This is a genomic window from Flavobacterium silvaticum (genome assembly GCF_012911565.1).
GTDB classification, from domain to species: domain Bacteria; phylum Bacteroidota; class Bacteroidia; order Flavobacteriales; family Flavobacteriaceae; genus Flavobacterium; species Flavobacterium silvaticum.
In genome coordinates this window covers 57,672-115,342 of the sequence record NZ_JAAMPU010000102.1, presented here as the reverse complement: position 1 = coordinate 115,342, position 57,671 = coordinate 57,672, and the positions used below count along the sequence as shown (strand labels likewise).

The window sequence follows — 57,671 nt, the reverse complement described above, 5'->3', positions numbered from 1 at the left end:
ACGCTGAAAACAGATAATACAAATCCGCCAAGAATGTAATACCCGAACGAAAACAAAGAATGCAACGTACGTCTCAAACGCAAAGGTGCCTGGCCTTTATGAAGCCTCAGGAAAAAGAACGCCCTGAAAATTACCGGATAGAGAATGAAACTCATCACGATAGCCGCAAAAACCCCGATCAAAGACACCGATGATATGGATTTAAGCGATGGGTGACGGGCAAAAATCAAAGCGCCGACACCCAAAATCGTAGTCAATGCGGCTAGTATGATTGAAGTCCGGTACACCGGCATTTCGTCTTTGCCGTCGGTATATTCCTTTTGCAACGCGCTTGTCATGAAAATGCTGAAATCTACACCGTGCCCAAAAACCAGCGTACACACAATGGTACTGAAAATATTGAGGCCGATGTCGAACATGCCCATGATTCCGGCCGTAACCAAACCCGTAAGCACAATTGGAATAGCGGCAATCAAGACTAAAGCGGCACGCCTGAAAAACACGAACAGGATCAATAATACCGCAATGAACGAGTAGTTTACAAGCGTATTGAAATCGTCCCGAAGCCTTGCCAAAAAGGTTTCATTCATTTGCTGGCGATCGATCGCGATGACTTTTCTGTGGGAAGAAACCGAATTGATAAAAGCCTCCCGTTGTGCATCGGTGACTTTTACCAAAGTAGAAACCGTGTGGAAATTGTTTTTGGCGGCAATGAATTCCTTTATCTGCAACGCTTCAAGCGACTCGTAATCCTTTATACCGATAGGTTGTCTTTCCGCATCAATTGCTTCGAAAAACGGTGCATACGTATTCGGTTTGAAACCCATTTTCGCACCTTCCGAAACAAGCGTCTGTTGGATCAGCTGTTTTCGTTGTGGCGTCCAGAATTTGTTCCACTGTTCTATTTTTTGTTTTTGGTCGGCAGCTGACAATACAATGCCTCCGAGTGAGCTGAACCCGATAATCTTACCTTGCTTTTGTTGTTCCGAAAGCCGTTCGAACAAGTCTCTGTTTTCGAGCAACGACGCTTCTTCAGAATCGCCATAAGCCGCGACATAAATGGTTTTCGACGTCAGGCTGCTGCTTTTTTCGAGGATTTTTTCGGCCTTTTTGATATCGGGCGGAATGTAATTGAGTTTGGACAGATTGTTATCGAATTTGACTTTGCCCGACGTAAAGCAACAGACAATAATCAACAAGACACAACCGCCGATCAGCCATTTGTTGCGTTCAAATGAAAACGCGGCCATTTTATCTATGAAGTTCTTTTTGTGGGCGAAATTATCCGCTTTCGGTTTGTACAACTGAGGTACGATAATCAGCGAGAAAAAAGCCGATCCCATTACTATCGCAGCCGCAAAAATCCCTAAATCCTGCAATGCTTCCGACTGCACCAAAAGCAAGCACAAAAACGCCAGAGCCGTCGTGGAACTACTCATGAACAGTGGCTTCGTCACATCTTTATACAAGGTCGCAATGTCGCTGTTGTGTTTGTGGTGCGTGAGTATGTGGAGCGAATAATCTATCGTAATGCCAATCAAAATAGCTCCGATGCCGAGTGAAATAGCCGAAATGGTTTCCTTGAAAAAGTACAACACGGCAAGCGCGAACAACGCCCCAAAAACCGTCGGCAGGAAAATGATGAGCGGAATGAAGATCTTTCGGTAGAACAGAATCAGGATGACCATCAATGCCGTCATCGCGAGGATTGTCGTAAGCCAGACATCGTGTTTGATGATATCGGCGTTGGCGACCGCAATCAGGGCCGGCCCGAAATAACTGAGTTCGGCTTTGCCTTTGAATTGTGTATTTATCTTGTCGCGGATAGCGTACAGCTTTTGGGCAAGTAATGTATTCTGCTCCGTTTCGGTGGACGATTGTTTCGGTGTCAGGAACAGTAACAGCGTCTTCTTGTCTTTGGTCATAATGAAACCATTGTCAAGCGTAAAATCTGAACCCAACTGAAGCTGCTGTAATTTTTTAAGCCCGATAAAAGTCATGCCCAATGGATCGCGCCTGATGAAATCGGCGGTTATCATTCCCGATGGTGACAAAATCGACTTGTAATTCGCGGTTACCGTCTGCGAAAGGCTGTCGGTATTTATTTTTTTGGCAATCTGTGCATAATCTGCATCATTTAAAAACAACGGCAGGTTATCGTAGATGAAATCGATGGTCTGCTGTATGTTTTCGTCGGCGATTTTTCCCTGGATCTGGCCTATGTAGGGTTTGCAGGTTTTATCTGTTTCCTCGAGGAATTGCTGTGCGGCTTGCTGCAGATTGGCCGGATTTTGTTGTTCCGATTGGATGATGACCGTAATCTTATCGGCAAAATTCATCTGCTTCAATACTTTGGCCGTCACATCTTTTTTTCCGTTGACCGGAATCAGTTTGGTGATATCTTCCTCGAATTTAAGCTTCGAGGCGAAGAATGTGAAAACCGCCAGAACCAATACAGATGCAATCGCCGCCAACGTTTTGTTGCGGGAAATTAGCTGGTGTATGGAGTAAAAAAACCGATGCATTTCAAACAGCCTGAACGCGTTTTCGAAAAGCCGAAAGCAGGGCGTAACCAAGTAATCCGGAAAAGACTGCGCACAGAGCCGCTAAAGTAAAACTTCCTATCAGATATTGGACAAAATGATTGCCTATATCTTCCATCGAAGGCGTATGGTCAAAGAATATCGGCGCACCGGAATCATAAAACAGAGAGCCAATCTGCAGCGATCCGATAATGATAAACGGAATCATGGGCGGAATACTCACATTCGAAAACGCAAAAGCGATGGCTTTGTTGAGTTTGAAGACAACCGCAAGCAAAATGACCAATGCGGTCTGGAAACCCCAAAACGGAGAAATCCCAATAAAAACGCCAAGTGCGATTGACAGTGCTTTTTTGCGAGGCGAATCTTCGTTATGGATTACATTTTCAAGAAAGAATCTCCTGATCCCTTTTTTTTTTAACCGACGGATGAAGTTTCTCGGATGGATCCAGAATAGTGAAATAGTCACCAAAACCGTGTTTAGAATGCTGATCCTCGTAAAGTCTTTGAACGGACGGAAATGCGAAACCCGTTCATCCGGATCATATTTGACCTGTATGGGAACATTGGTTACCGGAATCCCTTTCCAGGCGGAACGGACGATGACCTCGATCTCATATTCGAACTTACGCGTAAACGATTTTTTAGGGATTCGGTTCAGCGGATACAGACGATAACCAGATTGGGTGTCTTCGAGTCGTATCCCTGTCTCGAACCAAAACCAGAAATTGGAGAATTTATTACCGAAACTGCTTTTTTTGGGAACACCTTCCTGGGTCATGTTGCGGCTTCCGATGTAAATTCCATCGCCTTGTTCTTCAAGGGCATTTACAAAAACAGGCAAATCGGAAGCGAAATGCTGTCCGTCCGAATCAATCGTAATCGCATACCCGAAACCCAATTCACGAGCCTTGGCGAACCCGTTGCGCAATGCCGTTCCTTTTCCCGAATTTTTCAGGTGGGTTACAATCGTGAGGTTGTCGTATGAAGAAAGTATGTCAGCAGTCGAATCGGTCGCACCATCATTTACTACAATGACATTCGAGGTATAAAAAAGTACCGAATCAATGACGCGCCCAAGTGTCTTTTGGTTGTTATACGTCGGGATGATGACGCACAAATCCGGGCGGTTCAATTCGTACTCCATGGGATGCACTCTTTATTTAAGCGTCGCTTTTTCTTCTTTGGTGAAGCTTTTGGAACGCAGCATAAAGTTTTTGATATAGTCTTTCAAAGCACCGCTCTTTTCCCAATTGGCCAAAAGAAACACTTTGTCTTCCCCGATTTTATCCTTGTATCCTACAATTGCGGGAACATTTTCCTGGACGCTCAATCTGATCATACGGATTTCTGCATTGTCGGAATCGGCAGCAACGGCAGCATCAATTAGTTTGGCTCCTGCTTTCATGTGCTTTATTTTTCCAGAAAGAACACCGGAATATTTAGAAAGTAACGTTTCTGAACATCCTTTGTAAGCGACAAGTGATTTATCCTTATCGGAATCTGATACGTTCGACAGCAATTTGTGGAAAGCATCTGCCTTCTCTTTGGAATTGGCAGCTTCAGGATATAATTTACGTACTTCTGAAATATCCGCTTTTCCAGTAAGTAAGGTTAAGCTGATGAGGGCAATGATAAATTTCATAACAACGGTTTTTTATACATGCCCGAAAATTTAAGGGCGACTGTATCCTGAAAATACGTTGTATTTTTAACTTTAACAAGACCTTCGGACGTTTCAGATGCCTCAAGCTCAAGTTTTAACTCCGAATTAACTTCCGGGTTGATCAGCGCCATAAATTTGACGTTGGAAATGCTTACCATCATCAACCCCGATCCTAAAATACGCTCCGTCAGCTCCTTGATGATTTGCATCATACAAACGCCGGGCATAACCGGGTTTCCGGGAAAATGACCGCTGAAGATTTCATGCCCTGCATTTATATGGATGTGGGCCGTGTGTTTTCCGTCTTCAGATGTTAGGTCGTTTACCGTATAAAAATCTTTCAGGAGCATAAGTTGGTAAGGATTGGATTAGAAAAAGGTAAACGTTCCACCTATGGAAAACACTAAGTTGGTGGTGTTTTCATCGGCATTATCGATTACCGGCAAAATTCCTTTTTTCACTCTTGCCTCGATTCCGAAATTCTCTGTAATCTCTGATCCGAAACCAGCCACAAAACCAAAATCGAACGGAACGTCGATGTCAAGGTTGCGACTGTGGTTCACCTGTATGTCAAGCGTCGGGCCTGCCAGGAAATGGAATTTGTCTACAATGTACAGTTTGTTGATGATGCCAAGAGACATATAGCCCAAATCCCCTTTGGTTTCGTAGGTAGTGTATGAGTCTGTGTTATAATCGTAGATCGACCTTTTGAATTCGCTGCCCTGACGGCTGTACGTCAGTTCCGGTTGTAGTGCATAACGTTTGGTGAAGCGTATCCGGCCTTCGAAACCAACGTAAAAATCTGTCTTGAAACTATAATCGCGATAGGTTGCATTGCTGTCGTAGTAGTAATCGTCATAGGTACCGCTTCCGGTAAACTTGGAGAAATTGGCCCCGATACGTATTCCGGGATGGAATTTTACTTGGGCTACAGAAGGAAAAGCAGCAAGTGAGAAAAGCGCAATTAGAATCAGTTTTTTCATTTTTCGGTTGGTTTTAGTGATTTGAGATCCATTTCCAGTTTGAGATCGAAATGCCGGATGTGTATCTCGTGGGCAAAAATATCGTTTTCGGCCTTAAATGTATATTCGGCTTTGGGTTTTCTTTTGCTTCGGACGATTTTTTCGATGCCATGAAGTCCTTTGATAATTTCATAAGATTCGTCTCCAATAATAGAGAAATGCTGAACATCGGTCGCGTCAGAAGAATAAATGGGAAACGAATCCCTTAAAATCACCGAAAAATCTTTTTCAAGTGTCCTGATCAACAGCTTCCTGTCAAATTCTTCAACGATGCTATTGACTGTAAGCACGCCATTGGTCATGGTCGCATCAATGAGCTTGTTGCCGAAATCTGTCGTCAAGACCAATCGGTGTGTGCCTTGGGAAGTTTTTTTGATGATAAGAATTCCACCCAGGTCATGTCCGTAAATTTCGATTGAAGTCCGATAGACATAATCTGTTTCCGGATTTGAAAAATACGTGTTCTCAATGACCGAACCTGTCGGTTTCATTGAAGAAAGCCCACTGCCGCATGAAGATGCGAACAGGCTAATTGCGAAAAGCAGCGTCGTCAACCTTCGCATTCAGGACTTTGTTTTTAAAGACTATTTTGGTGTAATCGGCATCGGACTCAAGCAAACGGACTTGTTCCACCGTTGCTTCCTTTTTAGAAAAACTAAGTTCGATTTCCTTGATGTATTTCTTGAGCGCGGCATCTTTCGGGATCAATCGCGCAAAATTGAAATTGGCATTCGTGAAGTAACTTATGGTGAATTCCTTGTCGTCGAACAGATTGCCGCTTACACTTCCCACGATCAGCTTATTGATTTTAGCGAAGATTTTACTGCCGCTCGCATCCATCTGGCTTTTCTTGCCTTCGTCGTTGATCGATATTTTGCCGTTTTTGAAAACGATGGAATAATTGTACGGTTTTTTATATTCCCATAACAGTGTATTCGGTTCTTTGAACGCCATTTTGCCCGACGTTTCCACGTCTTTCGACAGGAAATCCATGTGCTTATATTGCGTAAAGTCTGTCGTCATGGATTTTATGGCTGCAGATTTTGCATTGACGGCTTCGCGGAAAGCCTTTATTTCGGTGGCGTCCATTTTACGGTCTTGCGCAAAGGAGCCGAAAAAAATAAAAATAAAAAATAAAAAATATCTATTCATAAGCTTCTAGTTTGAGCAGTTCCGTAACGGGAACCACGGTAAAATTGCGGTGGCGCAAAGTTAACAACAATTGCTCCAGCACGGATACGCTTACCGCCGATGTGTCGTGCATGAGTATGATTCCACCGGGTTTCAAACGGGTTTCGATTCGTTTCAAAATGTTTTTCCCGTCAGAGCTGATGCCATCGTTAGAGCGTATGTTCCAGCCAATCACATCGTGTTTCGTCCGTTTGAGCGCCCTTGCGATCTTTGGTGTCGTAATGCCATATGGCGGACGGAAAAACCGGACTTTCTTTGACGTTGCTTTTTCAATCGATGCATCGGTTTGGTTCAGTTCCGATTCAACCGCATCTGTCCCTAAAAAATCAAACGTCTTGCTGTGGGAATACGAATGGTTTCCTATCAGATGGCCTTCAGATACGATTCGGTTTGCGATTTCAGGATGTGAATCTACATTTTTGCCAATACAAAAGAACGTCGCCTTGACATTGAATTCGTAAAGCAGATCGAGCACTTTTGGCGTGAATTCAGACGGCCCATCGTCAAAAGTCAGCGAAATTTTGTTTTCCTTTTCCGATGGATTTCCCAGATACGCCTTTACATGATATTGGCTCCAGATATAACTCGACCCAATCAGGATTATGGAAAACCATATGATTCCGGCCAATAAAAACCAACCCAAATGCAACCCGAAATTGGACGCATAGATTCCCATCGCGATCAGCAAGGTGCAAAAAACTATGTTGACCAAAAGATGTTTCATCACACGCTGATTAGCGTAAAACTATGATCTAGACCGCGATATTGATTGTAAAGCAGCATATTCCTGTATGCCGGCCGACTTTCGTCATTTGCCTTCAAATCAGAAGGAATTTGCTGTGATTTAAGAATGTTCGCCCCAACATACAACCCAAAAGCCGAAGCCGTATTGTATTCGCCGCTTACGTGTTTGTAATACATCTGGGGCGCAAAATCGAAGTTTTTGGCGACAGCCTTAAAATATCCGTCGAATTCCGAATCGCCGTTGTAACCTAAAACGACAGCGTCGATTTCGTGCAAGGTCAGATTGTTTCTACGGATAAAAGCTTCAGCATGTTCCGCCGCTTCTTCCGGAGTCAGCTTGTTGACGATTTCAACATCGAGAATTTCGGCATAAGTGGAATCTTTCCGCTCGTCTTCCAGCATAAAAAATGTCGCGCCTTCACTGAAAACTGTGGCTTTTGTGTCGGCTTCCAAAATGTTATGCGGCCCGGAATCATCCGGCTTGATAAAACCTGCGAGTTTGAAAAGCGACTTGGTGTATTCGGTCATTTCCTCTACGCCACCAATCAAAACCGAATGTGCTTCGTCTGCATCTAACTGCAATTTCGCATCGTACAAAGCCGATTCAAACGAAACCGCACCATTGACATACGTGAAATTATATGCCTTGCATCCCAGATTTATCGCGATGGTCGAAGCCACCGTATTGTGAGTGGATTGAATAAACGATGTCGGCGTCAAAAATTCCTCTTTGTTATCGATGATGGCTTTGAGGAACTTATCTGAATCCTCGATGCAACCCATTCCGGTTCCAGTGATGATGGCGTCCGGCGATTCGTTCCCGGCTTCTTTCATAGCGACGGTTGACGCAACGATACCATTTTTGACCCCTTTGGCCATTCTGCGTGAAGCAATAGGCGAAAAATAATCCTTGTAGTCGGGCTTTACGATTTCCAGATAATTGGTCGATGGATCGATGATGAACTCAGATGGAAATCCGTTCACCGTATCCTGAGCCGAAACGCAGCCGATTCCGTTGATAAAAGTCTTTCCCATCTAGTCCTTTGAAAATATTACGGTCGAACAGTTTCCGCCAAACCCGAAGGAATTCGACAGCACCTTATCGATATTTTTATGCTTTATTTCGGTCTGCGGAAGCAAATCGAATTCGTTCATTCTGGTCTTGAAATTCAAATTCGGGAATACGACTCCATTTTGAATGGCAAGCACGCTGTAAACGGCTTCAATAGCAGCCGCGGCAGCCAGTGTATGTCCGGTAAATGCTTTTGTCGATGAAAAATCGGGAACATTCTTTCCTTCGTATACGCGCAACACGGCCCGGCCTTCGCTCAAATCATTGTTCGGCGTCGCAGTTCCGTGCATATTGATGTAGTCGATTTCTTCCGGCGAAATCCCGGCGACTTCAAACGCTTTTTTCATGGCTAAAGTCGCGCCTTCTCCGTTTTCAGAAGATGCGGTCTGATGATACGCATCGTTCGCATTGGCGTATCCGATAACCCTTGCCAGTACTTTTTTGCCTTCCTTTTCCACCACGGCATCAGATTCCAAAACCAAAAAAGCCGCAGCTTCGCCAAGGTTCAATCCTTTGCGGTCGTTATCGAAAGGCGTGTTGTAAGAATCGGTCAGGATCATCAGCGTCTTGAAACCGTTGATGGTGAATTTGGCCAACGCATCGGTTCCGCCAACAATCACACGATCCAATTTTCCGGCTTTGATCATTCTCGCCCCAAGCATAATCGCGTTGGCTGCAGACGAACAGGCCGTGGAAATCGTCGTGACAAAACCCTGCAACCCGAGTTCTTCGGCTATCTTCTGGGACACATCGCCTCCGTCATGGGCCGCAATGTATTTTACGGTTTCCGGTTTTTCGAAATACTCGTAATAATGATTCTCGGTCGTGTCCATTCCGCCCACCGAAGTCGAATTGACCAAACCGGTTCTGTAAGAATTGACATCGGAAATCCCGGCATTTTCAACCGCTTGTTTCGCAGCCAAAGTTCCGAGAAGCGCCGTCCGTGAAAAATTATTATCCGGCGGCAAACCCAATTCGACAATCAGTTCCGCATTGGTTTTTTTGATTTCGCCGAACTTGATTTCACCTTTATGTACCGTATCGATATTATCGGTTGGGGAAATGCCTTTTTGACCCGAAGTCAGCGCATGGAAATTCTCTTCCACATTGTTTCCAATGGCAGAAATGATTCCCATTCCGGTAATGGCTACACCTTTATTCATTGACTTTCAAATACCTGAGTGGCATTTTCAAATTTTCAAATTGCCAAATTTTCAAATCACTTGGTGCGGTGCGTCGTCACATAATCCGCCATCGTGTCGATGCTCTGGAAAATGGCTTTTCCTTCTTTCGGATCGGTCAGTTTGATGCCGTAATCTTTGTCAAGCAACACGATCAATTCGAGTGCGTCAATGGAATCAAGGCTTAATCCTTCTCCAAACAGCGGTGCGTCGTTGGCAATATCCGCCGGAGTTATGTCTTCCAGGTTCAATACCGCAATAATCTTTTCCTTCAGTTCCTGTTTTAATGCTTCCATGTTAATTCTCGTATAGTGCTTTTAAATTTTCAATGGTATGGGCGATTTTTCCGTCTTTTGAAACGACGTACAAAAATGCCTTGTATTCATCACCTAAAAGTTCCGTCCAGCCGCAAAGAACACGTTGGGCTTTTTGCGTTTGTATCAGATTTTCAGCGTATCCGAACATAAATTCCGGATTGAACGCGCCAAATATAAAGAAAGAATTTTCGGTTTTCAATTGGTGGCGGATACTTATTTCGCCAAGGCAGATATTCGGCAACGTGTAGACAAAAACCGCCGGGCTTGGGAAATAGTTTTCCTTGTCGGAAATAGATGATTGGTAGTTGATATCAGTATCCAGAGACGATGATGCATTCGCAAAAAGCAAGGCCGTATTTTCTTTACCGGACAAATCCTTCAGTAACAATTCCGATCCTAAGAATGCCAGTTTGCTCAAATGATCCATCTTGAAGAATTTCGGATACTGGATCGTGAAATGTCGCAACGCTTCTTTTGAAAAATCGGCGAATGAATCTGCATCCGATGAAAAAACCTCAACTCCATCAAGCAGGATTTTTCCGCTTTCAATGATGCAATAATTTTCTATGTAAAGTGATGTACCCATTTTCAAATTTTCAAATCTCGCAATTTTCAAATTACCTTCCCAAAAACCACAGCCGTATTGCATCCTCCGAAACCCGAAGCTGTCTTGAGGAAGTAATCGATGTCAGCATCAGCATTTTGCGCAATGACATTGATGTTTTCGCTCACGCCGATTTCATCGAACCCTGCGGACGCAATCAGTTTTCCGCGGTTCATCGCCTCAATCCCAATCACCGCTTCCAATAATCCGGATGCACCGAGTGTATGTCCGTAATACCCTTTTAAACTGTGAAGCGGAATTTGACCGAGACTCAATCTGTTGAACGCAATCGCTTCCATTTCATCATTGAAAGGCGTAGCGGTTCCGTGAGCGGAAATAAAACCGATTTTTTCAGACGATATATTCGCTTCTTTCAAGGCACTTTCGACACTCAGGAACAGACCTTCGCCAGTTCTCGACGGGCCGGAAATATGATTGGCATCGTTTATAGATCCATCGCCCAGAATTTCAGCCGATGCTTTTGTCTTTTCTTTTGTCAGATAAACAGCCGCAGCCGCTTCACCCAACGTTACACCTGTACGATTTTTAGAATACGGCTTACATGGTGCATCGCTCATGGCCTGGAAAGAGTTGAATCCGGACAGGACAAATTCAGAAACCAAATCCCCGGCGACCACAAAAGCATCATCGTACATTCCCGATTGCATCAATCGTTTCGCGACACTCATAGCCATGATTCCGGAAACGCAGGCATTCGAAATGACGATAGGTTCTGATTGGAATTTGAAGAAACCGGCAATGGTTTTGGCCAATTGATGCAATGTTGCTTTTTCGACATCATGCTGTTCAAGCGCCGTGATATTCCCTTTTGTCGTCGAAAGGATAAAAGCCGTTTTTTTATTTAAACCTGATCCCGATTGAGCCACTGCAGGCTGCAAGGCGAGGATCATCATTTTTTCAAGTTTGGTGAAATTTGCATCGGCTGAAACATCGGCGAAAGCCTTGTCTAACAAAACTTCGTCAATGACAGACGCAAAATACGGATGCGGCATCCAACTGTTTTCATGGCGTGAAATCGCTGATTCGCCGGATAGCAACTTATTGAAATTTCCATCTGTCGAAAATCCCAAAGGCGTTATGATATTGGCCGGACCTGTATAGATTTTTTCGCTCACAGCAATCCGTTTTTTTGTTTCCATTCGTGGTAAAACGGCGGAATGGAAAGTTGCAGATTGCCTTCTAAATCCAAAAAGACCTGAACGGTTTCTCCAGTACAGCAAACGTTTCCTTTGGTGTCGTAAATGGTGAATCGCAATACGATTTTGGCTGCGGGAGAATCGAAATATTCGGTTTTTACGGTGGCGACATCACCGTATTTCAAGGATAACTGATGCTTGCAATTTGATGTGACAATTGGCGTAGAAAAGCCACTGTGCATCACATCGAGATAAGAAATACCGTGTTTACGACCAAAAGCTTCGCGTCCGTCCTCGAAATATTTGATATAATTGCCATGCCATACGATTCCAAGCGGATCGCATTCGTTGAACCGCACGCGTATTTCATGCTTGACGGTCAGTTCCGGAATCAGTTTATACAGATCTTTTCTTTTTGTCATACAGCAAGGCGATGGTTATTGTGGCGGCAAAGAACAGAAAAAGCAATGAGATTTCCGGAAGCACTTCACGAATTCCGGCGTTTCTTAAAAATACGTCATAGAAAGCATCGAGGCCCCAATTCATGGGCGAACACATAGCAACGATCTGCATGAATTTTGGCATCGCAAAAACCGGAACCCAAACACCTCCGATTGCCGCGAGTATAATGACCGAAGTCGCCCCAAACGGAGCCGATTGTTCCTGTGTTTTTGCAATCGTCCCAACCAGGATTCCGTAACCCGTGGCGGCTAAACCTGAAAAAACAGCTACCAACGTCAGCATAAAAAAGTTCGCATCTACATTGAGTGCAGGCAAGTCCAAAAGTGGGAAAACCCAAATCCCGACAGCAAGCATCATATAGAATTGTATGATACAAATGATAAGATACGTCACGGTTTTACCGCCAATCACAACGGCACTTGAAACCGGATTTGTCCGCAAGCGAATGAACGTTCCCTGGCTTTTTTCCTTGACCATATTGATCGAAAGCGGGATTACGATAAAGAACATCGCGAATAACGTCCACGCCGGAACATTGTGCTGGACCGCGTTGGGCTTGACTTCTTTGTTGTTTACGGTCGGATTTATTTCTTTGAAAGCAATAAAACTTTTTTGCTCGAACGAGGGTTGCCCGGCGGCACCGAGTTGTTCGTTGAATGCATCGTAAATGGATTTGCTTTCTATTTGCGAGATCATCTTGTCGATGTTGTTCATTACGGCCGTCTTGAAACTCATCTGGACCGCGGGATCGAAATACAATTTGACCGTTTTTTGCCCGATTTCACGTTCGGGTGTTTTTATTTTTGTCGAATCGCCCATACCGAAACTCGTCAGCATCTTGTCCACGTTCTGGTCTATTTTAGCCTGTAGATCGGCACTTAGATTTTGTGGAAGAATTATCGCAAGCTGATATTGTCCACTGAAAACGGCGTCTTTGGCCGAATCTTCGGTCAAATCGACACCCTCTTTTTTGGTGATAAGCTCGAATGCATGGCTTTGGTTCATGTTATCGAAAACCGATTTTGACACATTGCCTTTATCATTGTCAACTATCAGGATTGGGATTCTGACATCTCCGGAGCGTTGATAGGCTGCATTCTGGATAAGCGTTACGGCAATAATAAGCACCAATGGCATGGCGAAAAGGATGATGACGCCGCCAATGTCGCGTCTGAGCAACAGCAATTCCTTGCGTATCGATTGCCACAGTTTATGCATCGCGAAGGGCTTTTCCGGTTAGAGAAAGAAAAACATCTTCGAGGTTTCTGGCTTCAGGCGTTGCATCGATGAGATCGTTGGGTTTTCCCTCGGCGAAAATTCTTCCACGGTCAACGATGGCGATATGGCTGCAGAAATCTTCGGCTTCTGCCATGTGGTGCGAGGTGTAAACGATAGTCGTTCCCTGTTGGTTGATTTCTTTAAGGTATTCGATGATGACGTTTTTGGAATGTACGTCCACACCAACAGTCGGCTCGTCGAGGAACAATACTTTTGGATTATGCAGGATTCCGGCAATCAGGTTGATGCGTCGTTTCATGCCGCCGGAATACGTATCGATGCGTTTCGATGCGAATTTGGTCAACCCGAGTATTTCGATGCTGTCCGCAATTTTTTTCTTGAGGTCTTTGCCTTTGAGGCCGTACATGCTTCCAAAGTAGTTCAGGTTTTCGGTAGCCGATAACGTCGGATACAACGCATATTCCTGAGGTACGACGCCGATGATTTTTTTGAGTTCCGATGCATTTCCGCCATACGTTTTTCCGTCGATTTCAAACGAACCCGAAGTTGGATCAAGCAAGCCGCAAAGCATGGAAATTAACGTGGTTTTTCCGGCACCGTTCGGACCGAGCAAACCAAATACTTCGCCTTCAAGAACAGAAAAAGTAATAGGGTTTACCGAATAGTGATCGGCGCCTTTGTATTTTTTGGCGAGTTCGTGTATGTCGATGATCTTGTTCAAATCAGGCAATCGCTTTTTTTAATTTTTTGAAGAAATCTTCTTCAAGGTCGGCAATTTTGAGCAATTCCTGAGACAATAAATTGTAAACATCTTTTTTAGACGACCGATTTTTATAGACACGCGACGCTTCCAGTGCAAAGTCACGCCATTGATCACCAATTTTCGTAATTTCGAAAGACAACTCGCGAAGTTCCGGTTTTCCCAGTATTTCTGCCGATTCCTGAAGAAAGGCGGCAAAAATATACCGGAAACCGCCGCCGCCTGTACCAATTTCTTCCTGCATCCGGACAATTTGCGCCAGATAATGATTCGCAACCTTCACGCCTTTTTTCTCGGGCCATTTCGCAATCATTTTGGCAACGGTACGAATTCCTTTGACCCCGACGATAGGCACCGGAGCCAACATATCTCGGCACGTTTCCTTGATTCCTTTGATGATGGCTTTTGGCAAATCGGCTTTTGTTGGAATTGAGGTCGGATAATACATCTGGCCTTTTGGCGCAAAAGCTCCTTTGGCAAAACGCACTTTCTCCATTTCCTTATGCGTCAACGTGGTCACGGTTTCCATGACCGGATCGCTGACGAGGTAATCGGTTTCTGTTTTTCCATAAACCACGCAATTGTGGGCGTTGAAATGGAAACGGTATTCGTCCGGAAAATAACTCAGGCCGTATACGCCTACCTGAAGCCCGGTCGGGATATTGTTTTTGAGGTTTTCGTCCAAGGCTTTTTCAGCTTCTTTCGGATTCGAGAATTTGACGCGTTTGACCTTGAATCCAAGCCGTTTGGCCGCTTTGTTGAAAATGGTTCCCGGCATTGGCCGATATGAGATCGCCGGCGCATGGTTAACCATCAAAAACGGAATGTAGACATAGAACAATCCGGAGCCGATTCCAAAAATCATCGGTTCGCTGATATCGAATCCCTGGTGTTTGAGCAGGTTGGAAGCGACACCATTTTCGCAATGGGCCGATTGGTGGTGTGTAAATCCTAGTTCCATCAGTCGGCTTTAAAATGTTTGAGTTCCGATGTCGTGATATCGAAAGCCTCGGCGTATCTGGAAAGTATCTTGTCGTTCAGTTTGGCAAAAACAGACGGTTTGAAATGACGTTTGACGCGCCATTGCCACATCCCGACATAACTCGCCAGAATAGGAAGATCCATTTTGGCCAGTTCCATGAAATACGGAATCGGGCTTGATTTTCCAGCCTTGAAATCATTTTTGGCTTCCTCGATCCGCTCGTTGATGACCTCAAGCGAATTTGATAACGCTATGGATTTCGGTTCCCATCCGGTGCTTAAAGCGGTGGTGTAATTGCCGTCTTTATCTGTCGCATACAGCAATTCGCGCACATTCTTTTTGGAAAGGTTTCCTTCGTCTTGTGGAACTTCGTCTTGTTTCATAGGTAAAATTTCCAAAATAATTTAATCGTCCAAGACATCGGAACGACTAAAAGCTAAAGGGCAAAAGTACCGCTAAACGTTGGATTTCGCAACAGGCTGAGACGGTTGCTGCTGGATGAAAAGGTTGATTTCGCCTTCGAGTAAGACCGTATCACCACATTGGGTTTTACAGCCCATGGTACACAAGGTATAATCGTCGGTCACGAAATTGGAAATCAGGGTTGCATACGTACGGATCACATCACCGACACATGGCAAACTATGGATTTTAAGTGTTTTTATGGCACTGATGAAACCAATGACATTCGAGTCCGGCTGTTCATTCCCTTCGGCATCTTCGGAATATCCTTTGCCGACGATAGCCGAACAGGTTTGCGCCGCATTTTCAACTAATCCGGATTCTGAAAAACATCCCGAAGCATCAATAAAAATATTATCCGGAAGCAACGTAAATTGGGTTTCCACATGTTCGGGATCCATGCTGGTTATCAAATCGACCATCAAAAACGGCTCGCGATGCGGCAGGTAATGCGTTATGTCGATTGGATATTCGTTCATTTGGCGAGTACGGTTTTGAGTTGGCCTTTCGCGATTTCGACTCCGTTGCAGCTTGTTGTTACGTCGACCAACGTGATTCCGGCGAATTCCTGGAGTATTTCGGCACGTGATATCAATGTAGAATAGACTGGCGGGAGCGAATGGATTTCCAACGAGGTTATCGACCCGATGTAACCCGTAGGCGCCTGCTCTTTTCTCAGGTAAAACTGATAACCGGTGTGGAGCGCGACCGTTTGGGCCATGTGTTCGACGAGTCCGGCTTCGGCAAAATGCCCGTGGTTTGCAAAAATGTTTTCTGCGGAAATATCAAGGCCCGCTTCGATCGAAGTCTCCGTAAATGACAACAGTTTATCGACCATCACGAAAGGCGTTTTTTGAGGGATAAGGTTCCCGACGAATTCGCTGTCGTATGTGGTTCCGGAAAATTCCATTAGACTACGGTAAGATAGGCATATGCAAAAGAAAAACGCCCGCTTTCAGGTACAGAAAGCAAGATTTTTTGTCCTTTTTGAAGTTTCCCTGAATTGAACAATTCTTCCAAAGCCAGGTAAATCGATGCCGATCCGACATTTCCGACGCGTTGCAGGTTCATGAACCATTTTTCGTCTGCCGGACAAATGCCTTTTTCCGACATGGCAGATTTCAATCCGGCCACGAAATAATGCGAAGAAACATGGGGCAGGAAATAATCAATTTCGTCAACTGAAAATTTATTCTTTTCCAACGTCGAAACCATGCTTTCAACGCCTTTTTCAAGAATGTACTTATCGAGCAGTTTCACATCCTGTTTGATTGAAAATACTGATTCTTTCAGCCATTCCGACGGATCGTAATCACTCCACGGCTTAATGCTGCCATCTTCGTTCTTATCACCTCCGGCATACATACAGGCTTCGAGTTCGTGGGCATACGAATACGCGTCCATCCATTCTACGCGAAGGGAAAGCCCGTTTTCGTTAGGCTTATTCTGAAGAAGGAAAGCGCCCGCTCCGTCTGAAAGCATCCATCTGAGGAAATCTTTCTTGAACGCGATGATAGGCTGTTCCTCTAAATTTTTAAGGTTGGTGACTTCCTGCTCGTATTTATCGGCTACCATCCAGGTAGATACTTTTTCGGAACCGGTACAAACGGCATTCGTCGTATTGCCTGATTTGATGGAAAGGTATCCGTATTTAAGCGAATTCATCCCGGCGCAACAAACACCAGTGGAAGAATTGAGTTCAACCGATTGGTTTTTCAATAACCCATGCACCATTGCCGCATGTGAAGGCAGGAAATTATCGGGGGTCGAAGTACCGCACGAAAGCAATTCCATATCGCTTGACGCAAAGCCGGAACCGAAAAGGGTTTCGATGGCATTACGCGTCATTTCGGCATTGTTGTGCGTGCTTTTTCCTTCTTTATCCAAAGCATAATGGCGACTCACAATTTTATTGTTCCGAAGTATCAGTCGCCGGGCTTTCGATGCCGTCTCGTTGATCATTCCGAGATAGGTTTCCATATCATCGTTCTGTATCGGCTCATTCGGCAGGAATTTACCCGCTTTGGTAATATATACGTCAAACATACTTATTCTCCTCAACCCCTTGAAAATAAAGGGCTTCTCTCTTAATTTTATTCAGCTTCAGGGGATACGTTAAAAGGTGCAAGATATAGACAATTGGCGATATTACCCAAATTGCCAGAAACAAATAAACATAAAATACTTTAAGCCATGATTTGCGTGAATCTTTTTTGGATATGATAAAATTCGACCACTTTTTAAAGATTTTATTACCTGTCTTATCCACTAGCGTCAGGTAGGAACTAATGCGTACACCGTCTGCTTTGACAAGCTCGGCCTGCATTCCGTCAAAATTCCCTGACTTGAGGTGGTTCAAAATGATGTGGCCGAATTTAGTCGATTCGGCTATGTCTTTATCCGAAACCCCGGGCAACGGAAATATGCCCAGATATTTCTTTTTGACACCCGTAAACATCCATTCCACAATGGTGATGACACTGGTAAGATTTCCCACACGGTCTACAAGGGCAATGTTCCCGACGAGTTTTGCACCGCCCTGGAAAAGCAATTTCTTCACTTTTTCCTGCGCCATGATCCACATATTGCGCGAACCGGAAATGGTCACGACCGGCGTATCTTTGAGCAACACGGCAGCATCGGCGCTTTTGAGGAAGGAATTGATGGGGATGGATGGTGACAGATACCAAACCTGGTAGTGGAAAAGTATCAGGTCGTATTTCTTATTCAGTATTTCGTTCGGAACAGGATCAAGCTCGGTCGGGATTTGTAAAAACGATTCCGGAAACGCATCGAAGAAATTATCCTTGGCCCACGGAAAAGGAAATGGCTGTAGCGGTTTGATTTGATGATAGTCAACCTGAGTGTCGCCATCTGTTTCAAACGGCAATGCCACATTTTTGGCAATCTCAGCAAGTTGTCCTGACTGGGTAAAATAAATGACCAGAACGTTCTTCATCCCTTGTGTTTTTTCGGCCGCAAAGTAAGCGAAAAAAGGCCAACTTATGTTATGCCGGCTTTATTTCCTTGAAGGTGCGTATTTTATCGGAACGTTTTACATGGATCCAATCGGGCCATGTTTGCGGATTGTCGGCGTCGTAGATACGCAATTGCTGGTTTTCATCTTCAATCATCAAATCGTCCGGATGGCATTTGAGGATGGCAGATGCTGCATTTACACCCGAATAGGTAGCTCCTGCAACCCCGTGAGACAAAGTGCTGGCACCACACAAATACAGGTTTTCAATCTCAGAACCTACTTTGTACGCGAAAGGCCCCACGTTTTTGAGTGTCTTTTCTGTTCCGTAGACATTGCCTTTGGTGGAATTGATATAGAATTCGTTGGTCTTTGGCGTACCGAGTTCGGCCTGGACGATATGCTGACGAACATCCGGAATTACTTTTTCAAGCGTGTTGAGCATTTTATCGGTGGCTTTTTGCTTGAATTCAAGATATTCGGGTGAATGATAATCTTCGGCGGTTCCGAAATCCTTTAAATTGTCGTAGTTGATGTAGGTCACGACCTCAAAATTATGGTAGCGTCCGTTGAAGCTCGCCGGATCTTTCATTGTGGTGCAACTGACGAAGACAGCCGGAAAATCTGTGCCTTCTTCAACATCGGCAGCCATAAGTTCATCGAAACTCGCATCTATGTCCGGATTTCGCATAAGCCAGATGTTGCCCGAATCGATTCCATATTTGGTGACATCCATATCGACGGTGAGGAAAAGGATTAAGGATGTTACCGAATAGGTTGTCTTTTCGAGTTTTTCGAGCAGCTTTTTACTCAGGTTTTCTTTCCCGATCAAATTCAGATACGTGATGGACGGATCGGCATTAGAGACGATTATATCGGCAGAGATCTCAGTCCCGTCGGCCAACTTTACACCAACTGCTTTTTTATTTTCAATGACGATTTTAGCAACAGATTGACTGATTTTAATAATTCCGCCATGGCGTTTGAAGGCATTCGTCATGGCTTTTACGATTCCGCCTCCGCCTCCCATCGGGTAAAATCCACCCTCGAAATAATGCGCAAGTACCGATGCATGGACCGGAAAGCAGGCGCGGTTGGGAGCAAGTCCGTGGTCGCCGCATTGAATATTGAGGATTGCCGCCGCCAACGGATCTTTGACATACCAGCCCAAAACGCGTTTGACGCTGAACAAAGCCGTTTTGCCAAAATGCTTCGTCCGGAACGGAACCGTGATTTTTTGCCACCAGCCTTTGAGTTTGGGGATTTTCATCAGTTCGGTATGGACTTTTTGGATCAGGCCGAGATAGTCGCGTATTTTTTTGGCTTCGGATGGAAACCTGTCAGATAATTTATCCTTCAGATTTTCAACTCCCTGAGGAATGTCGAACCGTTCGTTCCCAATGATGCAATGCTCGTAACCTTCCGGATTCATCCTGAAAAAGACAATATCGTTGGCAATGCCCAAACCGCGGTACAAAATATCGGTCGATTCGCCTTTGTCGACCTGGCCAACATAATGCACGCCCGGACTGAACCGTTGCCCGCCCAACGTAAAGCTATGGCTCCAACCGCCTGGAACGTAATGCTGCTCCAGGATCAGGACTTTTTTTCCGGCACGCGCCAGGCAAATACCGGCAGCTAAACCGCCAACGCCGGATCCGATAATGATACTGTCAAATTTTTCCATGCGTAAGCCGATTGTGCCAAAGTCGTGCGCACACGAAAAGTCAGCGGTTTATTTTTTATTGTCGTTTATCCCAGAAATCAAAGTAGTTGAACCATTGATACGGGTATTTTTTTAGCATTAAACCTACACTTTCGGTATAGGCGCGAAGCAGTGCTTTCTCATCGCGATGCCTGACTTCTGCCAGTCGTGCGTACAAATGATAATGCAGCTTCGGTTCTTTCATAACGTAAACAAAAACCACCGGAACACGTAATCTGGAAGCGATAAGGAATGGCCCGGCAGGAAAATTCGCCTGTTCGCCAAGGAATTCTTCGGTCAAAACTTTGTTGCCAGGGAAATATCGGTCGCCGGTAAAACAAACGAGTTCGTTTCTGGCCAAAGCGGCATTGATTTCGAAAATGTGGGATAAATCGTCTTTGATGATGATAAAATTGATCGCCGATTTCTTGGTCACCGAGGCGAGATAGTCGCGAATGGCCGAATGCTCCATATCTGTCGTGACCAGGTTGATCTGGAAATGCAGGTCGAGTTCGCCAAAGAAGTGTTCGGCGATTTCAAAATTCCCTATGTGGGCACTGATCAAAACGGCTCCTTTTTTCTCTTTTAGAAGTTCAAGCAGCAATTCCACACCGTCGAATTCGTAGCTGAACTTATTTGAAACGCCAGAGGTAATGGCCACTTTATCAATTATGGTCTGCCCGAATGTGTAATAGCTTTTAAATAAAGCCATTTTGGTCTTCCACTTAGAATAACCAAGCCGCTGCCTGAAATAATAGGACATGGATTTATTTACCTTCGGCAGGAACAGAAAGTAATATAACGCGACAAAATTCAGGATAAAGTAAGCCGGGCGAACGCCTCCGCTGCGCATCAAGAAAACAAAAATCCTATAGCCGAGAACCGTGCCTTTAGATTTGCCTTCCCATTGCGTCATCAGGCTTGCTTTGCTTTTATTTTATTCTCGATCAGATCGTAGAACGTCTGGAATGTCGAAATGCCTACAAAGTCGGCTTCAACAAGTTTTACCCCAAAGTGCGATTCTATGGAAACCACAAGATCAACATAGTCGAGACTGTCAAGACCAAGTGTATCTTTTAATATTGCATCAGGTTGGATATCCGCTTCATTTGTTTCGAATTCCTCAGAAAGGAAGTCTTTAATCTTGTCAATAATCTCCTGTTTATCCATTATCATTTCAAAAATTTTTTAACGACGAGTGCCGAATTTGTTCCTCCGAACCCGAAAGAATTCGACAAAAATAAATTAATTTCCTTATCCTGAGTTGTACGCGCCAGATTTAATTTGGCCGAGTCTTCATCTGGGTTTTCAAGGTTGATGTTTGGCGCAACGAATGAATGCTGCATCATCAATATCGAATAGATCACTTCACTCGCACCCGCCATCCAGCATTCGTGACCCGTCATGGATTTGGTCGAACTCACCAAAGGGCCGTTTTCACCAAATACCTCAACGATTGCCTTTGCCTCGTTTGCATCACCAACCGGAGTCGAAGTGGCATGGGCGTTTATGTAGTCGATTTCAGCTGCCGAAACACCCGCTTCAGCCAATGCTTTTTTCATGGCCGCTGCCGGTCCGTCTACGTTTGGAGTGGAAATATGGCCGCCGTTGGATGAGAATCCGTAACCGATGACTTCGGCAATGATATCTGCTCCACGTGCGATGGCCGATTCGTAACTTTCAAGGATAAGCGTTGCGCCGCCGCCACTCGGAACCAATCCGTCGCGTGAGGAATCGAACGGACGTGAAGCCTGAGCCGGATTTTCTTCGTTGGGTGAAAAAACCCCGAGTCCGTCAAAACTCGACATGGCGTATTTGTTGATTTCCTGTGAACCGCCGCAGATGATGACATCCTGCATGCCACTTTTGATCAGGTAGTATCCCATCCCGATCGAATGCGAACCCGATGCACAGGCCGCACTGATGGTCATATTGACCCCTTTAAGATGGAAAATGGTCGACAGGTTCATGGTTACAGTAGAATTCATCGACTTAAAGATGGCACCGGAACCAATAAGGGCGGTGTCTTTTTTGTCGCGGACAATGTCAACCGCTTCGATGATGGCTTTGGAAACACTGTCGTTTCCGTACAAAATACCAACTTCCCTGTCGTGTAAGAACGGGGCGTCGATTTTGGCATTTTCAAGGGCCTGGACAGTCGCTGCGTAAGCGTATTCGGTTTCTTCACCTACACTCACACGCTGGCGTCGGCTCAAAGCTTCTTTCAAATCTGGCTTTGGAACCATTCCGGTAAGTGCCGACCGGAAACCGAATTCCTTTCGTTCCTCGTCTATCCGGATTCCTGATTTCCCTTTGTATAGTGATTCCCTTACCTCTTCTAGCGATGTTCCGATGCAGGAATAGATGCCCATTCCGGTAATTACGACTCTTCTGTCCATTCTTCCTTTCTGCTGTAATTTTTTATGAATAGATTCCACCATTGATGTTAATGACTTCGCCGGTGATGTAACCTGCTTTTCTGGAAACCAGGAAACTGACAAGGTCTGCTATTTCTTCGGCTTCGCCAAAACGGTTGGCCGGAATCATTTTGATAAGTTCCGCTTCATTGAGTTCTCCGGTCATATCTGTCCTGATAAAACCCGGGGCTACCGCATTCACGGTGATATTTCTCTTGGCGACTTCCTGTGCCAATGCTTTTGTGGCTGCTACGACTCCGCCCTTTGCCGCCGAATAATTGACCTGGCCCGCCGTTCCTTTTACACCGGAAACCGATACCATGTTCACGATGCGCCCGTATTTATTCCGCAGCATTTTCTGCATGAAGAAACTCGTGACATTGTAAAATCCGTTAAGGCTTGTGTTGATTACATTGTTCCAATCATCTGATGACATCCACATAAACAGTCCATCTCGCGCGATTCCGGCGTTATTGACGATGACTTCCACAACGGCTTCGGGATTTGATTCCTGCCATTGCGTAAGTGCAGCCGAAGTATCTGCTGCATCTGAAACGTTGAACTGTAAAATTTCGGCAGTCTTGCCCATGCCTTTTATTTCTGCGGCTACTTCTTCGGCAGCTGCAGTATTAGACTGGCAATTAATCAGGATATGATACGAAGTTTCCGAAGCTAATTTGAGGCAGATGGCACGACCGATTCCTCTCGAGCCACCTGTAACCAGAGCACATTTCATGTAAGTGATTTAATTGTGGAATTGTTCGGCATTCTCATACCAGGCGTTGCCTAATACACTGCCGTCAGGTTTGATGAAGCCCCATTGCTTATTGTTCTTGACGCGTGCAAGTCCGTTTACGAATCCGGTCTCATCTTCTTTCACAGCGCTTACAAGGCCGCCAAGACCGCCGCCGTTCGGAACGCCGTATTGCGTTGGTACGACAAGCTTGCCCGAAGTATTCACAAAACCCCAGTCTTTATCTTTGACCGGAGCCAGGCCGTCTGCACTGAAAACTTCCGCATTTTCATAAGCTGGCTCAATAACGACTTCTCCTTTGGTATTGATATAACCCCATTTTTTTCCGATGGCAACCGGGGCAAGCCCTTTTGAAAAAGCCCGCGCCTTATCGAATTTAGGCTCGATGACCCATTTGCCCGATGCATCGATGAATCCGATGCGATCGCCTTTTTTGGCGTAGGTAAGATCGTTTCCGTCGAAATCCCAGATTTTCTGGACACCATCGACTGCCGTGAATTTTCCGTTGTGGACCAATCCGAGTGTTTCCCCGTTTTTAGCCCAGGCGACACCTTTGCTGTAATCGCCAATGTCGTCGTACATGATCTCTACGACTACTTTGCCGGTTTTATCTATGATTCCCCAACGGTCGTTGTTCTTCACACGGGCAAATCCGTTTTGGAATTCTTTTATGGTTTGGTATTTAGGTTCGACGATCATTTTCATCGTCGGACCCATGAAACCGACTTTATCGCCAACCTTGACAAAAGCGATGTCGTCATTGAAATCGAATACCTTATCTGTCACCGGACCTTGGACCGTTTCTCCTTTTTTATTGATGTAGAACCACTTTTTATCTTTGGCCACGACACACAATCCGCTCCCGAAATATTTCACATTGTCAAAAGTAGCCGGGATTGCCCAGTTTCCGGTTTTGTCGATAAAGCCCCATTTTCCCTGATCTTCGGCTGCAGCCAAACCTTCGGAAAAATTTTTTGAATTCTTGAATTTAGGCTGGATGACGAATGCACCGTTTTTCCCGATGTATCCAAAACGCCCATCCTTGCGCACCAGGGCAAGTTCCTGTGCAAAAACAACATTTACAGTAAGAAGTAATAGTATAAGTATTCTTTTCATATCTAACCTATTAGGGATTAATGGCTTTGAAAGCGTAACGAAAATACTAATTATTTATTAAATGATTCTTGACTTTCTGAACGAACGGATACATGACCTGATCTGCCGAAAATTCAGGCAAAATAACTCGCAGGTCATCGTATATTTTACGCGTTGATGGCGAAATGGCATCCTTCTGTTTGAGGATATCGATGGCCTGGATAATGGACATCCACTCAATAGCCAGCACTTCGAACGCATTCTCGATAACCTTAGCCGCAATCACCGCGGAATTGGTTCCCATACTCACGATGTCCTGGTTGTCGTTGTTGTTCGGGATGCTGTGGATGTACATCGGGTTCGACAACATCTGGTTTTCTGCCGTAGTTGAAACTGCAGTAAATTGGGTGCCCTGCATGCCAAAGTTGAATCCGAGTTTGCCCATGTTCACGAACGGAGGCAGGATTTCGTTGATCTTGGCATTCATGAGGTAATTGAGCTGACGTTCAGCCAGCATGGATGTTTTGGCGATGACTATTTTGAGTTTGTCCATTTCAAGCGAAATATAATCGCCGTGGAAATTCCCGCCGTGATACACATGTTTGTTGGCGACGTCGATGATTGGGTTGTCGTTGGCCGAATTGATTTCCTTTTCAAGAATCGCCGCTACCGAATCGATAGTTTCCAATACAGGACCAAGGATTTGCGGCACACAACGCAGCGAGTAATATTCCTGGACTTTTTCTTTAAAGACGGTTTCGGTATTATCGCCCGAATATAAATGGTCGGCTCTTTTACGTACGAGTTTGCTTCCGTCAAGATTCTCACGCATGCGTTTGGCGACTTCACGTTGGCCTTGGTGCAATTTTGTACCGTTGAGTTCTTCGGACAAATGATCGTCGTACGCCTGCACGATTTCATTGATCGCGCAAGAAGCTTTCAAACTCCATTCAAGTACTTTTTTGGCATAATGGACATTGACGACACCTACTCCGGTCATGACGGACGTTCCGTTCATCAACGCAAGGCCTTCGCGAATTTCGACGCTTATCGGTTCCAGACCTTCTGCGGCAAAAACTTCGGCCGTATTTTTCCGTTCGCCTTTGACGAACACTTCGCCCTCACCTATAAGTACAAGCGCCAAATGTGCCAGCTGGACCAAATCACCGCTCGCCCCGACTCCGCCGTGTTCAAAGATCAACGGTGTGATGTCGCGGTTGAGCAATTCCTTCATCAACTGGATCACAGACGGATGGACGCCCGAATTACCAAGCGAAAGCGTATTCAACCGGGCCAGCATAGCCGCACGCACCATTACGGGATCAAGCGGTTTTCCGGTTCCTGAAGAATGGCTCCGGATCAGGTTGTACTGCAATTGGATTCTGTCGGCATCTTCTATCCGATATTGAGCCATTGGCCCGAAACCGGTGTTGACGCCGTAAATCACTTTATTTTCTGAGAACTCCTTCAGGAATTCAAAACTCTCTTTCACTCTATTTAAAACCTCGGGGCTTATTCCGACCTCTTCTTTATCAAAAAGGATTTTGTCAAACTCACTAAGGCTTAAATATTCCTGTATCGTGTTCATCTAAGATTAAAAATTTTAATCTGCCCGTTTATTAGGCTGATTTTTATTTTTTTATTCGGTGTAATTGTCTCTATTTTTGAGGCCACAAATGTAATACTTTTAAGATTGTTTTAAGAAACAAATAAACCTACATCTATGTTAAAAGAGGTTGTCGATGTTTTAGTGATCGGAGCTGGCCCTTCGGGTTGTGTTTCCGCATGTCATTTACACAATAATGGCGTGAAGGTGAAGATGGTGGAAAAAACAAAATTCCCTCGGCTTGTTGTCGGTGAAAGCCTTATTCCAAGAGTAATGGATCATTTTGACGAGGCGGGGCTGTTTCCGGCTCTCGATGCCATGAATTTCGAGAAGAAACTTGGAGCCCGATTCATTCGCGGTGAAGAAATATGCGTGTTCGATTTCAGCGACAAATATGGAGAAGGCTGGGATTGGACGTGGCAGGTACCTCGCGCCGATTTTGACAATACCATGGCCCAGGAGTGCATCAAGAAAGGAATAGACCTTGAATTTGAATCGGAAGTGCTTGAAGTTTCTTTTGAAGGAAAGAACTCAAAGACCATCGTCAAGGATAAAGAGGGTAACTTAAAAGAGATATCGGCAAAATTCATCATCGATTCAAGCGGATACGGCCGTGTATTGCCGCGTCTGCTCGATTTGGACACGCCGTCGCATCTGGATCCGCACTCCTCGATTTTCACCCATGTGAAAGATATAAACCGCGAAGAAGGTGAAGAAGGCACATTGATTTCGTTCGATATTCTGGAAACGGAAGTCTGGCTTTGGGTGATTCCATTCTCTAACGGCAATACGTCGCTTGGCGTGGTCGGGCCTACAACTTTCATCAATTCACTTTCTGAAAACAAAGACAACCGCGAAGCCTTGAACAACGCGATCAAATTGTCTGACTATTACGTAAAACGATTCGGCGGCGTTGACTTTTTGTTCGAGCCTGTAAAACTTGAAAACTACTCGCGTTCGGTAAAAAGGATGTATGGAGATGGCTTCGCATTGACCGGAAACAGCTCCGAATTCCTTGATCCGGTATTTTCATCGGGCGTTTGTTTCGCAACCGAATCCGGAATGAAAGCGGCCAAATTGTACCTGCGCGAACAACAGGGCGAAAGCGTTGATTGGGAAACAGAATTCACCGGCTACATGCGCCGCGGGATTGGCGTTTTCACCACCTATGTAAAAGAATGGTACACCGGAAACCTGCAGACGTTATTCTTCCATCAGCCGGAAAACCCGGATGTCAAAAAGAAAATCTGTGCGGTTCTGGCCGGATATGTTTGGGACGAAACCAATCCGTTCGTGAAGAAACATGACAATGTAATCAAGAATATGGCTTATATGCTGAACCAGGAAAAGGCCGCGGCAGAGAAGAATGCTTAACGAAAAGCCCGAAAGTGATTTCGGGCTTTTTTTTATTTATAATATCCTTTTAATCTGTTGCACTAAATTCTTCGCCAACTTCTCATAGGCCCCGGAAATGCGTTCTCCCGGATCATTGAGGTTTTTGTTGTCGAGCCCAATCGCTTTTTCAAACTTCACTTCAAGCAAGACATTGGCAGGATTCGCCGTCTCAAAAACCGAAACGATTGCCGTAATCTTTGGTGGCTCGCCTCCCGGCCCGATTCCGTAACCGGGATAAATCCAGACGGTTTTGATTTTCATGGTGTATGTGGCCGATGGGTTTTTGGCAACCGACACCTCGCCTTTGTCAAACCGTTTGTTGAAGTATTCCATGAAGCGCGGCTCGTATTTTTCTTCGCGGTCGGCATACCATTGTTTTGCGAAACGTTCGGCTTTTTCCGGATTCTTTTCTCTTTTTTCGACTTTCTCTTTTATAAAGGCTTCTTCAGATGCATATCCGTTGATTTCCATGCCTTTATAGTCGAACGTTACATTATAAGCCGCAATGGATTTGAGATTTTCGAATTTACCCGAGATGATGTCATAACGCTGTGCCGACATGGCAACCGGAATCAACAGTAAAATAAAAAAGTGCTTCATAGTAATTGTCATTGACGAAATGTAGCAACATTGTGCTGCATTTACAAATCTAAATGTACGGACACAAAAAAACCCGGAATTACCGGGCTTTCTGTCAGAATTTGATGCTGATTATTTATAGGCTTTCTTCAAAAGATATTGTCCCAAAGATTTACCTGTCTTTGCATACCCTTCGGCAATACGGTCTTCGTTGCTGAACGACCCGCCGAAAATATCACCAGGAGCTTTTTCCATAGAAATTTCCAAAAGCACATTGCCTTTATTGGCCGTCTCGACAAACTTGAGGTTCGTACTTACTTTAGCGCCTTTTTTCATGATCCCAACGTTGTATCCCGGATAAATCCATACGGCTTCTACGATAAGCGTATATTTTGCGGAACCCAGTCCTTTTCCAAAATTAACAGATTGTCCCTTTTTCTCCAACATGGTGTTGACCAATGAAATGAATTTAGGCTCAAAGGCATCTTCACGGCTTGAATACCATTTCTTTTTCCAGATATCACCTTTACCCTTTTCCTTTGAGTTCAGGTCGGCAACGCGGTCGGCAACATATTTTTCATCGGAAAGATTGTCTTCCATGAGTTTAAGTTTGTCGTAGGTAAACTCGACATTGATTTCCTTTTGCCCGGCGAGGAAACCGAAATCACCTTTTTTCACGTCTATGTCCTGTGCCGAAGCCAAAGCGCTCACAAAAAGTACTGCTGCAAATACTGCTTTTTTCATTGATTAGGTTTTTTTAAATTTTGGCTAAATATATTATTTAATTGGAACGTAACGACTGACGGAATTCATAAATTTTAGGTGCTTCGGATGAAAATTTCAGTCGCTTGGACAACTATTTAAAACGTCATACACTTTTGCTTTGAAGCACATTAACGCTATATTTGCCGATTAATTCCGACAGGGCTTTGCCCATGTTGCGCCATATTGATACACTGAAGATGAAGAACATTCGCAATTTTTGCATCATTGCCCACATCGACCACGGAAAAAGTACGTTGGCCGACAGACTTTTGGGTGCTACACAAACCGTTACCGCACGCGAAGAAAAGGCGCAATTGCTCGACAATATGGATCTGGAACGCGAACGTGGCATCACGATCAAGAGCCACGCGATCCAGATGGATTATACTTATAAAGGGGAAAAATACATCCTGAACCTCATCGATACGCCGGGACACGTTGACTTTTCGTACGAAGTTTCGCGCTCGATTGCGGCCTGTGAAGGTGCGTTGCTGATTGTGGACGCGGCCCAAAGCATACAGGCACAGACGATTTCCAATTTGTATCTGGCTCTCGAAAACGACCTTGAAATAATCCCCGTGTTGAACAAAGTCGATCTGCCGAGCGCGAATCCCGAAGAAGTAAGCGACGACATTGTGGATCTTTTGGGATGTAAGCTGGAAGACATCATACACGCATCGGGGAAAACCGGTTTTGGCGTCGATAAAATATTGGAAGCGATCATCGAACGTATTCCGGCTCCAAAAGGAGACATCGAGGAACCTTTACAGGCGTTGATATTCGATTCGGTCTACAATCCGTTCCGCGGCATCGAAGTTATTTTCCGTGTCAAGAACGGCGAAATCAAAAAGGGCCAGAAGATCAAGTTCATGGCTACGGGTAACGAATATTTTGCGGATGAAATCGGGACGTTGAAACTCAACCAGGTGCCAAAACCATCGGTCGGTGCCGGAGACGTTGGGTATTTGATTTCGGGTATTAAAGAAGCAAGAGAGGTAAAAGTGGGCGATACGATCACCGATGCCAAAACGCCTACGACCAATATGATCACCGGTTTCGAAGATGTGAAGCCGATGGTATTTGCCGGAATCTATCCGGTCGATACCGAAGATTACGAAGAACTGCGTGCCTCAATGGAGAAACTCCAATTGAACGACGCGTCTCTGGTTTTCCAGGCAGAAAGTTCGGCGGCGCTTGGCTTTGGTTTCCGATGCGGCTTCCTTGGCATGCTTCACATGGAAATCATACAGGAACGCCTGGAGCGCGAATTCAATATGACCGTGATCACGACGGTTCCGAACGTGTCGTATCTCGCTTACACCAAAAAAGAGCCTGAAGTTGGCCTTATCGTCAACAACCCGTCTGATTTGCCCGAACCTTCCAAGCTCGATCGTGTGGAAGAACCCTACATCAAGGCCACGATCATCACCAAGTCTGATTTTGTGGGCAACGTGATGTCGCTCTGTATCGAGAAACGCGGACAGATCACGAACCAAACCTATCTTACCACGGAGCGTGTCGAACTCAATTTCGATATGCCGCTTGCTGAAATCGTATTCGATTTTTACGACCGTTTGAAAACCGTTTCAAAAGGGTATGCGTCTTTCGATTATTCGCCTATTGGCATGCGGACATCGAATCTCGTTAAGCTTGACGTGCTTTTGAACGGAAATACGGTAGATGCGCTATCTGCTTTGATCCATGCGGACAATGCCTACAACATCGGGAAGAAAATGACCGAAAAATTGCGTGAACTGATCCCACGCCAGCAATTCGACATTCCAATCCAGGCTGCCATTGGAGCCAAGATCATCGCGCGTGAAACCATCAAGGCTTTGCGTAAAGACGTTACGGCCAAATGTTACGGCGGTGATATTTCGCGTAAAAGAAAACTTCTTGAAAAACAGAAAAAAGGTAAGAAACGCATGCGCCAGGTTGGTAATGTGGAAATTCCGCAGGAAGCTTTTATGGCGGTTTTGAAGTTGAATGATTAATTAATAAGTAACGATTACTAATTAATAATTTCTTAGCATACAGAGCCTGTCCGTATTGGATGGGCTTTTTTGTTTTTATGTCACCCGTTTGAGATTCATTAACCCGGAATTTGTTCCACCAGCATTTGATTTCCGGCTTTGTCAAAATAGGTACACGTCATTTTTTGTAGGTCGACAGCCCATTTTTCAATACCCGATTTGGCGCAATCGGCACAAAAAGTACTATAATCGGTTTGCCCCTGCTGATGGGATTTAAGATCCGATTTGAATTGGCTTTCATTGCTGGTTTGGGAAATTTTGAGCTTTTGATATTTTGCCGGCATTGACGCTTTGAAGTTATCGGCTCCAAAAAAATCGGTATGGCCATCGGACACAAACGTTTCATAATAGGTGACGCCAAGGTCTTTGATCTCGCGAATGTAAGCGGGGAAATCGGCTCCGGATTTTACTTTGGAATGAGCGGCTTTGATTTGGTCTGTCGTAAACATGGTAGCAGAAGGATTTATTTTTTGGTTAAAGCATTAAGTCGAAAAACCGAAAGATCGATTCCCGGGTTCCTTCTTTATCAAGGTTTTCCTTTTCAATTATTTTGGCTTTGAGTTTTGTCAGACTTGACCTCAACCGGTTTTCAGGAAAATATTCATGCACGAAAAAATCGGAAAGTGAGTAAATAAATTCAAGCAGCTCCTGCATTTCTGACTCGACTGTTATCGAATCTGTTTTTGCAATCAGTTGTTGGATCAGGATGACAAAACTAATTTCATCGTTTTTAGTAAACAGTCCTGAGTAGGCATATTTTACAAGATCGGGATAATATGCGTCATAATTATTTTGAGCGATAATTTTGCCAACCTGTTCAAAGTAAGATTGTTTGGTCTCTTGATGAAATACCAAAGTCTTTTGGTAAAATGCGGTGCGCCAGTCTTCAAAACTAATATATGAATCCCACATTTCAGGAATGTCATTTTTATATACTGTCAGAAATTCTTGTACCGTCATCGTTTAATTTTTTAGATTCCCATGAAATCTACCCCAAAACCACATGCATCACCTTGGCCGCCGATGCCCGTACATGATGATACAAAGTCGCCACGATCATCAGGTCTGAAATGTCGATATCCACGATTTGTATTTCCATGGTTTGTACAAGCCACGGTTCAGACTTGACGACGACCAGGTCATTATCTTCGGAATCGGTCAGCCGTGTACCTGCCTTGAACCATTTGCCCTTTATGTCGTAACCGGTATCTGAATTATCCAATCGCAATTGCAGATTTCCCCACAACGGCTCGAAAACGGCGGTAAAGACTTCGGTTCCGTTTTGTGTGAGCGGATAAAAAGAGCCGTTCCTTTCCACCCGGAACTGCTGTCCATCTGCATAAACGTCTGCGTCGCCAAAAGCCACGATTCCGGGTGTATCGAACACGATCCGGCCAACGGATCGTCCGTTTGAAAATATATTTATGGTTTCCTTGTCCTGCCATTCGGCTGTATATAGTGTCATTTTTATATGTTTTCTTTAAAGTTCAGTCTTATTTGATAAAATTCAGACAAATCGATTTGCCGCGCAACTTTTTTTACGAATGCCGAAACGTATCTTTGTCCAAACCGCATTTATGTTCGACGAATCGCCCAAACGTTTTGACCGCATCGTGGCCATCCTGATCCAGTTGCAATCCAAAAAGATTGTGAAAGCACAGGAATTGGCCGACCGTTTCGAGGTAAGCCTGCGGACGATTTACCGCGATATCCGTTCACTCGAAGCATCGGGTGTACCCATTTATAGCGAAGCCGGGATTGGATATTCCCTTATTGACGGCTATCGGTTGCCTCCGGTGATGTTCACGCGCGAAGAAGCGTCGAGTTTCATAGCGGCCGAAAAGCTCATGCAGCAGTTCACCGATAAAGAATTGGGCGAACATTATGAATCGGCCATGTTCAAATTGAAATCGGTGTTGCGCAGCGAGGAAAAAGATATGGTATCGGAAATCGAATCGAAAGTATTGATCCGGAACCCGAAAGAAATCCACGGACACATTGCCCCTAATGCCATGGCAACGGTTTTCAGGAGCATTGGTGAAAAATTGCAGTTGAATTTATTCTATGAAGCCATTTCGGCCGATGAACCATCGCACCGTATCATTGAACCCGTGGGTATTTTCCATGAGAACGGTAACTGGTATGTGTACGGCTATTGTCATTTACGGCAGGATTACCGGCAGTTCCGCACCGATCGCATCCATAAGATCACGCTGGGCGAACAAAAGTTCAGCAAATCACATGACGCATTGGAAACGTATCTCGACTCGCCCGGCCATGAAACCACGCTGATCCGGATTCTTGTGGGCAAAGACGTAGCAAAATACATCAAAGACGACCGCAGGAGTTTTGGGTTCAGTTCGCAAAAAGAAACGGCCCAGGGAATCGAAATGACATTCCTGAGCCGTAATCCTAAAAATGGTTTTGCGCGCTGGTTTATGATGTATGCCGATTTGGCGACGATTCTTGAACCGGATTGGATCAAAGAGCGCATAGCCGAATTGCTTGAATCGGCGAAGGCGCGGTTGTGACGTGGCTTTTAGATAATGTTATCTTTTGTCGTTCGGTTCTTTGCAGAAAAAAGTGTTGCCTACATTTTTTATGTACCTGAGGTAATTCCGGAAACACTATCTTGTCATAGGGAAGGGGCCGGTGTTTATCCCTACAAAATCCTGCTTTAATGCAGCTGTAGAAAATATGTATATCTTGTTAAAATTTATACTGACTCATCTGCTTCAAACATCGCCTGACGGAAATACCTCTCCAAAAACCGTCAAAACTACCTTTCACGTTCCCAGAAAAACGGAGGCGTGATTCCCAAAGCGCGCAAATACACATACAATTGCCCGCGATGATGGATTTCATTATCGATGATATAGAAAATGTTCTCGATGACGCGAAAATTATACTGCCCGAAAAGGTTGAACATCTCACCGAAATCTTCCACCGACAGTTTCTTCCAGTTGTCGTTGATCAAATCGGTCGCTTCGTCCCAACGTTCCAGGTAAGCTTGTTTGGTTTCTGAAATCTTGGGCTCGATGTACGGATTGTTGTCACCGTTGGCAATGGCCTGCAATGCGGGAGCGGCTATCGACAACATTTCTGTCACGAGTTTGGCCGGTGTACGCATCCCGCCGATCGAGAATTCGAAAAAATCTTTTTCCGGAAACGCCTCGATTACTCTTCTGGTTAACGAACGATGTCCTTGGAAGTGTTGCAGTAGAGCTTCCGGGCTGATGACCTGTGCTGTGGTTGTTGCATTCATGATGATCTTGTTTTTTAGTTACAGGCCAAAAGTAGAAGCGGGTTGTGACAACAGTCTGTCAGTAGGATTTTGTTTTTTTAATTTTTTTTGGACGAATCGGTTTAAACGTTACAATAAAGCGTGTTTCCCATTTTCGTGTTTACAAAAAAATGTAAACAGCATATTGGTAAACAGGAAAATTCAGTCATAACGAATTCCACTTCGTACCTTTGCAGCCTAAACCTATTACCATGTTGGAAAATAAAGATCCGCAACGCACCTCGATTGCACAGCTCGGCGAATTTGGCCTTATAGATCATCTGGCCAAAAACTTCGGCATAACCCAGGAATCGACGCTTACCGGAATTGGGGATGATGCCGCCGTAATCGATCCGGGTGACCAAAAGGTTGTCGTATCTACCGATTTTCTCATTGAAGGCGTCCATTTCGATTTGTCGTATATGCCGTTGAAGCATCTTGGTTTCAAAGCCGTGTCGGTAAACGTATCGGACATTTGTGCCATGAATGCGCGTCCGACACAGGTTACGGTTTCCATTGCGGTATCGAATAGGTTTCCGCTTGAAGCTATTGAAGAATTGTACGCCGGGATTGCATTGGCGGCTTTGGCGTTCAAGGTTGATGTCGTAGGTGGCGATACCACATCATCCACAACGGGGCTTATCATTAGCGTAACGGCCATCGGCCTTGCCAAATCCGAAGAAATCGTCTATAGGAACGGCGCCAAAGAAAACGACCTGATTGTAGTGACCGGCGATATTGGAGCGGCTTACATGGGGCTGCAGGTTTTGGAACGCGAAAAGCAGGTTTTTCTGGTCAACCCGAATTCCCAGCCCGATCTTGATGCGTATACTTATCTGATAGAACGCCAACTCAAGCCGGAAGCCCGAACCGACGTCCGCACGTTGTTCCATGCCCTTGAGATCAAGCCAACTTCAATGATCGATATATCGGACGGATTGTCATCTGAATTACTTCATTTATGCAAACAATCGAATACCGGATGTGATTTATATGAAGATAAATTACCGCTCGATCCGCAACTGATCTCGACGTGCGAAGAATTCAATATAGACGCGACCACGGTGGCCATAAACGGAGGCGAGGATTATGAATTGCTGTTCACGATTCCGCTCGAAGATTTCGACAAGATAAAAGGCAACCCGAATTTTACGGTCATCGGGCACATGACACAGGCATCGGCCGGATCAAACCTGGTGACCCGGGCAAACACAAAGATCCCGCTAAAGGCACGCGGCTGGAACGCTCTCGATGAATAGCAAAAAAAAAAGCGATACTCCCTAATGTATCGCTTTTTTAGAATCAGTTTTTTCTGCCAACGTGGAGCAGACTGAAAGAAATTGTGCTTGTGAGAGCTTTAAAGGTTTATTAGTTAGACTAAAACTTTATGCTGCTAAATTACACACATGGCATCTTTCGATTGTTACGGTTTCCCGTATATTTGATTACGGTTTCCCGCATATTTGATTTTAGGGCTGTTATAAAAGTCCCCTGCCTTTGGCCTGGCGTATCAAATCTATATCGGAACCGCCTTTGACACCAAGGTTTTCCTTTAGGTTGAGCTTACGTTTTTCAACGGCGCTCAAAGACAACGGAACATAGCTTGGAATGTCTTTGGTCTTGATGCCTTTTGACAAATGATAGAGGATTTGTTTGTCGAACTGATCCAAATCTATCGTATCGGCCTGGATTTGCCCTACCAGACGCACCACGGTCTGGCTGTAATAATTCTCGTGGTTCAATATTTTATCGAAGGCCGTGAGCAATTCGTCAAACGTGAGGTCGTTTTTGATGACCAATCCGTTCGGATTGATAACTTTAAGAATATTATTGATTTTGAGAAGCTCGGTGTGCATGGTGAGCAAAATGACTTTGCAATCTGGCATTTTGTCTTTGATGAGCAATGCGAGGTCTTCGCCCGAATGGATATTTTTTTCTTCGTAAGGCGGCATGCTGATATCAAAAAACGCAATCTGGAACGAATTATCCGGATTCGTGATTTGATCGTAACCCGAACGGCAGTCATTGGCCTGGGTAATCGTGAACTCTTTGTCTCCGGAACTATAGCCCTTTATGGCATTTTTGTAGGCCTCAATTATAAACGGATGATCGTCTACAATTAAGATGTTGATTTTTTCTGACATTAGTAGTTATTTGTAGTTGTTTGTTCTATTTATGCGAGAATTGGGGTGGGACTCGAAAGCGTCTCTTGTGAAACGGTTGGCAAAATAGGAAATAAAATGGTAATGGCAGTGCCTTTGCCTTTTTGGGATTTAATATCGAACACGCCATTACATTCGCTTGTTCGTGAAACCATGTTCTGCAACCCGATTCCGCGGCTCTTTTTGTCGGCATCAAAACCCAGTCCGTCGTCTACCACATCAAGCCGTATCTGGTTATCTTCGAGTTCAAGGGATACCTTGATATGGGATGCCTTTGCGTATTTATTGATGTTCTGCAATGCTTCCTGGAATATGCGGTAAATATTTATCTTGAGGTTGTTGCCTACCGTATCCCATTTGATTTCCTGATCGAACTCTACATCTACCTCAGGTTCGAAATTCGCCGACTGCTCCTCGAACAGATTCGTAAGGATGGCCACAAAGTTATTGATAAGCACCGTTTTTTCGCGGTTCAGGTCGTGGGATATTTCGCGTATGTCCTGTTCGATATTTTTTAGTTCGTTCAGGTAGTTGACACTTTTTTCGCGTGCTTCATCGCCTTCGGCCCGGTTGAGGCTGTCCAGGTTCATACGCGCGCCAAACAAACGGCCCAACACCCCATCATGCAATTCCTGCGCAATACGTTTCTTTTCCTTGATACGGCCTTCCTCTATGTTATTCTGCTGGGCCAGCATGAGGTTATAAATATCTTCGTTGGCTTTTTGCTGTGCTTGTTTCATCAACAATTCGCGGTTCTTGGCACGTTGCGTCCGGATGACGAACAACAGCAGGCCTATCATGACCGTGCCTATGAAGAATAGAAACAGGTTGCGGTTTTGGGTCTGGAGCTGGGAATTGGCTTCGGAGATTTCGTTGGTTTCGAATTGGATTCGGGCGAATTTGTCTTTTGATAATCTTTCTGCTTGTTGGAGACTATCATTTATTCTTATATAAATTTCCGAATAATAGGATGCATTTTTCTTATCAACTTTCGTTGCTTGTTTTAATGAAGCAAGTAAGTCAAGTGGTGAATTAGAATTTTTTGATAATTTGACAGCGTCCATCGCAAAGCCTTTTGACTCTATTGAATCTTTAGTTTTCCATGAAAGTTCGGACAAATGTATTTTATTGTAGATTTTACCGGAAGTAAAATTTAGAGAATCTCTTATTTTATATGATGTTTCAAATTGTTCTCTAACGCCTTTATAAATGTTACTCTTTAATTTAGAATATCCTAAATTGTCTATTATCATTGCATAAATATCAGGGAATTGTTTTTTGAGAAACTTGTCTTCAGTTAATGCTTGATTATAAAAATCAATAGCCTTATTGTATTCTCCCAAATTTTGATAAACGTTCCCAATATTATTCAAGGATGTAACCGCTTGACCATTACCTTTAAGACCCTTGGTTTTTGTTAAATTATATGCTTTTGTATGGTAGGTAATTGCTTTATCATATTCTTTTAAGTCATTCGCAATAACCCCTATCATGGTAAGAGCTTCATAAATACTTTGATTATTTTCAGTTTCTGTCAAATCAGATAACGCTCTAGTTAATGATAGTTCAGAGCCTAAATAATCACTTTCGTAATACTGTAAGATTCCTTTTCCTAAAAGTATTTTACCCAAAGCCTCTTGATCTTTAATTTGCTCAAATAATTTTTCAGCTCTGGTATAAAAATATAAAGCACTATCGGGAACATAAGTCCTTCTGTAATACTCAGCTTTGTATCTATAACTTTTTCCAAGATTTAATGTATCTTTAGACTTTTTTGCTAAAATAGCGGCTCGGTTTGTTAGATCCAAAAAGTCTTTCGTTTCATTTAGCTCATAAAATTTATTAGCTGTTGAAATAAGACTCTTTCTGGTTTCAAAAGTATTTGGAGAATTTAATAAAATCTGTGCTTGAGTTTTAAGTAATGAAATAGGTCCATTAGCATTTGCAATCGTAGAATCCCGAGTCGCTTTTATTTTTGAAGTGTTATTTATTTCTTTAGATTTCTCTCTATGACAATTGATAAAAATAAAAACTAATATTATTATGCCATTTTTCAAATACTGAAAAATGAAATTATATGTATCCTTTTGATCTTGCCTCAAATAATATGTCTTCATCCGTTCCTTTGGATATATTGAAAAATTCTTTAATAATTGCTTTACGTTTGTCAATAGCAGTTAAAGATAGATTTAAATAATTTGGTAAATTCTTGGTTTTAATACCTTCATTAAGCAAAATTATTATCTTTTGATTTGTAGAATCTAGATAAAGCTTTTGATTGACAATATTATCATGTGCTTTTATTATTGAATTTGTGAAATATTTCTTATTTGTAAGTGCCGATTTAAAAGCAACAATTAATTGTTGATCATCGAAATCAGCCTTATTTAAGAAACAAATTGGGTTAATGTCTTTTATTATTGCTTGAATTAATAATGTTTCTACGCATGACGTAATGACCATTATTTTTGACCCAATCCTATTTTTAATTATTTCTTTTCCAATTTCTTGCCCAATCTTCACATTGCTTTTGCCTTCAGAAGGTAGCATTATATCCAAAATTATAACATCAAAATGTTGATTTGTGTTCTGAACTAAGAGAAGTGCTTCTTTTAAGCAAGAGGCCCAACTGATATTTAATTCAAATTCTTTTGATAGAATGGCTTTATATCCATGCATCATTCCAAAATGATCTTCTATTATTAAAAGATTTATCATATCTCAATATGTATTTTAAAGCCCTCTTTTTTTGAAATTGTTAACCTTCCATTCATTTCACTAACACGACTTTTAATATTTTTTATGCCATTCCCTAAATTAAAATTTTTTTTGAATGAACTTCCATTATCCAAAATATCAATTATTATAATTTTCTTTTTTTCAATTCCGATGAATATTTTATCTGCGTTGGAGTGTTTTTGTATATTATTTAACGATTCTTGAAAGATTCTATATAAATTCTTTTTTATATCTAAATCTATTTTTATCCAGTCTATTTCAGAGTCTAAATGAAAAGTTACTGTTCTTCCTTTATTATGGTTCTTGAAATCTTTGATTAGGTTCCTTATCATTGGTACAAAATTCTCTATTTCTATTTCATGGCTTATGTTGTGAGAAATATTTCTAATCGAAAATTCCAATTGTTTTAAATCTGATAAATAAGATTCAAAATCTTCTTTTGAGTAGGTGCTATTAAGAATTCCATGAATATTTAGTCTAATGCTTGACAGTTTATTCATAATTCCATCATGTAATTCGCGTGCAATTTTCATTCTACTAGATTGTATACTTAACTCATATGATTGTTTTTGTTTAAGGAAAAGTTTATAAAAATTTTGGTTTGCCGACAATTCTCTCTGCTTGGTTTTTATTTTTGAGTTTTGAAACTTTTGGTTGATAATAATTAACAGTAGAAATAAAATCGATATACCTAATAATAATAATAAAATCCATCTTACTTTTTCTTTTTTAGTGCTCTTTAAATCCAAAAGTACATTATCAAGTTCATAGTCCATCCTATAATATTTCTCACGATTCTTTAAGAGTTGTGTATGAATTTTCTCGGTTGCATCAGTATATCGAATAAAGTTTTCGCGGGACATTTCCATCATCACTATTCGCTTATTTGCCATTACTAATTCTTCCATTAAATTATTTGTCTGGGCCATTTGTGAAGCTTCTTTAGCAAATTTTAGTGCTTTATCAACTTTATTTTCTTTATAATAAATTTCAGACAAGTGAATTTTATTCAAAATTACTCTATCTCGAATGTTGTGTTTTTCATTAATTTTCAAGGCCTCAAGCATAAGTTTATCATCCAATAATCCTGTCGCTTTGAATTTAGAATAGCCTGCTGCATCTAGAACATTCGCATAAAAAACTTCATGCTCCTTTGAAATATTCTGATTATTCAAAATGGCGAATAAATCTCTGGTTGCTCTTTTAAAGTTTTGTTTATCAAATTCAATTAAGGCAATATTGTACCTTATTATTTCTTTAGGAACAATTAATTTTGAAACCTTTGATTCTTTTAAATACCTTGTGTAAGCCTTAAGATGGTATAATTTTGATTCTTTATAATTTTTCATTTCTCTACTAACCATCCCCAAAAGATTATAAATGATTGTTTGTTGATCTCCAAAATCATATTCTTTATTGTCCTCAACAACTTTCAAAGCATTTAATCCTGTTATCTCTGCTCCTAAATAATCTCCTTTGGAGTAAAGAAAATTTGCCTTTACATTCAGCGCTTTAACTAGATTTCGATAATCGTCATTTTTTGAAAATATTTTGATTGCTCTATTTATATTTCTAAAGGATTTTTGTCCACCAAAAGCATCGAAATATTCAGCATAGTATAATTGCAATTTTCCTTGTTGTGAGGTTTGCTTATTTTCTAGGAAATGATTTAAACTGTCACATACCCTTTTGTATTGAGACAGATTGTACGAGTTCCAATATCGATTTGCCAACTTAAAATAAAAATGACATTTTACAGAATCATTATTAGTGAATCTCAGTTTTTGTTCTATCACCAAAAGTTGTCTAACATCGTGACTTTTATCGTAGTTTTTAAAATGATTTACAACTTCATCAAAAGATTGAGTAGTATCGCATCCAAAAATTAAAACTAAACTTAGAAGTAAAACTATTCTTTTCATCAAAATATAAAAAAAGGGCTATCAAACGATAGCCCTTCATTTTGTACTAATATTTACAATATTTTTAAAATCAAATCTGGTCAGTCAAGTCCTTTAGTTGGTTTTGGAAGCTGCTGTCCATTCCCTCCTTGATCCAAATAATCAAGGCCTTTAGGTTGTTTTGGAAGTTGCTGTCCATTTCCGCCTTGATCCAAATAATCAAGGCCTTTAGGTTGTTTTGGAAGTTGCTGTCCATTTCCGCCTTGATCCATATAATCTAGACCTTTAGGTTGTTTTGGAAGTTGTTGTCCGTTTCCACCCTGATCAGGTGCTGTGAACGAAGTCAATACCATTACCATGGTAAATAGACCGAAAGTTAAAATTGCTTTTTTCATAATTTGAGACATTTATTTTGTTCGTGATATTTTAGTTTTTGGAGCAACGCGTCACTCATGCGTTACAGGTGTAAAAGTATACACGATGTCTCTGTCAGTCCCCATGAATACAGGGCTGATTGGTAGAATGCATTCGTTTGTTAGTGAATGAATGCAGTTTAAAATGTGGATGGATTAAAATTCAAGGTAGTTTCCGCCCGTAATTTGGTTCAAAATACCATCTACATTGTCCTTATAGGACTTCGAAAATGGAATTTTAAGCGAATCTTTGAGGTAGCAGACAGAATTTCCGAGATGTATACGTGTTACAAAGTCACTATTGACTATATAACTATTGTGTATACGGACGAACGGCAATTTGAGGGAAGTTTCAAATTGTTTAAGCGTTTTGAAGGCCGTAACCATCTCTCCGTTCCTGAGATAGATATCGGTTGAATTGTTATCTGCCTGCATATAAAGAATATCAGCCGCTTCTATAAAACGGTAATCCCCATACGATTTTACGCAAAGAATAAGCGGCTTTTCTATGGGAGCTGCTTCAATCGTAGCAATAATAGGTGTTGGCTCCGGGGTTTCGCGAACTACTTCCATTATGGGAACGGTTCCAAAATCTTTCTCGAAACGGAGTAACGTCTTCCTTAATTCAAAAGACCGGAATGGTGCAACGAGCATATCCAGCACACCATATTTAAGAACCTGGAATGCTTTTTCCTGGGATTTGGCCGTCACTATAATTTGTGGCGGTTTGTTCAGGAAACGATAAAGCTCACTTATAAAACTCAGATTAAGCCCTGATTCGGGGTTATCCGGATCAATTTCGAGAAAAATAAGGTCGGGAAGTTTTTCCAATACCAATTCCAGCCCACTATCAAAGTCGGCTGCAGTTCCACAACACTCGTATTTTGGGAATAAAGACAACGCGGCCTTTGTTTCCGCTAACTCGTGGTGGTTATCGGTAATAATTACGTATTGGTGCTTCATTTGGGCTTAGGGAACCACAAATTAGCCAGTAGGTAAGCATGCGATTTAGGGATTTCGCACTACTAAAATAAAGTTAATGAAATGCCATTGGTCGACTACTTAAAAAAAATACCCAATACTTTTTAACCGCAACATTATCGGTAAGAATAATCGTCCAACAGCCTATTATCAAGTAAAAAAAAGTTGAATTATACTTGTTTACACTAATTATTTGAAAATTATGTTATTTTTGAAAAATGAAAAAACAACTACCATATTTTGAATCGGAAACAGAATGCAAAAATTATCTGGAAGCCTTGAGATGGCCAAATGGCGTTATAAGTCCCTTTGATGAATACTCAAAAATATACCTCTGTAAAGGAGAAAAGTTCAGATGCCGCAATACCGGAAAGTATTTTAATGTTCGAACAGGTACTCTTTTTAGCAATAGCCGGTTGAGTCTTAATAACTGGACAGATTTGCTGAATCAAGCCTGGCAAGGGAATATTGATGTGAAATGGATTGCGGAACAATACAATCTGAGTTTAAAATCTGCCTATTTGATTCATCAAAAACTTTTATCGGTTATAGAAATGGAAAAAACGGAACAACCAACAGCCGAACAATTCACATTAGCAGATTGGCTATTCCAAATTAAAAATTAACAATGTTATTCGGAAAGCCCCAAACTTTTACATCTTGGTTCACATACAAAATCCAGGGATATTGTGATTTTAAGGAGACTTACATCTCCAAAAAGTCAGTTTTGAAATTATTCGGCTACAGTACTTCTTCAGGTTGGCTGGCAGATTATTTAATGACCTTCCAAAAATTTACCCTTGTTCCGGAAAAGCTTATTACAGAAATAACGACTCCGAAATTGATCAAATCCAAAAACGGGAAAAAAAATAGCATAGAGGAAGTGTACACGCTAACTACGTTCTTTGATCTTTGTAGTTTCATTCTTCAGGCAAAAGAGGAAGGCTACATTGGATTCTTGGATTTAAAAATCGCGACGACGGCAGAAAATATTCTCAACTCCAACAAAATAATTCCGCTACATATAGCCATAGCCGAAATCAGCGGACAAAATTTTTATAAATCAAGGATTTTGGAAAAAACAGCTGAATTGCTGAAAAAAAAATCCGGAGATTCAAGTTATGAATGGATAAAGGCATTGCCTGTCTACTTTATCGAACATCTCTTCGAATTAAGAAACTTAGACTGGGAAATAGGTGATGGAATCATTTCCGATTTATCAGAATTACTACAGAAAGTAGTCTTTACTCGCTTGCCACATACCGTTTACGAAGACATGAGACAAAAACTCCCAAAAAGAAGCTACAGGCGTAAAAATTACAGCGCCCAAACTATCGGGAATGAAGATTTAGCCGAAATACTCACGGCAATAAAGGCATTGATCGTAACCTCAAACAACAGCGAATCGGTACTTTATCAATTGCTGGATAAAATCTACCCGATAAGGCCCGAAGCAACGGAAATACACAAAATATCAGTTCCAACAATCCTACTATCGGAACAGGAAACAGAAATTAAGGAATTGATCTTCTAATTAAAGTGAATTCGTCAGCCAACGGTGCATTCCAACTTCTTCAAGGATAAGGCTTCTCAATGAAGAAACAGACACACGATCCTGTTTCATGGAATCACGATGACGGATAGTAACGGTTTTATCTTCCAGCGATTGATGGTCAACAGTAATACAAAACGGCGTTCCAAGCGCATCCTGACGGCGATAACGACGTCCGACGGCATCCTTTTCATCATATGTCACATTAAAATCCCACTTCAAATCTTCAACGATAGATTTTGCCAACTCGGGCAAACCATCTTTTTTGACGAGTGGAAGAACCGCAGCTTTTATTGGAGAAACCACTGCCGGAAGAGCTAAGACGGTACGCGTAGAGCCATCTTCCAACGTTTCTTCCTTCAAAGAATTTGAGAAAACGGCAAGGAATAAACGATCCAAACCTACCGATGTTTCAACTACATAAGGCGTATAATTCTCATTGAGTTCAGGATCGAAATACTGAAGCTTTTTACCCGAATATTCTTCATGAGCCTTCAAGTCGAAATCTGTTCTTGAATGAATTCCTTCGAGTTCCTTGAATCCAAATGGAAACTTGAATTCGATATCGGCAGCCGCATTGGCGTAATGAGCCAGTTTTTCATGGTCGTGGAAACGATAGTTCTCACGTCCCAATCCAAGCGACAAATGCCATTTGAGGCGTGTTTCTTTCCAGTATTCGTACCATTTCATCTCATCGCCCGGACGCACGAAAAACTGCATTTCCATCTGTTCGAACTCGCGCATACGGAAAATGAACTGACGCGCAACGATTTCATTCCGGAATGCTTTTCCGGTCTGGGCGATACCAAATGGAACTTTCATCCTACCCGATTTCTGGACATTGAGGAAATTGACGAAAATTCCCTGAGCCGTTTCCGGACGCAGGTACAAATCCATGGCATTTTCGGCAGATGCACCAAGCTTTGTCCCGAACATGAGGTTGAACTGACGCACATCGGTCCAGTTTTTTGAACCGGTATCCGGATCGGCGATTTCAAGCTCTTCGATAAGCGCTTTTACATCGGCGAGCAAATTATTCTCAAGCGAATGTGCCAGACGAGTCAAAATCGCCTTCTGCTTATCTTTATATTCCTTTACACGCGCATTTGTAGCCACGAATTGCTCTTCATCGAAAGCATCACCAAAACGCTCACGGGCTTTATCTATTTCTTTTTGCGCTTTCTGGTTGATTTTTTCAGCGAAATCCTCGACCAATGTATCGGCACGGAAACGCTTTTTGGAATCTTTGTTATCGATTAACGGATCGTTGAACGCATCAACGTGTCCTGAAGCTTTCCACGTGGTCGGGTGCATCAGGATAGCCGCATCGATGCCGACAATATTATCATGCAACTGAACCATGGCTTTCCACCAGTATTCGCGAAGGTTTTTCTTGAGTTCGGCTCCGTTCTGGCCGTAATCGTAAACGGCGCTAAGACCGTCATAAACTTCACTCGACGGAAAAATAAACCCGTATTCCTTGGCGTGGGAAATCACATTCTTGAAAAAATCCTCTGGTTTCGACATGATAAAATAATGCGCTTTGATTTGAGACGCGAAAGTAAATATTCTCGCGCAAGGGCAAAAGGAATACGGCAGATTTAAGTCGAAAATCCTTATCTTTAGGTTTTTAAACGCCATTCAATCATGTTACACGCCTTACTCCACCTGTTCTTCCCGGAACTTTGTTCGGGTTGCAAAAAAATCCTATCGCCTTCAGAAGCTCTTTTGTGTTTGCGCTGCAGACATGAAATACCTTTTACGAGACACGAGCATTTACCTCAAAACGAAGCTTTTACCAAATTCTATGGACGTGTCGAGGTGGAATCCGTACAATGTATGTTGTCCTATCAAAAAGAAGGAATTGTCAAGAATTGCATCCATCGGTTGAAATACCAGGGAAAGCAGGAAATAGGAACCTTATTCGGTTTGTGGTTTTGTGCCGATGCAAAACGATTGGAACAGTTGTCCGGAATCGACTATATCATTCCCGTTCCGTTACATCCGAAGAAACTCAAAAAACGCGGATACAACCAAGTCACGACTTTCGCAAACACCATTTCTCAAAAAACAGGGATTAAAGTGGCTGAAAATATTCTATTTCGGAATTATAACACATCGACACAGACAAAGAAAAACCTTTTTAGCCGTTCCCAGCTCAAATCGGAGTTGTTTGAAGCTATTGATAATCCGGAATATTATGATTGCCATTTATTGATTGTGGACGATGTTTTAACCACAGGAGCCACACTTGAAAACTGTATCCGGGCTTTGCATAAACTCCGGAATTGCCGCATAAGCGTTGCGTGCATGGCCTTTTCACAATCCTGATACGTCATAAATTTTTACAAACGGCTTCACCACCGCAGAATATATCGTTATTTTGTGCCTAAATTCCGCAGCATTGAGATCATCGCTTTCCCTATTGCTTATTCTACTTTTGGTTTTGACCGGATGTGCCAAACGCGGCAGCATCACCGGCGGCTTAAAAGATACCATTCCGCCAGTACTTACCGGAAGCATCCCTAAGAATTACAGCACCAGCTTTGACGGAAAAGTGATCAAATTGTCATTCGATGAATTGGTGAAACTCAAAGACATCAACAAACAATTGGTGGTTTCTCCTCCCATGAAAACGCCTCCGGTAATTTCACCCACTACTGCTTCGAAGCTGTTTACCATCACCATCAAAGACACTTTAAAGCCGAATACCACATATAGTTTCAACTTCGGGCAAAGCATCCAGGACAATAACGAAGGCAATATGTACCCGCAGTTCAAGTATGTTTTTTCGACCGGAACATATGTCGATTCGCTTCAATTGGCCGGACGGATTACGGATGCGTACAACAAAAAAGCCGATAATTTCGTGTCGGTCATGCTATACGAGGTCGATGAGAATTTCACCGATTCCATCATCTACAAAAAACCGCCGCGTTATGTAACCAATACGCTCGACAGCCTTACCACATGGAAGCTGGAGAATCTTAAGGAAGGAAAATACCTGCTGATTGCGCTCAAGGACAAGAGCGGCAATAACACCTATCAGCCCAAATCGGATAAAATAGGTTTCCGCAAAGAGTTGATCACACTTCCGAACGACACCCTTTTCCAGATTGATCTTTTCAAGGAAGATGTCAAATTCAAAGCACTCAAACCCACGCTTGATGCCGGACATAAATTGCTTATGGGTTATGAAGGAAATCCGGAAAACGTTGAAGTCACGGTAAAGAACGGAGAAGAAATACTAAAGTCCGAAGTGACGAAATTTCCAGACAAAGATTCCGTAAATATTTGGTTCCCAAAGATAAAAGCAGATTCTTTAGGCATCTCAATCAAAAAAGGAGATTACATCAAGAATTTCTACACCAAAATCAAAGACCAGAAAAAAGATTCGCTTTCATTTAAAAAGGTTGGCAAATTTTCGTTCCGCGATAATCTCAAAATAGAATCGAGCATTCCGGTTGATAAGATTGACGAATCCAAAATAACGCTTATTCGCAAAGATTCCTCAAAAGTCGAATTCAAGACCGAATATGACAAGTTCACCAAACAAATCACGTTTATCTTTGACAAACAGCCGTCCGAAAAATATTCCATGCGTCTGTTTCCAGGTGCCATAACCGATTTTTACGGAACCGTCAACGATACGCTAAAATACTCGGCTACGACCAAGGAACTGTCTGAATTCGGGAATTTGAGGGTAAAGCTCGAAAATGCAAATCGTTTCCCTATTGTCGTAGAGCTTACTGATGCCAAAGGAAATGTTCAGGCTACAGCCTACACCGAAAAAGAAACCACGGTAGATTTCAATGCGTTGGAGCCTAACAAATACACACTTCGCATCATTTATGACGACAACAAGAACAAACGTTGGGATTCAGGTAATTATCTCCAAAAAATACAGCCTGAAGAAGTCATCTATTTTCCAAAAGAAATAGAAGTCCGCTCCAATTGGGATGTCGAACAACCGTTTACCTTACCGTAATTTCGTCGCGATCGTCCAAAAACCCGAATTTCTTGCGGAAAGTATCCAAATCTGTTTTGTCCAATTGCGCCACAAAAATACCTCCTTCCCCAAACGCCTGTATTAAAGCGTTTCCAGCAAAATCGACAATCTGGGATTGGCCGGTATATTCCAAACCATTCGGGTCTGAACCGATTCGATTCACCCCAATTACATACGATATATTCTCTATGGCGCGTGCTTTCAGCAATGTTTCCCAGGCCAGAATTCGCGGCGCGGGCCAATTGGCGACATAGACTAGCGCATCGTAATCATCATTGAATCTCGAAAAAGCCGGAAATCGCAAATCGTAACAAATCTGGAGGCAAATCCTGAAAGCACCAACCTTAACAATCACACGATTGTTTCCGCTTGTATAACGTTCATTTTCACCTGAAAGCGTAAACAAATGCCTTTTGTCGTATTGGCTGAGATTTCCGGATACATCAGCAACGATCAATCGGTTGTAAAAGTTCCCGTTTTCACTAATGACAAGGCTTCCGGCAATGGAAATGTTGTATTCAGCTGCTTTTCGTTTCATCCATTGAACCGTTTCACCATCCATGGTTTCGGCGACAGATTCCGGTTTCATGGTAAATCCCGTCGAAAACATTTCCGGAAGTACGAGCAAATCCAATTCACCTTGGAATTCAGCCAGTTTTACATCGATAAAGTTTCTATTTACTGATGGATTTTCCCATTCCAATTTCATCTGAAGCACGCCAACGTTAATATTTTCGGGGTTTTTCATCACTGGTTATTTAATGGTTATCTCGTCGATAAAAATGAAAGCCTCGCCTCCTGAACCTTGGTGCCACTCTGGCAATTTGCCAAAATTCTTCGCAATGATCTTGACATATCTGGCTTGCGCCGATGGAAATTCAGCTGCAAAATCTTTTATCTGGACGTCCGGATTTTTAGCATCGATGGTATTTTTTATCGTTTTTACCAAACGGAAATCCACATTGTCATCGGACACAAAATAATCCACCGATGTCGGCATCACGATCCATGCTCGGCTATCCTGGAGAAATCGTGCATCGACAGATGAAATTTCCAGACTTTTTTTCAAATCGACAACTGCTTCAAAATCCTGTCCCTGATAGCCTTGCCAGTCGCCTTTTCGCCAGTTTTCGGAACCTAAAATACCGTCGAGCAAACCATCCGGGCCGCCAGCGTGATACTGAGGATTGTATTTGGATTTGATATCGATGGAGAAATCATTCGGTTTTTTGTAGAATGTAGCGGAGACGGTATCGCTTACTTTTCCGTTTCTGTCTGAGGCGTAAAATTCAATCTCACTCGTTTTCAAAATCTCTAACGGTTTAAAAAATATCCTGAAGTAACTGTTGTGGCTATTTATTCGGTATTCATATTCCATTGCCGGATCAGGCGAAGAAAAGGAGATAAGGGTTCTGTCTTTAAACGATTTCCCTGATGATTCAATGGCGGGAACAGCAATGATGGTATCATATACCAATTGACGTTCAGGTCTCTGATTTCGAAAATAATCTAATTGGTTCGAAACGGGAATTATCTTTCCGTCAACATTTAACTTCACATTCTTAAAATACAATCCTGTCCAATCCCATTTGCCACTTCCCGGTGTGACATCATATAATCCAATCGAACTCAGCACATACCACGCACTCATCTGTCCGCAATCTTCATTACCAATCAAACCATCGGGTGCATTCTTGTAGAAATTATCGAGTATGAACCTGACTTTTTCGTTCGCCTTTTCGGGCTTTCCTATATAGTTGTACAGATAAACCATATGATGGCTCGGCTCATTTCCGTGTGCATATTGCCCGATCAATCCGGTAATATCGACCTGTTCGCGTCCCGTTGTTGCCGATGGTTCAGAAAACATTTGATCCAATTTCGCCTCAAACGCATCTTTTCCGCCATAGGCCGCAATCATTCCTTCAATGTCCTGAGGCACAAAAAACGAGTATTGCCACGAATTCCCTTCAGTAAAATTATTATTCACTTCGCGCGGATCAAATGGTTTGTCCCAACCGCCATTTTTCTTTGGCCGCATGTGCTTGGTTTCGGGATCGAACAGGTTCTTCCAGCTTTGCGACCGTTTCATGAAATACCGGTAATCATCTGGTTTGTTGAGCATATAAGCCATTTGCGCGATGCACCAGTCGTCATAAGCGTATTCAAGAGTCTTGGAAACCGATTCGTGTTCGTCGTCGATAGATATGAAACCGCGTTTTTTATACGCATCCAATCCCAAATGATCAAGCATCGCACTGTGTTTTGCCGCCTCAAAAGCCTTTTCGTAATCAAAACCTTCGATTCCTTTGACCATCGCATCGGCCATGACGGAAACCGAATGATAGCCAATCATGCAATCGGTTTCATTCGAAGCGAGTTCCCAAACCGGAAGCCGCCCGCCTTGTTCGTATTGTGCGAGGAATGTATTGATGAAATCGGCCGTGCGCTTCTTTTCGATAAGCGTGTACAACGGATGCGCTGCACGGAACGTATCCCAGAGCGAAAAGACGCTGTAATAGTCAAAATCTTTTGCTTCGTGGATTTTATCATCTCGTCCGCGGTAGTTGCCGTCGATATCCTGGGCGATATTAGGTTGGATCATCGTGTGATATAAGGCCGAATAGAAAATGGTGGCTTTTTGTTTATCTGAAGTAGGTATTTCGATTTTAGAAAGCTGATCGTTCCATGCTTTTTCTGCATCTGCTTTGATCTTTTTGAAATCCCAGCCTTTGATTTCACTCATATTCTTTACCGCTCCTTCCACGCTGGTCGGCGATAAGGCGACTTTCACTTTTATGGTTTCCCCTTTTTTGACTTCGGATGAAAATGCGATGGACAACAGGCTTCCGGCGAAAAAAGTGTCGGTAAGTTTTGCCGGAGCAAAAGCATTGTTGTTGACTTTGGTGGCTTTCATAGGTCGGTCAAACTCGATACGCGCGAAAATTTTCTGGTTTTGTGCCCAGGCAGATGAATTCCGATAGACTTCAATTGTCTTGCTATCGATGATCCTGACCTCGCCCATCAATAGTTGGTCGCGATGGTTCAGATCGAGTATGATATTCGCCTGACCCGATTTAGTAAAAGTGTATTCATGGAATCCGACGCGTGTCGATGCTGTCAGCTTTACATCAATCCCAAACTTATCCAGAACCACCGAATAAAATCCGGCCGATGCTTTTTCATTGTCATGTGAAAACGATGACGAATAGGCTGTTTTATCCAGATTCGGTTCATCCATCGTAGGCATAAGCATGATATCGCCATAATCCGAAACCCCGGTTCCGCTCAAATGGGTATGGGAAAATCCGTAAATCACCGAATCTGAATAGTGATATCCGGAACAGCCGTCCCAACTGCCATCGATTCTGGTATCCGGCGAAAGCTGACCATTCCGAACGGCAATGTCGCTCCCGGAAAAGTATGCCCGTGACCGCCCGTACCTATAAACGGGTTCACATACTGGGAAAGTTGTGAAAATCCCAAAATGGGAATCAGCAACAGTGAAAATAAGAAGCGCATGAAGGTTCTGTAGTTTGATCAAATATAGGCAATTGCGGTTTTGGAAATCAGCACACATACGCCAAACGACGTATATGAAGCTTGGCAGATTACCGCAAATGTGTTAATCGCTGAATTCCATACCCTTAATTGCGTATTGTGGCTTGTTGGGTGCAAAACGACCTTTACCCAAATCTAAAATCCTATCACCAACCAATCTGCTACAATTATGAAACATTTTTACTTTTTGATTTTTTTGATAACTGCGACGGCTTTTTCACAATCGCCTCAGGTAAGCTGGGTCAGAACCGGTGGCTCAGACTATTCAGACGGGATCACCGCACTGGACAAAGACCAGAATGGAAACATATATGTTGGTGGATTCTACAGCAACCAGGCTCAGTTTGGGAACACCATTTTACCAAATGGTTCTTTTACGCTTTTCATCGCCAAATATGATGCGGCCGGAAACTTACTCTGGATAAAACCTTTTTCCAACGATAACTTTGTCTACATCAATTCGGTGGCTGCAGATACTGACGGAAATGTTGCCATTTGCGGCTATAGCTATATTGATTTTGATCTGGATCCGTCTGAAAATGAATTCATGGCCACCAGCGATGGCGACGGTTTTATCGCCAAATATGATCCGGACGGAAACTTTTTATGGGGCGGAACCATCAACGGCCAGAACGCGGTTACCAACGACATCGATTTTGACGCAGCCGGAAACCTGTATGCCACCGGCTTTTTTCGCGAAAGCGGCGACCTTGACATTACTGATTCGCAAGCGGTCATTACCGGAAGCCTCGATCAAAACGCATTTCTCTCGGCATATGCTCCTGACGGAACGCATCTGTGGGGATTTGGACTGGTAACAGACATCGACACCACCGTTGGGGAAAGCCTGTCCGTTCGCGATGGCTTTATTGCGCTGACCGGAGCCTTCAAAGGCAGTTCAGATTTTGATCCGTCAGCTGCCGAAGCCATCAAAGCCAGTGAAAACACAGCCGCTTTTGTTGCAAAATATACTACTGACGGCGCTTACGTATGGGCCGGAATCCTGGAATCGACAGATCCTTTTACGTCAATTTCCGGAAAAGCCGTCGATATGGATGCCGACGGAAACGTTTATGTCTTTGGCAATTACACCGATCCATTCGATGCAGATCCTTCTGAAAACGAAGTCCTGGTTCCGGGTGTCGTCCTGTATGAAAGTCTTTTCCTGTCCAAATACGATGCTGATGGCAATTATCAATGGGTAGTCGATTCGAGCGATCCGGATCGCAGTCCATGGGCGAGACATTTAGCTGTGGATGACGCAGGTAATTCGGCCATTTCGGGGTTATTCGATGAAGATATTACGTTCAAATCTTTTTCCGGTCCGGACGAAATTACGCTCACGGGTTCATCTGACATTTATGTGGCGCTTTATGATACGGATGGCCAAATCAAATCGGCAATTGCAATAGGCAGTGATGATGAAGGTTTCAAACAACGGCAGAATGACGATGCCGGAGGCGTAATCTTAACGAATGATACGCTTTACGTTGGCGGACAATTCACGACGACTACGAATTTTGCCTTCCCGGATCGTCCGCCTTTTGAAATCACGATTTCCTCAGAAGAATACAGCCAGGCCTTTCTTGCTAAATACGAAGTTGAAACATTGGGAATTAAAGATGATGGTACAGCCTCAATAACCGGCATATATCCGAACCCGGCGTATGACATTGTCTATCTGAAAGGAATAGATACACCGGTCGAATTGTTTGACATAACCGGCAGGAAATTATCGTCTTATCCTGCATTTACAACCCAAATCGATATGTCCGGTCTTTCCAGCGGAGCTTATTTATTGAAATCTGTTTCTGCTTCCTTTAAAATCCTAAAAAAATAATCATGAAAAGAATGTTGCTGCTTTTATCGCTTTTTGTTTTTGCGCTGACTTCGGCCCAGAATTTTGAATGGGTAGCTGCCGGCGGTGTCTACAACGGTTCGGCATCTTACAATATGGTCAGGTCAGTTGTCCGGGATTCACAGGGCAACATGTACCATATTACGGAATCAAACCAGAGCGCATACTGTCAGGGGGTCATTGCAGAAAATATCGTTGGTTCGACCACATTCATCCATAAGTTCAATGCTACCGGGGAATTGCAATGGATCAGACGTATCGGAACCAATTTCTATGCTTTGAATCTCGCCGTAGACGACCAGGATAATCTTTATGTTCTGGGAAATCTGTACGGCACATATGATTTGCGTTTTGAGGAACAGGTCTTTTCCGTTTCGGCCCAATACCGCAATTTCCTGTTTAAAATCAATCCGGAAGGAGAATATCAATGGCATGTCATGACCGATACTTCTGGAAGTTATGGTGCCTGTCCGTTGCTGGTTTACGCCAATGACCATATCTATACCCAAACAGGTTATACCACAATCAGTAAGCTGGATATGACCGGTGCGGTGCAAGCCACTCTTACACCAGATGTCTTTGCCAATTACAATGCACAGGATCAGATTTTCTTTTCAGATGCCGAAGCCATGCCAAACGGCGATTTGGTTTTCCACGGATGTGCTTACGCCGCCATTACATACGGGACTTTTGTCCTTACGCCTGAAACGACTAGCGGGAATGTTCCAAATATTGCATTGAGAACAGATGCTTTCCTGGACGTACAATGGGCCAAAATGTTCAATGGCGTGAATACTTCCGGCAAAAGGATGTCTGTTGATCCTGATGGGAACATTTATTTCGGCCTGCGTGTCAACACTTTCTTTACAGCCGGATCAGATACGGTTGTCAATCCGGATCCGAGCTCCACGAATTACATAGATGCGATCCTGAAGACTGATGGCGATGGAAATCCGCTTTGGATAAAATCTGTACCAACACAGGCTATGATTGATGGCGTAGTCGCCGATCCGGACGGAAGCGGAGTGGTTTTTGGCGGGTACATCGAGATGAGCCTCTCCATCGGAGATTTTCCTTTGATCTATAATGAAGGACGCGCTTTTATTGCAAAGCTCAGTTCCGATGGGGAATTCACGAATGCCTTCAACTTTGCGGCCGGAAGTTTCGGGACGAACAACCATATCATTTCCGGAGCCGACGGAAAATTCATTGCCGCCGGACATTTGGTTGGCGGAACCGGAGAATTCGGGTGTTTGGAAGCCACCGATACTTTCGGCTTTTACCTGGCACAATTCACGCTTGACCCTATCGATGCGCCAACGCCTGTTATCAGCCAGAACGAATCCATGCTTACGGCTTCTCCTGAATTCGACGGCACTATCCAATGGTATCTTGATGACGAATTAATTGAAGGTGCTACTTCACAGACACTTGAAATTTCTGAAGCCGGGTCTTATTCCGTGGCCTATTCCTATGAATTCGGCTGCGAAACACAAACATCTGAAACGTTCCTGTCAACAGATGCATTCCAAACCAATGAGCCCATCCGCATTTATCCGAATCCGTCTACCGGAATATTCAAACTGGAAATACCATCCGGAATAGTAGCTTATACGGTTTCCGATTTGAACGGCCGCCGGATTTTATCGGGTAACGTCAATGCTTCTGAAAACATCGACCTGAGCGGGACGGAAGACGGGATTTATCTGCTTCAACTATCCTCTGAAAACACATCAATCAGCAAAAAACTTATCAAACAAAGTCGTTAAGACCATCTGAAACCATGAAAAAAATCTATCTGCTTATTTTGTTTGGAGTCGCTATTTCCGGTCAGGCACAACGTTTTGATTGGGTCGAATTCATTTCATCGGCCAGCACCAACAATTCCGTTCAGGGTGCTTACGATATGGTTCGCGATCCCGAAGGAAACCTCTACACCATGTCTACGTTTGAAACCGATATCATGGTTGGGGACGAACTGATAGTCCACGAAGGGTTGTATAACAACAGAAACATGGTCGTGATCAAATGGTCACCGGCGGGGGAAATAATCGCATTTAAGAAAATCTACGCTCAGAGTGCCGGCCTGAATCCGCATCAACTGGCATTTGACGATGTCAACGACCAGCTGATTTTATCTACCGAAGTTTCCGGCCAACCGGTAATCATTCCGGACGATAATGTCTCTCTTGAAAATAGCGATACGGCGGTTCAGATCCTGAGATTCGACAGTGATTTGCAATTCGTCTCAAATATTCCACATTATTATACCTATGCGTGCCCGCTCGCGACCCGTGAAGGTTTTACTTACTATGCTCACGGATACAACAGCAAAGTTTTTAAGGTAAATTCAGAAAATGAAGTATCATGGTCTATTATGCCAGATGCTTCCGGGTCAATGTCTATTTACGGCCTGACTGTTGCGCCTGACGGAACTATTTTTGTTTCAGCGCGGGTGACATGGAATTCCTCGATTACTTTCGGTGCCGTTACCGTTAACGTTCCTCCCGGAAACGGCGATCAATTGGTCGTGTTTAAAATAAGCCCCGATGGGGAAGTACTCGCCGGCAAATACATTACGAGATCTACTTCTTTCTATACCCGTATGCCGATTCTTGCCGATGACAATGGCGCCGTTTATCTAATGGCCGGTTGGTTTGCCCCGGATTTGAGCATCGGACCTTTTCCGCTGTCCAACGTAAACAACGGAAACGATGCGTTCGTAGTAAAACTTGACGAAAATCTGGATCCGGTTTGGGTTACGGAATTCAAGATAACCGAAGGCAATATGCAGACAAATGATTTGGCTTTGAGCGATTCAGGTTATCTGCTCGCCGCCGGAAGCTACAACCAAAACGGCTCTTTCGGTGATTTCCAATTGCCTTATGCCGCTAACGGATCGGGTTTTCTGGCCAAGCTGAATCCGGCTGACGGGCAAGTGGCATATGCCGTTCCTCTGGGTTCGACCCAATGGACTGGAAATGCTGTGGCGGTTGTTCCAAATGGCACAGCATTCTATTGTGCCGGATTGACGAATGGACTGGGAGAAAACAGCGTGACTTTTGGCTGTTATACCAGCGGAACTCCTGGCATGTACCTGACTAAAATTGAAGATGTCGAATACGATACGCCTACATTGGAACTGGCTTATACCAATGGTGTGTTGGTTTCAGATGCATCCGCTGAGGCAGTATCTTATCAATGGTTTTTGGGCACTACGCAAATAGAAGGGGCCGACAGTCCGGATTATACTCCTGCCGCAACCGGAACGTACACCGTAATTGCAAATTTTGAATATGGATGCTCGGCAGAAGCGACGATTGAAGTAACCAGTCTGTCCACTGTTGACCGGGAACCGGATGGAATACGGGTATATCCAAATCCTTCTGAAGGAATTTTCAGTATCGATAATCCAAACGCAGTGCCTGTCCCTGTAGTTGTATCAGACCTGAACGGACGAAAAATACTTGAATCGACTTTCACGAACCGACAAAACAGGGTAGATTTATCTGCGGCAGAAAGTGGCATTTACGTGTTGAAATTATCCTCTGAAACCGGAAATAAAAGTATCCGGCTGATTAAACTGTAGTCTTGAAAAATCTGAATTTTACAAACAAAAAAACGCACCCATTACGAGTGCGTTTTCAAAGTAAAGCTTGGGTTAGTTAGCTAAAACTTGCTTTTAAATATTCGCGGTTCATACGCGCGATGTTTTCCAATGAAATTCCTTTCGGGCATTCGATTTCACAGGCACCGGTGTTGGTGCAGTTCCCGAATCCTTCCTCATCCATTTGACGGACCATAGCAAGCACGCGGTCATGGGCTTCGATTTTACCTTGCGGAAGCAATGCGTATTGGGACACTTTCGCCCCAACGAACAACATAGCCGATCCGTTTTTGCAACTCGCCACACAGGCACCGCAACCAATGCACGCTGCCGCTTCAAACGAACGGTCTGCGTCGTGCTTATTGATTGGTGTCGCATTGGCATCGATGGTATTTCCGGATGTATTTACCGATACGAAACCACCGGCTTGCTGGATTCTGTCAAACGCACTTCTATCCACAACCAAATCCTTGATTACAGGAAATGCTTTGGAACGCCAAGGCTCGATGTAAATGGTCTCGCCATCCTTGAACGTACGCATGTGCAACTGACACGTCGTGATAAGCGTGTCCGGTCCGTGTGCGCGTCCGTTGATATAGAGCGAGCACATACCGCAGATTCCTTCGCGACAGTCGTGGTCGAAAGCCACAGGTTCTTTGCGTTCGTTGATCAGCTGCTCGTTCAATTGGTCGAGCATTTCAAGGAAAGAGGAATCGGTAGAAACCTGATTCAGTTTGTAGGTTTCCATTTGACCTTTTGATTTGGCATCTTTCTGGCGCCATACCTTCAGGTTTATATTGATGTATTTAGTAGCCATTTCGTCCTTATTTTATTTGTAGTTACGGGCTGCAATCTTGATGAATTCGTAATTCAGGTC

The 57,671-nt window shown here is 43.3% G+C and carries 57 protein-coding genes (2 of these 57 cut by a window edge); 11 read left to right on the top strand and 46 right to left on the bottom strand.

Translation table 11 applies throughout. From position 1 onward, the window contains the following. From G6047_RS06665 to G6047_RS06525, 29 genes are all read right to left on the bottom strand, one after another. Window positions 1-2,525 carry the 5' portion of a 1-acyl-sn-glycerol-3-phosphate acyltransferase gene (locus G6047_RS06665; protein ID WP_169526709.1) on the bottom strand. 1,144 nt of this gene lie to the left of the window's left edge, so the window shows 2,525 of its 3,669 coding nt (coding positions 1-2,525); its start codon is at window positions 2,523-2,525; its stop codon lies off the left edge, out of view. 1 nt (window position 2,526) lies between these two features. Next, the gene (locus G6047_RS06660) at window positions 2,527-3,690 is read right to left on the bottom strand and encodes a DUF2062 domain-containing protein (protein WP_169526708.1); all 1,164 of its coding nucleotides are present in this window, start codon (window positions 3,688-3,690) and stop codon (window positions 2,527-2,529) included. Between the two features lie 12 nt (window positions 3,691-3,702). Further along, the gene (locus G6047_RS06655) at window positions 3,703-4,188 is read right to left on the bottom strand and encodes a hypothetical protein (RefSeq protein WP_235946506.1); all 486 of its coding nucleotides are present in this window, start codon (window positions 4,186-4,188) and stop codon (window positions 3,703-3,705) included. Beyond that, window positions 4,185-4,559: a hotdog family protein gene (locus tag G6047_RS06650; protein ID WP_169526707.1), complete on the bottom strand. Its 375-nt coding sequence runs from the start codon at window positions 4,557-4,559 to the stop codon at window positions 4,185-4,187. The genes G6047_RS06655 and G6047_RS06650 overlap by 4 nt, the downstream gene beginning before the upstream one ends. 18 nt (window positions 4,560-4,577) lie before the next feature. Then, window positions 4,578-5,192 (bottom strand): porin family protein, encoded by a 615-nt coding sequence (locus G6047_RS06645; RefSeq protein ID WP_169526706.1) that lies wholly within the window; start codon window positions 5,190-5,192, stop codon window positions 4,578-4,580. Next, complete coding sequence (locus tag G6047_RS06640; RefSeq protein ID WP_169526705.1) at window positions 5,189-5,794, bottom strand: hypothetical protein; 606 nt, start codon at window positions 5,792-5,794, stop codon at window positions 5,189-5,191. Before G6047_RS06640 ends, G6047_RS06645 begins: the two co-directional genes overlap by 4 nt. Next, a complete protein-coding gene (locus G6047_RS06635) occupies window positions 5,760-6,320 on the bottom strand; it encodes an outer membrane lipoprotein carrier protein LolA (RefSeq protein WP_169526704.1) in 561 nt (186 codons plus the stop codon). The genes G6047_RS06640 and G6047_RS06635 overlap by 35 nt, the downstream gene beginning before the upstream one ends. Window positions 6,321-6,375: 55 nt before the next feature. Further along, complete coding sequence (locus G6047_RS06630; protein WP_169526703.1) at window positions 6,376-7,146, bottom strand: polysaccharide deacetylase family protein; 771 nt, start codon at window positions 7,144-7,146, stop codon at window positions 6,376-6,378. Then, entirely contained in the window at window positions 7,146-8,201 is a 1,056-nt protein-coding gene (locus G6047_RS06625; RefSeq protein WP_169526702.1) for a beta-ketoacyl synthase N-terminal-like domain-containing protein, read from the bottom strand. Before G6047_RS06625 ends, G6047_RS06630 begins: the two co-directional genes overlap by 1 nt. Further along, window positions 8,202-9,401 (bottom strand): beta-ketoacyl-[acyl-carrier-protein] synthase family protein, encoded by a 1,200-nt coding sequence (locus G6047_RS06620; protein WP_169526701.1) that lies wholly within the window; start codon window positions 9,399-9,401, stop codon window positions 8,202-8,204. Window positions 9,402-9,457: 56 nt separating this feature from the next. Further along, the gene (locus tag G6047_RS06615) at window positions 9,458-9,715 is read right to left on the bottom strand and encodes a phosphopantetheine-binding protein (protein ID WP_169526700.1); all 258 of its coding nucleotides are present in this window, start codon (window positions 9,713-9,715) and stop codon (window positions 9,458-9,460) included. Window position 9,716: 1 nt separating this feature from the next. Continuing rightward, the gene (locus G6047_RS06610; RefSeq protein WP_169526699.1) at window positions 9,717-10,322 is read right to left on the bottom strand and encodes a beta-ketoacyl-[acyl-carrier-protein] synthase family protein; all 606 of its coding nucleotides are present in this window, start codon (window positions 10,320-10,322) and stop codon (window positions 9,717-9,719) included. Between the two features lie 26 nt (window positions 10,323-10,348). Further along, window positions 10,349-11,476, bottom strand: a complete 1,128-nt coding sequence (locus G6047_RS06605; RefSeq protein WP_169526698.1) for a beta-ketoacyl synthase N-terminal-like domain-containing protein — start codon at window positions 11,474-11,476, stop codon at window positions 10,349-10,351. Further along, the gene (locus tag G6047_RS06600) at window positions 11,473-11,919 is read right to left on the bottom strand and encodes an acyl-CoA thioesterase (RefSeq protein WP_169526697.1); all 447 of its coding nucleotides are present in this window, start codon (window positions 11,917-11,919) and stop codon (window positions 11,473-11,475) included. The genes G6047_RS06605 and G6047_RS06600 overlap by 4 nt, the downstream gene beginning before the upstream one ends. Beyond that, a complete protein-coding gene (locus tag G6047_RS06595; RefSeq protein ID WP_169526696.1) occupies window positions 11,894-13,177 on the bottom strand; it encodes an ABC transporter permease in 1,284 nt (427 codons plus the stop codon). Before G6047_RS06595 ends, G6047_RS06600 begins: the two co-directional genes overlap by 26 nt. Further along, the gene (locus G6047_RS06590) at window positions 13,170-13,919 is read right to left on the bottom strand and encodes an ABC transporter ATP-binding protein (RefSeq protein ID WP_169526695.1); all 750 of its coding nucleotides are present in this window, start codon (window positions 13,917-13,919) and stop codon (window positions 13,170-13,172) included. Before G6047_RS06590 ends, G6047_RS06595 begins: the two co-directional genes overlap by 8 nt. A 1-nt stretch (window position 13,920) precedes the next feature. Next, window positions 13,921-14,919 (bottom strand): BtrH N-terminal domain-containing protein, encoded by a 999-nt coding sequence (locus G6047_RS06585; protein WP_169526694.1) that lies wholly within the window; start codon window positions 14,917-14,919, stop codon window positions 13,921-13,923. Further along, window positions 14,919-15,323: a hypothetical protein gene (locus G6047_RS06580; protein WP_169526693.1), complete on the bottom strand. Its 405-nt coding sequence runs from the start codon at window positions 15,321-15,323 to the stop codon at window positions 14,919-14,921. The genes G6047_RS06585 and G6047_RS06580 overlap by 1 nt, the downstream gene beginning before the upstream one ends. A 72-nt stretch (window positions 15,324-15,395) precedes the next feature. Further along, window positions 15,396-15,881 carry an ABC transporter permease gene (locus G6047_RS06575; protein ID WP_169526692.1) on the bottom strand — a complete coding sequence of 162 codons (486 nt, stop codon included), beginning with the start codon at window positions 15,879-15,881 and terminating at the stop codon, window positions 15,396-15,398. Continuing rightward, a complete protein-coding gene (locus G6047_RS06570; RefSeq protein ID WP_169526691.1) occupies window positions 15,878-16,312 on the bottom strand; it encodes a hypothetical protein in 435 nt (144 codons plus the stop codon). The genes G6047_RS06575 and G6047_RS06570 overlap by 4 nt, the downstream gene beginning before the upstream one ends. Further along, a complete protein-coding gene (locus G6047_RS06565; RefSeq protein ID WP_169526690.1) occupies window positions 16,312-17,448 on the bottom strand; it encodes a beta-ketoacyl-ACP synthase III in 1,137 nt (378 codons plus the stop codon). The genes G6047_RS06570 and G6047_RS06565 overlap by 1 nt, the downstream gene beginning before the upstream one ends. Continuing rightward, window positions 17,441-18,361: an NADPH-dependent FMN reductase family protein gene (locus tag G6047_RS06560; protein ID WP_169526689.1), complete on the bottom strand. Its 921-nt coding sequence runs from the start codon at window positions 18,359-18,361 to the stop codon at window positions 17,441-17,443. The genes G6047_RS06565 and G6047_RS06560 overlap by 8 nt, the downstream gene beginning before the upstream one ends. A 49-nt stretch (window positions 18,362-18,410) precedes the next feature. Next, a complete protein-coding gene (locus G6047_RS06555; protein WP_169526688.1) occupies window positions 18,411-20,066 on the bottom strand; it encodes a phytoene desaturase family protein in 1,656 nt (551 codons plus the stop codon). Between the two features lie 55 nt (window positions 20,067-20,121). Continuing rightward, window positions 20,122-21,000, bottom strand: a complete 879-nt coding sequence (locus tag G6047_RS06550; RefSeq protein ID WP_169526687.1) for an LpxL/LpxP family acyltransferase — start codon at window positions 20,998-21,000, stop codon at window positions 20,122-20,124. Beyond that, window positions 21,000-21,254 carry an acyl carrier protein gene (locus G6047_RS06545; RefSeq protein WP_169526781.1) on the bottom strand — a complete coding sequence of 85 codons (255 nt, stop codon included), beginning with the start codon at window positions 21,252-21,254 and terminating at the stop codon, window positions 21,000-21,002. Before G6047_RS06545 ends, G6047_RS06550 begins: the two co-directional genes overlap by 1 nt. A gap of 2 nt (window positions 21,255-21,256) precedes the next feature. Continuing rightward, entirely contained in the window at window positions 21,257-22,483 is a 1,227-nt protein-coding gene (locus G6047_RS06540; protein WP_169526686.1) for a beta-ketoacyl-[acyl-carrier-protein] synthase family protein, read from the bottom strand. A gap of 22 nt (window positions 22,484-22,505) precedes the next feature. Next, a complete protein-coding gene (gene fabG, locus G6047_RS06535) occupies window positions 22,506-23,237 on the bottom strand; it encodes a 3-oxoacyl-ACP reductase FabG (protein WP_169526685.1) in 732 nt (243 codons plus the stop codon). A gap of 9 nt (window positions 23,238-23,246) precedes the next feature. Next, a complete protein-coding gene (locus tag G6047_RS06530) occupies window positions 23,247-24,371 on the bottom strand; it encodes a WG repeat-containing protein (RefSeq protein ID WP_169526684.1) in 1,125 nt (374 codons plus the stop codon). Window positions 24,372-24,417: 46 nt separating this feature from the next. Next, a complete protein-coding gene (locus tag G6047_RS06525) occupies window positions 24,418-25,938 on the bottom strand; it encodes an HAL/PAL/TAL family ammonia-lyase (RefSeq protein ID WP_169526683.1) in 1,521 nt (506 codons plus the stop codon). Window positions 25,939-26,073: 135 nt separating this feature from the next. On the opposite strand from G6047_RS06525, the gene G6047_RS06520 reads away from it, so the two are divergent. Continuing rightward, a complete protein-coding gene (locus G6047_RS06520) occupies window positions 26,074-27,330 on the top strand; it encodes an NAD(P)/FAD-dependent oxidoreductase (protein WP_169526682.1) in 1,257 nt (418 codons plus the stop codon). A 36-nt stretch (window positions 27,331-27,366) separates the two neighbouring features. Here G6047_RS06520 and G6047_RS06515 read toward each other — a convergent pair whose 3' ends face one another. Both G6047_RS06515 and G6047_RS06510 read right to left on the bottom strand, forming a co-directional pair. Beyond that, window positions 27,367-27,951: a hypothetical protein gene (locus tag G6047_RS06515; protein ID WP_169526681.1), complete on the bottom strand. Its 585-nt coding sequence runs from the start codon at window positions 27,949-27,951 to the stop codon at window positions 27,367-27,369. Between the two features lie 111 nt (window positions 27,952-28,062). Next, window positions 28,063-28,674, bottom strand: a complete 612-nt coding sequence (locus tag G6047_RS06510) for a hypothetical protein (RefSeq protein WP_169526680.1) — start codon at window positions 28,672-28,674, stop codon at window positions 28,063-28,065. Window positions 28,675-28,892: 218 nt separating this feature from the next. Between G6047_RS06510 and lepA the strand changes: the two genes are divergently transcribed. After that, the gene (gene lepA, locus G6047_RS06505) at window positions 28,893-30,689 is read left to right on the top strand and encodes a translation elongation factor 4 (protein WP_169526679.1); all 1,797 of its coding nucleotides are present in this window, start codon (window positions 28,893-28,895) and stop codon (window positions 30,687-30,689) included. Window positions 30,690-30,787: 98 nt separating this feature from the next. On the opposite strand, the gene G6047_RS06500 is transcribed toward lepA, so the two are convergent. Genes G6047_RS06500 through G6047_RS06490 form a run of 3 tightly spaced genes read right to left on the bottom strand, consistent with a single transcriptional unit; the run spans window position 30,788 to window position 32,193 of the window. Beyond that, the gene (locus G6047_RS06500) at window positions 30,788-31,177 is read right to left on the bottom strand and encodes a DUF1398 domain-containing protein (protein WP_169526678.1); all 390 of its coding nucleotides are present in this window, start codon (window positions 31,175-31,177) and stop codon (window positions 30,788-30,790) included. Window positions 31,178-31,202: 25 nt separating this feature from the next. After that, the gene (locus tag G6047_RS06495) at window positions 31,203-31,688 is read right to left on the bottom strand and encodes a hypothetical protein (protein WP_169526677.1); all 486 of its coding nucleotides are present in this window, start codon (window positions 31,686-31,688) and stop codon (window positions 31,203-31,205) included. A 28-nt stretch (window positions 31,689-31,716) separates the two neighbouring features. Beyond that, window positions 31,717-32,193, bottom strand: coding sequence for a hypothetical protein (locus G6047_RS06490; RefSeq protein ID WP_169526676.1), 477 nt, complete (start codon window positions 32,191-32,193; stop codon window positions 31,717-31,719). A gap of 79 nt (window positions 32,194-32,272) precedes the next feature. Here G6047_RS06490 and G6047_RS06485 point away from each other — a divergent pair, with 79 nt between their 5' ends. Next, on the top strand, window positions 32,273-33,259 hold the full coding sequence (locus G6047_RS06485; protein ID WP_235946505.1) for a helix-turn-helix transcriptional regulator: 987 nt from the start codon (window positions 32,273-32,275) through the stop codon (window positions 33,257-33,259). 248 nt (window positions 33,260-33,507) lie between these two features. Here the strand turns inward: G6047_RS06485 and G6047_RS06480 are convergent, their stop codons facing one another. After that, a complete protein-coding gene (locus G6047_RS06480) occupies window positions 33,508-33,993 on the bottom strand; it encodes a DinB family protein (protein WP_169526675.1) in 486 nt (161 codons plus the stop codon). 230 nt (window positions 33,994-34,223) lie between these two features. Here G6047_RS06480 and thiL point away from each other — a divergent pair, with 230 nt between their 5' ends. Further along, window positions 34,224-35,270, top strand: coding sequence for a thiamine-phosphate kinase (gene thiL, locus G6047_RS06475; protein WP_169526674.1), 1,047 nt, complete (start codon window positions 34,224-34,226; stop codon window positions 35,268-35,270). Window positions 35,271-35,489: 219 nt separating this feature from the next. On the opposite strand, the gene G6047_RS06470 is transcribed toward thiL, so the two are convergent. From G6047_RS06470 to G6047_RS06445, 6 genes are all read right to left on the bottom strand, one after another. Continuing rightward, window positions 35,490-36,155, bottom strand: coding sequence for a response regulator (locus G6047_RS06470; RefSeq protein WP_169526673.1), 666 nt, complete (start codon window positions 36,153-36,155; stop codon window positions 35,490-35,492). Between the two features lie 29 nt (window positions 36,156-36,184). Then, on the bottom strand, window positions 36,185-38,230 hold the full coding sequence (locus tag G6047_RS06465) for a tetratricopeptide repeat-containing sensor histidine kinase (protein WP_169526672.1): 2,046 nt from the start codon (window positions 38,228-38,230) through the stop codon (window positions 36,185-36,187). Window positions 38,231-38,246: 16 nt separating this feature from the next. Next, on the bottom strand, window positions 38,247-38,891 hold the full coding sequence (locus G6047_RS06460) for a response regulator (RefSeq protein WP_169526671.1): 645 nt from the start codon (window positions 38,889-38,891) through the stop codon (window positions 38,247-38,249). Further along, on the bottom strand, window positions 38,888-40,834 hold the full coding sequence (locus G6047_RS06455) for a sensor histidine kinase (RefSeq protein ID WP_169526670.1): 1,947 nt from the start codon (window positions 40,832-40,834) through the stop codon (window positions 38,888-38,890). The genes G6047_RS06460 and G6047_RS06455 overlap by 4 nt, the downstream gene beginning before the upstream one ends. 80 nt (window positions 40,835-40,914) lie before the next feature. Beyond that, window positions 40,915-41,208, bottom strand: a complete 294-nt coding sequence (locus tag G6047_RS06450; RefSeq protein WP_169526669.1) for a hypothetical protein — start codon at window positions 41,206-41,208, stop codon at window positions 40,915-40,917. A 174-nt stretch (window positions 41,209-41,382) separates the two neighbouring features. Then, window positions 41,383-42,189: a LytR/AlgR family response regulator transcription factor gene (locus G6047_RS06445; RefSeq protein ID WP_169526668.1), complete on the bottom strand. Its 807-nt coding sequence runs from the start codon at window positions 42,187-42,189 to the stop codon at window positions 41,383-41,385. 236 nt (window positions 42,190-42,425) lie between these two features. On the opposite strand from G6047_RS06445, the gene G6047_RS06440 reads away from it, so the two are divergent. Together G6047_RS06440 and G6047_RS06435 are read left to right on the top strand one after the other, a co-directional pair. Beyond that, complete coding sequence (locus tag G6047_RS06440) at window positions 42,426-42,833, top strand: transposase (RefSeq protein ID WP_169526667.1); 408 nt, start codon at window positions 42,426-42,428, stop codon at window positions 42,831-42,833. 101 nt (window positions 42,834-42,934) lie between these two features. Continuing rightward, window positions 42,935-43,741: a P63C domain-containing protein gene (locus tag G6047_RS06435; protein ID WP_169526666.1), complete on the top strand. Its 807-nt coding sequence runs from the start codon at window positions 42,935-42,937 to the stop codon at window positions 43,739-43,741. On the opposite strand, the gene G6047_RS06430 is transcribed toward G6047_RS06435, so the two are convergent. Beyond that, window positions 43,742-45,286 carry a glycine--tRNA ligase gene (locus G6047_RS06430; protein ID WP_169526665.1) on the bottom strand — a complete coding sequence of 515 codons (1,545 nt, stop codon included), beginning with the start codon at window positions 45,284-45,286 and terminating at the stop codon, window positions 43,742-43,744. Window positions 45,287-45,406: 120 nt separating this feature from the next. Here G6047_RS06430 and G6047_RS06425 point away from each other — a divergent pair, with 120 nt between their 5' ends. Next, window positions 45,407-46,090, top strand: coding sequence for a ComF family protein (locus G6047_RS06425; protein ID WP_169526664.1), 684 nt, complete (start codon window positions 45,407-45,409; stop codon window positions 46,088-46,090). Window positions 46,091-46,163: 73 nt separating this feature from the next. Further along, window positions 46,164-47,747, top strand: a complete 1,584-nt coding sequence (locus G6047_RS06420) for an Ig-like domain-containing protein (protein ID WP_169526663.1) — start codon at window positions 46,164-46,166, stop codon at window positions 47,745-47,747. Here G6047_RS06420 and G6047_RS06415 read toward each other — a convergent pair. Together G6047_RS06415 and G6047_RS06410 are read right to left on the bottom strand one after the other, a co-directional pair. After that, window positions 47,734-48,516, bottom strand: coding sequence for a nitrilase family protein (locus G6047_RS06415; RefSeq protein WP_211165394.1), 783 nt, complete (start codon window positions 48,514-48,516; stop codon window positions 47,734-47,736). The two genes, G6047_RS06420 and G6047_RS06415, sit on opposite strands and share 14 nt — an antisense overlap. 6 nt (window positions 48,517-48,522) lie before the next feature. Then, on the bottom strand, window positions 48,523-51,312 hold the full coding sequence (locus tag G6047_RS06410) for a GH92 family glycosyl hydrolase (protein WP_449404255.1): 2,790 nt from the start codon (window positions 51,310-51,312) through the stop codon (window positions 48,523-48,525). Between the two features lie 186 nt (window positions 51,313-51,498). On the opposite strand from G6047_RS06410, the gene G6047_RS06405 reads away from it, so the two are divergent. From G6047_RS06405 to G6047_RS06395, 3 genes are read left to right on the top strand one after another with little or no spacing between them, the layout of a single operon-like run. After that, entirely contained in the window at window positions 51,499-53,169 is a 1,671-nt protein-coding gene (locus G6047_RS06405; protein WP_169526662.1) for a T9SS type A sorting domain-containing protein, read from the top strand. Between the two features lie 2 nt (window positions 53,170-53,171). Further along, window positions 53,172-54,956, top strand: a complete 1,785-nt coding sequence (locus G6047_RS06400) for a T9SS type A sorting domain-containing protein (protein ID WP_169526661.1) — start codon at window positions 53,172-53,174, stop codon at window positions 54,954-54,956. Between the two features lie 14 nt (window positions 54,957-54,970). After that, window positions 54,971-56,776 (top strand): T9SS type A sorting domain-containing protein, encoded by a 1,806-nt coding sequence (locus G6047_RS06395; protein ID WP_169526660.1) that lies wholly within the window; start codon window positions 54,971-54,973, stop codon window positions 56,774-56,776. A 76-nt stretch (window positions 56,777-56,852) separates the two neighbouring features. Here the strand turns inward: G6047_RS06395 and G6047_RS06390 are convergent, their stop codons facing one another. Both G6047_RS06390 and G6047_RS06385 read right to left on the bottom strand, forming a co-directional pair. Further along, a complete protein-coding gene (locus G6047_RS06390; RefSeq protein ID WP_169526659.1) occupies window positions 56,853-57,611 on the bottom strand; it encodes a succinate dehydrogenase/fumarate reductase iron-sulfur subunit in 759 nt (252 codons plus the stop codon). 12 nt (window positions 57,612-57,623) lie between these two features. Then, window positions 57,624-57,671 carry the 3' end of a fumarate reductase/succinate dehydrogenase flavoprotein subunit gene (locus tag G6047_RS06385; RefSeq protein WP_169526658.1) on the bottom strand. The gene runs 1,962 nt beyond the window's last position, so 48 of the gene's 2,010 nt are visible here — the last part of the coding sequence; its start codon lies off the right edge, out of view; the stop codon is at window positions 57,624-57,626.

Bases quoted from the DNA above. Each gene is read 5' to 3' on its own strand.
- G6047_RS06660 (WP_169526708.1), bottom strand. From the start codon at position 3,690: ATGGAGTACGAATTGAACCGCCCGGATTTGTGCGTCATCATCCCGACG.
- G6047_RS06655 (WP_235946506.1), bottom strand. From the start codon at position 4,188: ATGAAATTTATCATTGCCCTCATCAGCTTAACCTTACTTACTGGAAAA.
- G6047_RS06650 (WP_169526707.1), bottom strand. From the start codon at position 4,559: ATGCTCCTGAAAGATTTTTATACGGTAAACGACCTAACATCTGAAGAC.
- G6047_RS06645 (WP_169526706.1), bottom strand. From the start codon at position 5,192: ATGAAAAAACTGATTCTAATTGCGCTTTTCTCACTTGCTGCTTTTCCT.
- G6047_RS06640 (WP_169526705.1), bottom strand. From the start codon at position 5,794: ATGCGAAGGTTGACGACGCTGCTTTTCGCAATTAGCCTGTTCGCATCT.
- G6047_RS06635 (WP_169526704.1), bottom strand. From the start codon at position 6,320: ATGGACGCCACCGAAATAAAGGCTTTCCGCGAAGCCGTCAATGCAAAA.
- G6047_RS06630 (WP_169526703.1), bottom strand. From the start codon at position 7,146: ATGAAACATCTTTTGGTCAACATAGTTTTTTGCACCTTGCTGATCGCG.
- G6047_RS06625 (WP_169526702.1), bottom strand. From the start codon at position 8,201: ATGGGAAAGACTTTTATCAACGGAATCGGCTGCGTTTCGGCTCAGGAT.
- G6047_RS06620 (WP_169526701.1), bottom strand. From the start codon at position 9,401: ATGAATAAAGGTGTAGCCATTACCGGAATGGGAATCATTTCTGCCATT.
- G6047_RS06615 (WP_169526700.1), bottom strand. From the start codon at position 9,715: ATGGAAGCATTAAAACAGGAACTGAAGGAAAAGATTATTGCGGTATTG.
- G6047_RS06610 (WP_169526699.1), bottom strand. From the start codon at position 10,322: ATGGGTACATCACTTTACATAGAAAATTATTGCATCATTGAAAGCGGA.
- G6047_RS06600 (WP_169526697.1), bottom strand. From the start codon at position 11,919: ATGACAAAAAGAAAAGATCTGTATAAACTGATTCCGGAACTGACCGTC.
- G6047_RS06595 (WP_169526696.1), bottom strand. From the start codon at position 13,177: ATGCATAAACTGTGGCAATCGATACGCAAGGAATTGCTGTTGCTCAGA.
- G6047_RS06585 (WP_169526694.1), bottom strand. From the start codon at position 14,919: ATGGAACTAGGATTTACACACCACCAATCGGCCCATTGCGAAAATGGT.
- G6047_RS06580 (WP_169526693.1), bottom strand. From the start codon at position 15,323: ATGAAACAAGACGAAGTTCCACAAGACGAAGGAAACCTTTCCAAAAAG.
- G6047_RS06575 (WP_169526692.1), bottom strand. From the start codon at position 15,881: ATGAACGAATATCCAATCGACATAACGCATTACCTGCCGCATCGCGAG.
- G6047_RS06570 (WP_169526691.1), bottom strand. From the start codon at position 16,312: ATGGAATTTTCCGGAACCACATACGACAGCGAATTCGTCGGGAACCTT.
- G6047_RS06565 (WP_169526690.1), bottom strand. From the start codon at position 17,448: ATGTTTGACGTATATATTACCAAAGCGGGTAAATTCCTGCCGAATGAG.
- G6047_RS06560 (WP_169526689.1), bottom strand. From the start codon at position 18,361: ATGAAGAACGTTCTGGTCATTTATTTTACCCAGTCAGGACAACTTGCT.
- G6047_RS06555 (WP_169526688.1), bottom strand. From the start codon at position 20,066: ATGGAAAAATTTGACAGTATCATTATCGGATCCGGCGTTGGCGGTTTA.
- G6047_RS06550 (WP_169526687.1), bottom strand. From the start codon at position 21,000: ATGACGCAATGGGAAGGCAAATCTAAAGGCACGGTTCTCGGCTATAGG.
- G6047_RS06545 (WP_169526781.1), bottom strand. From the start codon at position 21,254: ATGGATAAACAGGAGATTATTGACAAGATTAAAGACTTCCTTTCTGAG.
- G6047_RS06540 (WP_169526686.1), bottom strand. From the start codon at position 22,483: ATGGACAGAAGAGTCGTAATTACCGGAATGGGCATCTATTCCTGCATC.
- fabG (WP_169526685.1), bottom strand. From the start codon at position 23,237: ATGAAATGTGCTCTGGTTACAGGTGGCTCGAGAGGAATCGGTCGTGCC.
- G6047_RS06530 (WP_169526684.1), bottom strand. From the start codon at position 24,371: ATGAAAAGAATACTTATACTATTACTTCTTACTGTAAATGTTGTTTTT.
- G6047_RS06525 (WP_169526683.1), bottom strand. From the start codon at position 25,938: ATGAACACGATACAGGAATATTTAAGCCTTAGTGAGTTTGACAAAATC.
- G6047_RS06520 (WP_169526682.1), top strand. From the start codon at position 26,074: ATGTTAAAAGAGGTTGTCGATGTTTTAGTGATCGGAGCTGGCCCTTCG.
- G6047_RS06515 (WP_169526681.1), bottom strand. From the start codon at position 27,951: ATGAAGCACTTTTTTATTTTACTGTTGATTCCGGTTGCCATGTCGGCA.
- G6047_RS06510 (WP_169526680.1), bottom strand. From the start codon at position 28,674: ATGAAAAAAGCAGTATTTGCAGCAGTACTTTTTGTGAGCGCTTTGGCT.
- lepA (WP_169526679.1), top strand. From the start codon at position 28,893: ATGAAGAACATTCGCAATTTTTGCATCATTGCCCACATCGACCACGGA.
- G6047_RS06500 (WP_169526678.1), bottom strand. From the start codon at position 31,177: ATGTTTACGACAGACCAAATCAAAGCCGCTCATTCCAAAGTAAAATCC.
- G6047_RS06495 (WP_169526677.1), bottom strand. From the start codon at position 31,688: ATGACGGTACAAGAATTTCTGACAGTATATAAAAATGACATTCCTGAA.
- G6047_RS06490 (WP_169526676.1), bottom strand. From the start codon at position 32,193: ATGACACTATATACAGCCGAATGGCAGGACAAGGAAACCATAAATATA.
- G6047_RS06485 (WP_235946505.1), top strand. From the start codon at position 32,273: ATGCCGAAACGTATCTTTGTCCAAACCGCATTTATGTTCGACGAATCG.
- G6047_RS06480 (WP_169526675.1), bottom strand. From the start codon at position 33,993: ATGAATGCAACAACCACAGCACAGGTCATCAGCCCGGAAGCTCTACTG.
- thiL (WP_169526674.1), top strand. From the start codon at position 34,224: ATGTTGGAAAATAAAGATCCGCAACGCACCTCGATTGCACAGCTCGGC.
- G6047_RS06470 (WP_169526673.1), bottom strand. From the start codon at position 36,155: ATGTCAGAAAAAATCAACATCTTAATTGTAGACGATCATCCGTTTATA.
- G6047_RS06460 (WP_169526671.1), bottom strand. From the start codon at position 38,891: ATGATAAATCTTTTAATAATAGAAGATCATTTTGGAATGATGCATGGA.
- G6047_RS06455 (WP_169526670.1), bottom strand. From the start codon at position 40,834: ATGAAAAGAATAGTTTTACTTCTAAGTTTAGTTTTAATTTTTGGATGC.
- G6047_RS06450 (WP_169526669.1), bottom strand. From the start codon at position 41,208: ATGAAAAAAGCAATTTTAACTTTCGGTCTATTTACCATGGTAATGGTA.
- G6047_RS06445 (WP_169526668.1), bottom strand. From the start codon at position 42,189: ATGAAGCACCAATACGTAATTATTACCGATAACCACCACGAGTTAGCG.
- G6047_RS06440 (WP_169526667.1), top strand. From the start codon at position 42,426: ATGAAAAAACAACTACCATATTTTGAATCGGAAACAGAATGCAAAAAT.
- G6047_RS06430 (WP_169526665.1), bottom strand. From the start codon at position 45,286: ATGTCGAAACCAGAGGATTTTTTCAAGAATGTGATTTCCCACGCCAAG.
- G6047_RS06425 (WP_169526664.1), top strand. From the start codon at position 45,407: ATGTTACACGCCTTACTCCACCTGTTCTTCCCGGAACTTTGTTCGGGT.
- G6047_RS06415 (WP_211165394.1), bottom strand. From the start codon at position 48,516: ATGAAAAACCCCGAAAATATTAACGTTGGCGTGCTTCAGATGAAATTG.
- G6047_RS06405 (WP_169526662.1), top strand. From the start codon at position 51,499: ATGAAACATTTTTACTTTTTGATTTTTTTGATAACTGCGACGGCTTTT.
- G6047_RS06400 (WP_169526661.1), top strand. From the start codon at position 53,172: ATGAAAAGAATGTTGCTGCTTTTATCGCTTTTTGTTTTTGCGCTGACT.
- G6047_RS06395 (WP_169526660.1), top strand. From the start codon at position 54,971: ATGAAAAAAATCTATCTGCTTATTTTGTTTGGAGTCGCTATTTCCGGT.
- G6047_RS06390 (WP_169526659.1), bottom strand. From the start codon at position 57,611: ATGGCTACTAAATACATCAATATAAACCTGAAGGTATGGCGCCAGAAA.